Source organism: Brevibacterium sp. p3-SID960, from assembly GCF_025144725.1.
Lineage (GTDB): Bacteria > Actinomycetota > Actinomycetes > Actinomycetales > Brevibacteriaceae > Brevibacterium.
In genome coordinates, this window is record NZ_JALXKS010000004.1 from 1 (window position 1) to 57,671 (window position 57,671).

47 protein-coding genes (1 of these 47 running past the window's edge) are annotated in these 57,671 nt (G+C 68.3%); 20 read left to right on the forward strand and 27 right to left on the reverse strand.

From position 1 onward, the window contains the following. Positions 1–10: 10 nt before the first annotated feature. Positions 11–1,453: an AI-2E family transporter gene (locus tag M3B11_RS01815; RefSeq protein WP_259874959.1), complete on the reverse strand. Its 1,443-nt coding sequence runs from the start codon at positions 1,451–1,453 to the stop codon at positions 11–13. Positions 1,454–1,557: 104 nt separating this feature from the next. On the opposite strand from M3B11_RS01815, the gene M3B11_RS01820 reads away from it, so the two are divergent. The 3 genes from M3B11_RS01820 to M3B11_RS01830 all read left to right on the forward strand — a co-directional run bounded on the left by M3B11_RS01820 (position 1,558) and on the right by M3B11_RS01830 (position 5,154). Then, a complete protein-coding gene (locus tag M3B11_RS01820) occupies positions 1,558–2,562 on the forward strand; it encodes an SGNH/GDSL hydrolase family protein (protein ID WP_259874961.1) in 1,005 nt (334 codons plus the stop codon). Beyond that, the gene (locus M3B11_RS01825; protein ID WP_259874963.1) at positions 2,559–3,269 is read left to right on the forward strand and encodes a nucleoside triphosphate pyrophosphatase; all 711 of its coding nucleotides are present in this window, start codon (positions 2,559–2,561) and stop codon (positions 3,267–3,269) included. The genes M3B11_RS01820 and M3B11_RS01825 overlap by 4 nt, the downstream gene beginning before the upstream one ends. 94 nt (positions 3,270–3,363) lie before the next feature. Further along, on the forward strand, positions 3,364–5,154 hold the full coding sequence (locus M3B11_RS01830; protein ID WP_259874965.1) for a biotin carboxylase N-terminal domain-containing protein: 1,791 nt from the start codon (positions 3,364–3,366) through the stop codon (positions 5,152–5,154). 227 nt (positions 5,155–5,381) lie between these two features. Here M3B11_RS01830 and M3B11_RS01835 read toward each other — a convergent pair whose 3' ends face one another. The 3 genes from M3B11_RS01835 to M3B11_RS01845 form a co-directional block, all read right to left on the reverse strand. Then, positions 5,382–6,818: an NAD(P)H-quinone dehydrogenase gene (locus M3B11_RS01835; protein WP_259874967.1), complete on the reverse strand. Its 1,437-nt coding sequence runs from the start codon at positions 6,816–6,818 to the stop codon at positions 5,382–5,384. Between the two features lie 104 nt (positions 6,819–6,922). Further along, positions 6,923–8,797 (reverse strand): heavy metal translocating P-type ATPase, encoded by a 1,875-nt coding sequence (locus tag M3B11_RS01840; protein WP_259874969.1) that lies wholly within the window; start codon positions 8,795–8,797, stop codon positions 6,923–6,925. 81 nt (positions 8,798–8,878) lie between these two features. Next, positions 8,879–9,460, reverse strand: coding sequence for a gamma carbonic anhydrase family protein (locus tag M3B11_RS01845; RefSeq protein WP_259874970.1), 582 nt, complete (start codon positions 9,458–9,460; stop codon positions 8,879–8,881). 242 nt (positions 9,461–9,702) lie between these two features. Here M3B11_RS01845 and M3B11_RS01850 point away from each other — a divergent pair, with 242 nt between their 5' ends. Continuing rightward, complete coding sequence (locus M3B11_RS01850) at positions 9,703–9,951, forward strand: WhiB family transcriptional regulator (protein WP_102162883.1); 249 nt, start codon at positions 9,703–9,705, stop codon at positions 9,949–9,951. A gap of 148 nt (positions 9,952–10,099) precedes the next feature. Here the strand turns inward: M3B11_RS01850 and M3B11_RS01855 are convergent, their stop codons facing one another. Together M3B11_RS01855 and M3B11_RS01860 are read right to left on the reverse strand one after the other, a co-directional pair. Further along, positions 10,100–11,605: a sensor histidine kinase gene (locus M3B11_RS01855; RefSeq protein ID WP_259874972.1), complete on the reverse strand. Its 1,506-nt coding sequence runs from the start codon at positions 11,603–11,605 to the stop codon at positions 10,100–10,102. A 17-nt stretch (positions 11,606–11,622) separates the two neighbouring features. Then, entirely contained in the window at positions 11,623–16,509 is a 4,887-nt protein-coding gene (locus M3B11_RS01860; RefSeq protein ID WP_259874974.1) for an NAD-glutamate dehydrogenase, read from the reverse strand. Positions 16,510–16,649: 140 nt separating this feature from the next. Here M3B11_RS01860 and M3B11_RS01865 point away from each other — a divergent pair, with 140 nt between their 5' ends. After that, positions 16,650–17,138 carry a DUF2505 domain-containing protein gene (locus tag M3B11_RS01865; RefSeq protein WP_259874975.1) on the forward strand — a complete coding sequence of 163 codons (489 nt, stop codon included), beginning with the start codon at positions 16,650–16,652 and terminating at the stop codon, positions 17,136–17,138. Here M3B11_RS01865 and M3B11_RS01870 read toward each other — a convergent pair. Genes M3B11_RS01870 through M3B11_RS01880 form a run of 3 tightly spaced genes read right to left on the reverse strand, consistent with a single transcriptional unit; the run spans position 17,061 to position 19,473 of the window. Further along, positions 17,061–17,552, reverse strand: coding sequence for a DUF6912 family protein (locus M3B11_RS01870; protein ID WP_259874976.1), 492 nt, complete (start codon positions 17,550–17,552; stop codon positions 17,061–17,063). The genes M3B11_RS01865 and M3B11_RS01870 overlap by 78 nt on opposite strands. Further along, on the reverse strand, positions 17,549–18,844 hold the full coding sequence (locus tag M3B11_RS01875) for a DNA-binding response regulator (protein WP_259874978.1): 1,296 nt from the start codon (positions 18,842–18,844) through the stop codon (positions 17,549–17,551). The genes M3B11_RS01870 and M3B11_RS01875 overlap by 4 nt, the downstream gene beginning before the upstream one ends. Further along, on the reverse strand, positions 18,841–19,473 hold the full coding sequence (locus M3B11_RS01880) for an SAF domain-containing protein (protein ID WP_259874979.1): 633 nt from the start codon (positions 19,471–19,473) through the stop codon (positions 18,841–18,843). The genes M3B11_RS01875 and M3B11_RS01880 overlap by 4 nt, the downstream gene beginning before the upstream one ends. 239 nt (positions 19,474–19,712) lie before the next feature. Here M3B11_RS01880 and M3B11_RS01885 point away from each other — a divergent pair, with 239 nt between their 5' ends. Continuing rightward, positions 19,713–19,934, forward strand: a complete 222-nt coding sequence (locus M3B11_RS01885; RefSeq protein WP_102162876.1) for a helix-turn-helix domain-containing protein — start codon at positions 19,713–19,715, stop codon at positions 19,932–19,934. A 3-nt stretch (positions 19,935–19,937) separates the two neighbouring features. Here M3B11_RS01885 and M3B11_RS01890 read toward each other — a convergent pair whose 3' ends face one another. After that, positions 19,938–20,516: a hypothetical protein gene (locus M3B11_RS01890; protein ID WP_259874981.1), complete on the reverse strand. Its 579-nt coding sequence runs from the start codon at positions 20,514–20,516 to the stop codon at positions 19,938–19,940. A gap of 165 nt (positions 20,517–20,681) precedes the next feature. On the opposite strand from M3B11_RS01890, the gene M3B11_RS01895 reads away from it, so the two are divergent. After that, positions 20,682–21,467 carry a LysM peptidoglycan-binding domain-containing protein gene (locus M3B11_RS01895; RefSeq protein WP_259874982.1) on the forward strand — a complete coding sequence of 262 codons (786 nt, stop codon included), beginning with the start codon at positions 20,682–20,684 and terminating at the stop codon, positions 21,465–21,467. Beyond that, positions 21,464–21,985, forward strand: a complete 522-nt coding sequence (locus tag M3B11_RS01900; RefSeq protein WP_259874983.1) for an Rv3235 family protein — start codon at positions 21,464–21,466, stop codon at positions 21,983–21,985. Before M3B11_RS01895 ends, M3B11_RS01900 begins: the two co-directional genes overlap by 4 nt. 113 nt (positions 21,986–22,098) lie before the next feature. On the opposite strand, the gene secA is transcribed toward M3B11_RS01900, so the two are convergent. The 7 genes from secA to mtrA form a co-directional block, all read right to left on the reverse strand. Next, complete coding sequence (gene secA / locus M3B11_RS01905) at positions 22,099–24,831, reverse strand: preprotein translocase subunit SecA (protein WP_259874985.1); 2,733 nt, start codon at positions 24,829–24,831, stop codon at positions 22,099–22,101. 104 nt (positions 24,832–24,935) lie between these two features. Further along, positions 24,936–26,204: a winged helix-turn-helix domain-containing protein gene (locus tag M3B11_RS01910; RefSeq protein WP_259874987.1), complete on the reverse strand. Its 1,269-nt coding sequence runs from the start codon at positions 26,202–26,204 to the stop codon at positions 24,936–24,938. Between the two features lie 21 nt (positions 26,205–26,225). Next, positions 26,226–26,915 (reverse strand): ribosome hibernation-promoting factor, HPF/YfiA family, encoded by a 690-nt coding sequence (hpf, locus tag M3B11_RS01915; protein ID WP_259874989.1) that lies wholly within the window; start codon positions 26,913–26,915, stop codon positions 26,226–26,228. Between the two features lie 80 nt (positions 26,916–26,995). Beyond that, entirely contained in the window at positions 26,996–27,736 is a 741-nt protein-coding gene (locus M3B11_RS01920) for a ComF family protein (RefSeq protein ID WP_259874991.1), read from the reverse strand. Positions 27,737–27,808: 72 nt separating this feature from the next. Then, positions 27,809–29,503: an LpqB family beta-propeller domain-containing protein gene (locus M3B11_RS01925; RefSeq protein ID WP_259874993.1), complete on the reverse strand. Its 1,695-nt coding sequence runs from the start codon at positions 29,501–29,503 to the stop codon at positions 27,809–27,811. Next, positions 29,490–31,211 carry an MtrAB system histidine kinase MtrB gene (gene mtrB, locus M3B11_RS01930; RefSeq protein WP_259874995.1) on the reverse strand — a complete coding sequence of 574 codons (1,722 nt, stop codon included), beginning with the start codon at positions 31,209–31,211 and terminating at the stop codon, positions 29,490–29,492. The genes M3B11_RS01925 and mtrB overlap by 14 nt, the downstream gene beginning before the upstream one ends. Then, positions 31,208–31,888: an MtrAB system response regulator MtrA gene (mtrA, locus tag M3B11_RS01935; RefSeq protein ID WP_102162867.1), complete on the reverse strand. Its 681-nt coding sequence runs from the start codon at positions 31,886–31,888 to the stop codon at positions 31,208–31,210. The genes mtrB and mtrA overlap by 4 nt, the downstream gene beginning before the upstream one ends. 187 nt (positions 31,889–32,075) lie before the next feature. Between mtrA and M3B11_RS01940 the strand changes: the two genes are divergently transcribed. From M3B11_RS01940 to M3B11_RS01950, 3 genes are read left to right on the forward strand one after another with little or no spacing between them, the layout of a single operon-like run. Then, positions 32,076–33,191: a hypothetical protein gene (locus M3B11_RS01940; RefSeq protein ID WP_259874997.1), complete on the forward strand. Its 1,116-nt coding sequence runs from the start codon at positions 32,076–32,078 to the stop codon at positions 33,189–33,191. Then, positions 33,188–33,883, forward strand: a complete 696-nt coding sequence (locus tag M3B11_RS01945; RefSeq protein WP_259874999.1) for a DUF4129 domain-containing protein — start codon at positions 33,188–33,190, stop codon at positions 33,881–33,883. Before M3B11_RS01940 ends, M3B11_RS01945 begins: the two co-directional genes overlap by 4 nt. Further along, positions 33,880–35,124 (forward strand): DUF4350 domain-containing protein, encoded by a 1,245-nt coding sequence (locus M3B11_RS01950; protein WP_259875000.1) that lies wholly within the window; start codon positions 33,880–33,882, stop codon positions 35,122–35,124. The genes M3B11_RS01945 and M3B11_RS01950 overlap by 4 nt, the downstream gene beginning before the upstream one ends. Here the strand turns inward: M3B11_RS01950 and M3B11_RS01955 are convergent. Further along, the gene (locus M3B11_RS01955; protein ID WP_259875108.1) at positions 35,055–35,684 is read right to left on the reverse strand and encodes a hypothetical protein; all 630 of its coding nucleotides are present in this window, start codon (positions 35,682–35,684) and stop codon (positions 35,055–35,057) included. The genes M3B11_RS01950 and M3B11_RS01955 overlap by 70 nt on opposite strands. Between M3B11_RS01955 and M3B11_RS01960 the strand changes: the two genes are divergently transcribed. Together M3B11_RS01960 and M3B11_RS01965 are read left to right on the forward strand one after the other, a co-directional pair. After that, the gene (locus M3B11_RS01960; protein ID WP_259875104.1) at positions 35,586–36,527 is read left to right on the forward strand and encodes a MoxR family ATPase; all 942 of its coding nucleotides are present in this window, start codon (positions 35,586–35,588) and stop codon (positions 36,525–36,527) included. The genes M3B11_RS01955 and M3B11_RS01960 overlap by 99 nt on opposite strands. Next, a complete protein-coding gene (locus tag M3B11_RS01965; RefSeq protein WP_259875002.1) occupies positions 36,524–37,816 on the forward strand; it encodes a DUF58 domain-containing protein in 1,293 nt (430 codons plus the stop codon). The genes M3B11_RS01960 and M3B11_RS01965 overlap by 4 nt, the downstream gene beginning before the upstream one ends. Before the next feature lie 107 nt (positions 37,817–37,923). Here M3B11_RS01965 and M3B11_RS01970 read toward each other — a convergent pair whose 3' ends face one another. Then, a complete protein-coding gene (locus tag M3B11_RS01970; RefSeq protein WP_259875004.1) occupies positions 37,924–38,922 on the reverse strand; it encodes a stage II sporulation protein M in 999 nt (332 codons plus the stop codon). Between the two features lie 246 nt (positions 38,923–39,168). Between M3B11_RS01970 and M3B11_RS01975 the strand changes: the two genes are divergently transcribed. After that, the gene (locus tag M3B11_RS01975; protein ID WP_259875106.1) at positions 39,169–40,860 is read left to right on the forward strand and encodes an HNH endonuclease signature motif containing protein; all 1,692 of its coding nucleotides are present in this window, start codon (positions 39,169–39,171) and stop codon (positions 40,858–40,860) included. A 224-nt stretch (positions 40,861–41,084) separates the two neighbouring features. After that, a complete protein-coding gene (locus M3B11_RS01980) occupies positions 41,085–42,005 on the forward strand; it encodes an RDD family protein (protein ID WP_259875006.1) in 921 nt (306 codons plus the stop codon). Between the two features lie 10 nt (positions 42,006–42,015). Here M3B11_RS01980 and ahcY read toward each other — a convergent pair whose 3' ends face one another. Genes ahcY through M3B11_RS01995 form a run of 3 tightly spaced genes read right to left on the reverse strand, consistent with a single transcriptional unit; the run spans position 42,016 to position 45,248 of the window. Beyond that, entirely contained in the window at positions 42,016–43,467 is a 1,452-nt protein-coding gene (ahcY, locus tag M3B11_RS01985; protein WP_259875008.1) for an adenosylhomocysteinase, read from the reverse strand. A gap of 15 nt (positions 43,468–43,482) precedes the next feature. Further along, entirely contained in the window at positions 43,483–44,916 is a 1,434-nt protein-coding gene (manB, locus tag M3B11_RS01990; protein ID WP_259875010.1) for a phosphomannomutase/phosphoglucomutase, read from the reverse strand. After that, entirely contained in the window at positions 44,916–45,248 is a 333-nt protein-coding gene (locus tag M3B11_RS01995; protein WP_165883309.1) for a DUF3499 domain-containing protein, read from the reverse strand. The genes manB and M3B11_RS01995 overlap by 1 nt, the downstream gene beginning before the upstream one ends. A 25-nt stretch (positions 45,249–45,273) precedes the next feature. Between M3B11_RS01995 and M3B11_RS02000 the strand changes: the two genes are divergently transcribed. Then, positions 45,274–45,660, forward strand: coding sequence for a metallopeptidase family protein (locus M3B11_RS02000; RefSeq protein WP_102162856.1), 387 nt, complete (start codon positions 45,274–45,276; stop codon positions 45,658–45,660). Between the two features lie 3 nt (positions 45,661–45,663). On the opposite strand, the gene M3B11_RS02005 is transcribed toward M3B11_RS02000, so the two are convergent. From M3B11_RS02005 to M3B11_RS13285, 3 genes are read right to left on the reverse strand one after another with little or no spacing between them, the layout of a single operon-like run. Continuing rightward, the gene (locus tag M3B11_RS02005; protein ID WP_259875012.1) at positions 45,664–47,118 is read right to left on the reverse strand and encodes a DUF5719 family protein; all 1,455 of its coding nucleotides are present in this window, start codon (positions 47,116–47,118) and stop codon (positions 45,664–45,666) included. After that, positions 47,115–50,201: a hypothetical protein gene (locus M3B11_RS02010; protein WP_259875014.1), complete on the reverse strand. Its 3,087-nt coding sequence runs from the start codon at positions 50,199–50,201 to the stop codon at positions 47,115–47,117. The genes M3B11_RS02005 and M3B11_RS02010 overlap by 4 nt, the downstream gene beginning before the upstream one ends. Further along, entirely contained in the window at positions 50,198–50,668 is a 471-nt protein-coding gene (locus M3B11_RS13285; protein ID WP_311197710.1) for a WhiB family transcriptional regulator, read from the reverse strand. The genes M3B11_RS02010 and M3B11_RS13285 overlap by 4 nt, the downstream gene beginning before the upstream one ends. Positions 50,669–50,995: 327 nt before the next feature. Here M3B11_RS13285 and cofE point away from each other — a divergent pair, with 327 nt between their 5' ends. The 4 genes from cofE to M3B11_RS02035 are packed head-to-tail and all read left to right on the forward strand — an operon-like array spanning position 50,996 to position 54,289. After that, complete coding sequence (gene cofE, locus M3B11_RS02020; protein ID WP_259875016.1) at positions 50,996–52,177, forward strand: coenzyme F420-0:L-glutamate ligase; 1,182 nt, start codon at positions 50,996–50,998, stop codon at positions 52,175–52,177. Between the two features lie 14 nt (positions 52,178–52,191). Next, positions 52,192–52,836, forward strand: a complete 645-nt coding sequence (locus M3B11_RS02025) for a TIGR03089 family protein (protein ID WP_259875018.1) — start codon at positions 52,192–52,194, stop codon at positions 52,834–52,836. Positions 52,837–52,860: 24 nt separating this feature from the next. Beyond that, the gene (locus tag M3B11_RS02030; protein WP_102162851.1) at positions 52,861–53,631 is read left to right on the forward strand and encodes a CoA transferase subunit A; all 771 of its coding nucleotides are present in this window, start codon (positions 52,861–52,863) and stop codon (positions 53,629–53,631) included. A gap of 1 nt (position 53,632) precedes the next feature. After that, the gene (locus M3B11_RS02035) at positions 53,633–54,289 is read left to right on the forward strand and encodes a CoA transferase subunit B (protein WP_259875020.1); all 657 of its coding nucleotides are present in this window, start codon (positions 53,633–53,635) and stop codon (positions 54,287–54,289) included. Positions 54,290–54,545: 256 nt separating this feature from the next. Here M3B11_RS02035 and manA read toward each other — a convergent pair whose 3' ends face one another. Continuing rightward, positions 54,546–55,766, reverse strand: a complete 1,221-nt coding sequence (gene manA / locus M3B11_RS02040; RefSeq protein WP_259875022.1) for a mannose-6-phosphate isomerase, class I — start codon at positions 55,764–55,766, stop codon at positions 54,546–54,548. A gap of 156 nt (positions 55,767–55,922) precedes the next feature. Further along, positions 55,923–57,671, reverse strand: partial view of an NlpC/P60 family protein gene (locus tag M3B11_RS02045; protein ID WP_259875024.1) — the 3' portion only. Its footprint extends 816 nt past the window's final position; the window shows 1,749 of its 2,565 coding nt (coding positions 817–2,565); its start codon lies off the right edge, out of view; it ends in the stop codon at positions 55,923–55,925.

Below are 57,671 nucleotides of genomic sequence, written 5' to 3' on the forward strand. Positions count from 1 at the left end.
GCCGGGAGGCTCAGTCGTCGGTGCGCCGCTCATTGCCCGCGCCCGAGGCGGTCGACCCGTTGGCCTGGCCGGAGGGCTCGGTGGTCTCGGCCGGGTCGCCTTCGGCGACGTCGGGAGCCAGCGGCGAATCCTCTTCGTCGTGTTCGAGCTGCGGGGAGGTCCTGCCGTCCTCGTCGTCGGGTTGGTGTTCCTGTTTGGCCTTGCCGTCTTTGGCGTAGACGTCTTCTCCTGCGAGGTAGAGGACGATCGTGTTGAGCACGGCGATGACCGGCACGGCGAAGAGCGCCCCGACGATGCCGTACAGAGTCGCGCCGGCGGCCACCGCGAGCACGACGGCCAGCGGGTGGACGGAGACGGCCTTGCCCATGATGAACGGCTGGAGCACATTGCCCTCCAGCTGCTGGACGGCCAGCACGACGAGCGTCATGATGATCGCTGCGACGAGGCCCTTGGAGACGAGCGCGACGATGACGGCGATGATGCCGGTGACGACCGCACCGACGATCGGCACGAAGGAGCCGAGGAACACGAGGACGGTGAGCGGGAAGACGAGCGGGATGCCGATGAAGAAGGCACCGATGCCGATGCCGATCGCATCGACACCGGCGACGATCACCTGCACCCGGACGTACTGCACGAGCGACTGCCAGCCACGCAGGCCCGCACCCTCAGCCCGGCCGCGGGCGCGGCGCGGGAGCATGCCGATGAACCAGGAGAAGATCCGGCGACCGTCGTAGAGGAAGAAGAAGGCGGTGAACAGGGTGAGGATGAGGCCGGTGAAGAAGCTGCCGACCGACATCGCAGCACCGGCGACGCCGCCGAGGATCTGGCCGGAGCGCTCTTCGAGCATCGCCACGCCCTTGTTGAGGGTGTCGTCGATGGCCACCGAGATCCGCGAGGAGTCGATGCCGAACGGGTTGTGCTGCAGCCAGTCGGCGATCGCGCGGATACCGGCCACGACCTGCCCGGTCAGCTCGCCCATGCCGACGACGATCTGCTGACCGACGAGCGTCAGCAGACCCAGCACCAGGACGATGAAGCCGACGAACGTGACACCAGCCGCCGCCCCGCGCTTCCAGCCATGACGTACGAGGAAGTTCGACAACGGGGAGATGAGCGCGGCGATGAGCAGTGCGATGAGGGCCGGCAGCAGGATGACGGAGATCTTCGACAGCAGCCAGTAGGCGACGCCGATCGCAGCCAGCACGATGAGGAACCGCCACGACCAGGCGGCTGCCAAGCGCATCGGCAGGGACACGTAGGGCTCATAGGCCCCGCGCCCCTTCTCCTCCTCGGTAGGCTGATGGGCGGGCACTTCGATGTAGGCGGGCGCGCCCGGGGATGCGGTGAGGGGCTCGGGAGGTGACGAAGCGGCCTGCTCCCTGCGAGACCGGAATCCCAGCCAGGCGTTGCGCAGCCGCCCGGGAATGCGTTGCTGAGAGTTCTCTGGCATGAGACCATCGTAACGCCTCATCTGCTGGGTCAGCGCGCAGCCGGGCCGAACTTCTGCCTCCGGTTCGAGGCACTAGACTCAGCCGGGACGAGGGAGGGAAGTTCATGCAGCGAGGAACCGCGACCGCGCTGGGGCTGGGATTGGCCGCGCCCGCGGCCCTCGCCGCCGGGGTCTACGGGCTCATGCGGCTGCAGTCGATGCGGCTGCGCCAGGCCTTCGACGACGACGTCGCCGCGGCCGCTGTCCCCCAGCAGTCCCGGCTCGTCGACCTGAGCGCTCCGCACAGCCGGGCGCTCGAAGACGTCGACGGTGACACCGAGCATCTGCCGGCTCTGGCCGTCATCGGCGACTCCTGGCTGGCCGGCATTGCCGTCGGCCGGCGCCGCCGCACCCCAGCGATGCTCATCGCCCGCGGGCTGGCGGCCCTGACCGGCCGGCCGGTGCGGCTGCGCTCGACCGCGCAGGCCGGTGCGCGAGCCGATGACATCCTCACCCAGGTCAACTCGATCCTGGCCGATCCGCTGCTGCGCCGCTCACGCATCGGCGAACAGCCGCCGCGGTTTGCCGTCATCGCGATGGGCAGCGCCGATGTCATCCACCCGATCACCGGTTCGATCGGCCTGCCGGTGCTCACCACCGCGCTCAACCGGCTGCAGCGCGAAGGCGGTTACACCGTCATCGTGCTCACGTGCCCCAACCTCGGCAGCCTGCCAGGCATCCCGCAGCCGCTGCGCACCCAGCTGCGCCGCTCCTCACGCGTGCTCGCCGGCTCGCAGTGGATGCTCGCCGTCTCCGCCGGGGCGATCCCGGTGTCGCTCAACACGGTGCTGTCGGGCACGACGAAGCAGTCCCTCATCCGCTCCGACGGCCGCTTCCCCACCCCGCTCGGCTACGCGCAGCTGGCCACCGCTGTCATCCAGCGCATCACCGTCGACCTCGACCTGCCCCATGATGTCGAGGAGAATCCTGAGACCCGCCCGCACTGGCCGGCGGAGCTGACCGACGGCGACCCGCGTCCTGAGGACGAGGAGACCGAGCCGCAGCAGCCTGCTGCCCCGACTGCTGTGCCCAGTGCTGCCAACCCGAATACCGAGGAGGCCCGCCCGTGAGCGCTGTCATTCTCGCCTCCGGATCCCCGTCGCGGTATGCGACCCTGACGACGGCCGGCATCACCCCGCAGGTCATCGTCTCCCACGTCGACGAGGCGGCCGTCCAGGACCAGCACCCCACTGCCTCGGTCGCGGAGCTGGCCGGCGTGCTCGCCGAGGCCAAGGGCCGTGACGTCCTGGGCCGCATCACCGCACGCAACGCCGGGCTGCTCGCCGGTGCGCCGGATCGGCCGCGGGTGCTCATCGCTGCCGATTCGATACTCGAACTCGATGGCCAGCCGGTCGGCAAGCCCCACACACCTGAGCGCACCCGCGAGGTGTGGCAGCAGATGGGCGGACGCACCGCGCACCTGCACACCGGCCATTTCCTCGCCCGCCTCGACCCGACCGGTGACGGCTGGCAGGTCGCCGGCACACGGGCACAGACGGCGTCGACGACGATCCACACCGCAGCGCTGTCCGATGCGGAGATCGACGCCTACATCGCCACCGCCGAGCCCTTCGAGGTCGCCGGTGCACTGACGATCGACGGCTTCGGCGGCGCCTTCGTCACCGGCATCGAAGGCGATCACCACAACGTCATCGGGCTCAGCCTCCCACTGGCGCGCACGCTGGTCGGCGAGCTCGGCCTGGCCTGGCATGAGCTGTGGGATGTCCACGCCGATGCCGCAGGTCACACCGGTGACGACGCGCCCGGAGGCGGTTGAGAATTTCGTCCACCGATTTTGTCGATCGTCCACAACGCTTTGGCACTGGTCTCTAGATTGATACCGTTCACCCGTTTCATGCCCAGGAGACCAGATGACCGAGCCCATGCGGCAGTACTCCGCAACCGTGGAGCACCGCCCCATCGAGCGGGTCTTCATCGCCAACCGCGGTGAGATCGCGCTGCGCATCATCCGCGCCTGTCACGACCTCGGACTCGAAGCCGTCGCCGTGTACACCAAGCCAGATGCCAACGCCGATTTCGTCCGGCTGGCCGACGACGCCTGGGCCCTCGACGGCGCTGGCCCGGCCGAAACGTACCTCAGCATCGAGAAGATGCTCGATGCCGCCCAGCGTGCCGGCGCCGATGCCGTCCATCCCGGCTACGGGTATCTCGCCGAGAGCCCCGATTTCGCGCAGGCTGTGCTCGACGCCGGCCTCGTATGGGTCGGCCCTCCCCCGCAGGCCATCGACCGGCTCGGTGACAAGTCCGGTGCCCGGGCCGTCGCCGAGGCGGCAGGCGCACCGATCACGCAGGGCTCCGACGGCGCCGTCGACGGCATCGACGACGCCCTCGCGGTGGCCGAGCGGATCGGCTACCCGGTGGCCGTCAAGGCCGTCTACGGCGGCGGCGGGCGCGGTTTCCGCACCGCTGCCAGCGCTGCTGAGCTTCCCGATGCGCTGGCCGGGGCCTCCCGTGAGGCGCTCTCGGCGTTCGGCCGCGGTGAGTGCCTGCTCGAGCAGCAGATCGTCAACCCGCGCCACATCGAGACGCAGTGCATGGTCGACAGCAGCGGCCGGGTGCTCGTCGCCTCGACCCGTGACTGCACGCTGCAGCGCCGCAACCAGAAGATCATCGAGGAGGCCCCGGCGCCGTTCCTCACCGACGAGCAGATCGCCACGGTCAACCAGGCTTCGAAGAACATCCTCAGCGAAGTCGGCTACGTCGGTGCTGCGACGTGTGAGTTCCTGCTCGGTGAGAACGGGACGCTGACCTTCATGGAGGTCAATGCTCGCATCCAGGTCGAGCACACCGTGACCGAGGAGGTCACCGGCGTCGACCTGCTCGCCTGGCAGCTGCGCATCGCCGCTGGCGAGAGCCTGCCGGAGGAGTTCCCGGCCCCGCGCGGCCACTCGATCCAGTTCCGCATCAATGCTGAGGATGCGCGCCTGAACTTCTTCCCGGCCACCGGCCGGATCGGCCGCTACATCGAGCCGGCCGGCCCCGGCGTGCGCGTCGATTCCGGCGTGCACCACGGCATCGAGGTCGGTGTCGACTTCGACCCGATGCTCGCCAAGCTCATCGTCACCGGCGAGAACCGCGCCCACGCGCTCGCCCGCGCACGGCGGGCACTGAGCGAGTACACCCTCGACGGTGTGAAGACGCTGCTGCCGCTGCACCGGCGACTGGTGAATGAACCGGCCTTCGCCGAGGACTTCAGCGTCTCCACCCACTGGCTGCAGCAGACATATATGCCGACATTCGACGATCCGGAGGATCCCATGGCACAGCAGACGCAGGACGGCAGCGACGTCATCGACATCGTCGTCGAGGTCGAAGGTCACCGGCTGACGGTCAAGGTGCCGGCAGAGCTGGCCCGCCCGGCCCAGGCCGGCACCCACCCCCGCAAGGGTCGGCTGCGCCGCCGCGGCTCCAGCCGCACCGACAGCACCTCAGCACTCACGGCGCCGATGCAGGGCACCATCGTGTCCGTCGACGTCGAACCCGGTGCTGTCGTCGAGACCGGTGACACGCTGGCCGTCATCGAGGCGATGAAGATGGAGCAGCCGCTCAAGGCGACCCGCCCTGCCACCGTGTCGAAGATCGCCGTCGAGGCCGGCTCGGCCGTCAAGGCCGGCACCGTGCTCATCGAGTTCGAGGACTGAGCCGCGCACAGCCGCAGGTCAGCGGGCCGGCTTCAGGCAGACCTAGACGAAAGTCGTAGTCGACTGCACCAAAGTCCAATTGTGCCGACTCGGTGCGCATGAGACAGTGAGTCTGCCGGTGACGCCAGCTCCCGATCCCCCGAAACACAGCTGCGGGTGCACTCGAATCGAGTGCACCCGCAGTCGTGTATTCAGCCGCCGGTCCTGCCCGGCAGGCACCGGCTGGCTCAGCTGGCGTGGTGATGCAGCTTGCGCGCCGCCTCGGTGATGGAGCCCGACAGCGAGGGGTAGACGGTGAAGCTGGAGGCCAGCTGGTCGACGGTCAGCCGGTTCTCCACGGCCAGGGTGATCGGCAGGATGAGCTCACTGGCCTTCGGACCGACGACAACACCGCCGAGGATCGAACCGGAGCCGCGGCGGGAGAAGATCTTGACGAAGCCGTCGCTGATCTCCTGCATCTTCGCCCGTGCGTTCGTGCTCAGCGGCTGGGTGACGCAGTCGATCTCCTTGCGGTCCTCCTCGAAGTCCTTCTGGGAGAAGCCGACGGTGGCGATCTCCGGGCTGGTGAAGATGTTCGAGGCGACATTGCGCAGCTTGAGGGGAGCAACGGCATCGCCGAGGGCGTGCCACATCGCGATTCGGCCCTGCATCGCGGCCACCGAGGCCAGCGGCATGACCGAGGTGCAGTCACCGGCGGCGTAGATGCCCGGCCGGGAGGTGCGCGAGACGCCGTCGACGACGACGTGCCCGGAGTCCTCCAGCTGCACGCCGGCCGATTCGAGACCGAGGTCCTTGGTGTTCGGGATCGAGCCGACGGCCATGAGGCAGTGGCTGGCATTGACCTTGCGCCCGTCGTCAAGGGTGACGAGCACACCGTCGTCGGTGCGCGTGACCGATTCGGCACGCGAACGGGAGAGCACGTTCATGCCGCGGGAGCGGAACGCCTTCTCCAGCACATCGGCAGCATCCTTGTCCTCGCCGGGCAGCACCCGGTCCCGGGAGGATACGAGCGTGACCTTCGAACCGAGAGCATGGTAGGCGGAGGCGAACTCAGCACCGGTGACACCGGAGCCGACGACGACGAGGTGCTCAGGCAGCTCGTCGAGATCGTAGAGCTGCGTCCACGTCAGTATCCGCTCGCCGTCCGGCTTGGCGCTCGGCAGCTCGCGCGGGTGCGCGCCGACGCAGATGAGGACGACATCGGCTTCGAGTTCGTACTCATTGCCCTCCTCCTCGACGACGTGGACGGTGTGCCGGCCCGACATCCGGGCCGTCCCCTTGATCGCCTTGACGCCGGCGGCCACAAGTCCGTCGTAGATGTCGGTCGCCTGGGCATTGGCCAGATGCTTGATCCGCTTGTTGATGGTGTCGAGGTCGGCTCGGGCGGCGCCGCGTTCGATCGCAGCGGGCTCACCGTCCTCGGTGCCGCGCAGGCGGATGCCCAGCGGCCCGGAGACCTCGATCTGGCCCATGAGCTCGGCGGTGGCGATAAGGGTCTTCGACGGCACGACATCGGTGAGCACCGCAGATCCGCCGCAGCGGTTGCGTTCGATGAGCATGACATCGGCGCCGAGCTGGCCGGCGACGAGTGCGGCCTCGTAGCCGCCGGGACCACCGCCGATGATGACGACGCGGTTCTGGGAGGGATCAAGTACGTTCTTCACAGTCTCATTCTCTCAGCGGCAGGCAAGTCGGTGGCATGACAGCGGCGGCGCTGCGGCCGCCCTGTCGTTCGCTTCCCATCCTAGTGGCTGGGCCACCGGCTGCCCTAAGCGGCCTGGCGGCCCGCGGCAGTCTCGACCGCCTCGGGCACGGGCGTGTGGCTCACGCGCAGTGCCCGCAGGGCCCCGAGGATCGCGACGAGGTCGACGCCCTCCTGCAGGATCGCGCCGACGACCGCGGGCAGGTAGCCGAGGGCTGCGACGATCATGAGCCCGATCGAGATCGCGATGCCCAGCCAGATGCTCTGCAGCGCGATGCGCACGGTGCGCTGGGAGATCTCGATGACATAGGCGACGTTGGCGATATCGTCCTGGGTGATGACCGCCGAGGCCGATTCGCTGGCCGCACTCGCCCCGCGCGCACCGAGCGCGATGCCGACATCTGCGGCTGCGAGCACCGGGGCGTCGTTGACGCCGTCGCCGACCATGAGCACCGGCCGGTTGCGCATCGAGGCCAGGTGCTCGACCTTCGTTTGCGGAGTGCAGCCGGCTTCGATCTCGTCGATGCCGACCTCACCGGCGATCGCCCGGGCGGTGGCGGCGTTGTCGCCGGTGAGCATCGCGATGTCGGTGACGCCGAGCTCGTGCAGCCGGGCGACGGTGCCGGCGGCGGTGGCGCGCAGCTCATCGGCGAGGATGATGATGCCGGCCAGGTCGCTGCCGTGGGAAACATAGACGAAGGTCTCTCCTGGTGCCAGCTCGACCGGGTCGAGGGGGCCTGTGACCTCTTCGATGTAGGTGATCTTGCCGACCCGCACCTCGGTGCCGTCGGCCAGGTGGGCGCGCACTCCATTGGTCGCGGTCTCGTCAGCGCCTGTCACCTCGGGCAGGGCCAGTCTGCGCTCGGCTGCCACCTGCCCGATCGACTGGGCGAAGGCGTGCAGTGAGAACTGCTCGGCCGCTGCGGCCAGGGCGATGAGCTCGTCCTCACTGTGGGTGCCGGGGATGACGCGGCGGACCTCAGGGTTGCCGCGGGTGAGCGTGCCGGTCTTGTCGAGTGCGGCGGACCGCACGCGGGCGAGCGTTTCGAGGGCGCCGCCGTTCTTGACGATAACGCCGATCTGAGCGGCCCGGCTCATCCCGCCCATGAACGCGACCGGGGCGGCGATGAGCAGCGGGCAGGGGGTGGCGACGACGAGGACCTCGGCGAACCGGGTGGGGTTGCCGCTGATGAACCAGGCGAAGGCGGCGATCGCCAGGGACACGATCGTGAACGGCACTGCATAGCGGTCGGCCAGGCGCACCATCGGGGCCTGGGATTCAACGGCCTCGCGCACGAGCCTGACGATCGAGCCGTACTGGGAGTCCGCCGAGGCGGCGGTCGCCTGCATGCGGAAGGCGCGGGTCTCGTTCACCGTGCCCGAGGCGAGGGTGTCGCCTGTCGTGAAGGTCACCGGCAGCGGTTCGCCGGTCATCGCCGAGGTGTCGATGGTCGCCGATGCGTCGAGCAAGGTGCCGTCGACCGGCAGCGTCTCATTCGGTCGGACGACGAGGATGTCGCCGATGGCCACCTCGTCGACCGGGATCTGGGTCAGCTGACCGTCGGCACCCTCCCGGTTGGCGAACTGCGGGGCGCGGCTGATGAGCGCATCGAGTTCGCGCCCGGCCCGGCCTGCAGCCATCTCCTCGAGCGCCTCACCGCCGGTGAGCATGAGCACGATGATGAGGCCGGCGAGGTACTCGCCGACGAGCACGGTGGCGACCATCGCGACGACGGCGAGGATGTCGAGACCCCACTTGCCGGCCATGATGTCCTTGATCATGTCCCAGGCGGTGAGGAGGACGACGATGCCGATGACGGCCGTCGCCAGGATCTGGGCGGCACCGGGCAGCCCTGAGGCGAGCAGGATGAGCGTCGTCGCCAAGGCGACGACGGCCAGCCCGGCCAGCGGGTAGCGGCGCAGAGCACGGATGAGGGGCACATCACCATCATGCCCAGCGGCGCCGCCGGCGGCTAGGAAGGCTTGGATAACCTTCGTTCACCGGGAAACGGGGAAGCGGGTTCAGCCGATCGTCTCGGTGAGCACGTCTGTGGGGCCTACGATGCGGCCCTGCTGCCGGTGTGCGGCCGACAGTTCGGAGTAGGAGGCGGCGTTGGTGCGGATGTGCTCGATGTTCTCAGCGGTCAGCTCGCGGCGCACCTTCGCCGGCATCCCTGCCACCAGGGAGCCCGAAGGGACCTCCATGCCTTCGAGGACGAGAGCGCCTGCGGCCACAAGCGTGTCGGATCCGATGACGCATTCGTTGAGCAGAGTTGCGCCCATGCCGATGAGGCAGTCGTCGCCGACCGTGCAGCCATGCACGAGCGCGCGGTGGCCGACGGAGACGCGGGCGCCGACAGTGACCGGACGGCCGGGGTCGGAGTGCATGACGGAGTTGTCCTGCACATTGGTTCCCTGACCGATCGTGATGGGGCTCGATTCGGCGCGCAGCACTGTGCCATAGAAAACGCTGCTGCCGGGCCCGAGGCGGACGTCGCCGATGAGCGTGACGCCAGGTGCGACGAAGGATGTCGGGTGGATCTGCGGCTTGAGGTCGCCGATGGCAATGAGGCGCACGTCGCGCAGCTCGCTGATGTTCTCCATGTCCTCAGCCAAGCAGAACGGTGTGCAGCGGGCAAGGGTGACGATCGATTTGCGATGCTGCTGCAGAGCGCGCAGAATAAAAGATTGTCGGTGATTTCACACTTCGACCCTCTTGTGCTGCCCTGTCTCATATGTGAGTCTTGGTGACATAGCGACCACTTGCTGTCGCCAGCCTGCTGTGTGCCGATCTGGGCCCACCAACTCCCCGGGCTCCGGCGACCTCCGCTCCAGGAAAGGACACCATGGATTGGCGCCATCGCGCGGCTTGCCTCAATGAGGATCCCGAACTCTTCTTCCCCATCGGCAACACCGGCCCTGCGCTTCTGCAGATCGAAGAGGCCAAAAGTGTCTGCCGCCGCTGCGAAGTCGCCGAGATCTGCCTGCAATGGGCACTCGAATCCGGTCAGGACGCCGGAGTCTGGGGCGGCATGAGCGAAGATGAGCGCCGCGCCCTCAAGCGCCGCGCTGCGCGCGCCCGCCGCGCCGGCTGACACGGTCCGCCGGTCAGCGCACCGCCACATCACAGACACCACCGCCGCGCCCGCCGTAGATCACCGGCGGGCGCTGCGGCGTGCCCGGGGTGCGCTGTCCTGCAGTGCTGTCCTGCAGTGCTGTTCTGCAGTGCAGTTCTGTCGCGCTTCAGCGGTCGCGGCCGAGCGGCACGTCGATGATGACTTCGGTGCCGCCTCCTTCGCGCGCCTGCCAGGTGATCTCCCCGCCCAGGTCGGTGGAGACGAGTGTGGTGACGATCTGGGTGCCGAGTCCGCTGCCGGGGCCGTGATTTGCCGGCAGACCGACGCCGTCATCGGCGATGGTGACACGCAGCCGATCGCCGACGCGTTCGGGTTCGACCCACACGGTGGCCTGCAGACGCTCATCGGTCTCGGGCTTCTTGAGATCGAGCGGGAAGCCGTGCTCGACGGCATTGGTGACAAGTTCGGTGAGCGCCAGTGCCAGGGACGTCGCATCGACTGAGGAGATCTTGCCGAAGCTGCCGGTGCGCTGCAGGGTGATCTCGACGTGCGGGCTGGCGAGCTCGGGAGTGAGCTTGAGGCCCTTGTCGACGATCTCATCGAAGTCGACCTCGCTGTCGAGGCCCTGGCTGAGCACATCGTGGACGACGGCGATGATCGCCACCCGGCGCGTCGCCTCCTCCAGGGCGCCCTTCGCCTCGGCCGATGAGATGCGGCGGGTCTGCAGGCGCAGGAGTGCCGCAACCGTCTGCAGGTTGTTCTTCACCCGGTGGTGCATCTCACGGATCATCGCATCACGGCTGAGCAGCTGCCGGTCCCGCCGGCGGATCTCGGACACATCGCGCAGCAGGATCGCCGCCCCGATCCGGTTGCCGGCACGGGTGAACGGGATTGCGCGCAGGGTCACGATGACGCTGCCGGATTCGACTTCGGTGCTCCACGGTGCGCGACCGGTCAGCACGACCGGCAGAGTCTCGTCGACCGGCCGGAGCTGCTCGACGAGACCGGCAACGACCTCGTTGAGGTAGCGGCCCTCCAGCTCGTCGTCGTGGCCCAGGCGGTGGAGCACGGAGATGCCATTGGGTGAGGCATAGCGCACCCGCCCCTCGCGGTTGAGCACGACGATCCCGTCGCCGACGCGGGAGTCGCCGTGGTGGCCGGCGGCATCGTCGTCGAGGCTGGGGTAGTCGCCCTCGGCGATCATCGTCAGCAGCATCGAGGCGCATGCCCGGTAGTTGCGCTCCAGCCGCGAGGACGCGCTGCGGCGCAGCTCCTCGGTGTGCCGGGTGAGCACGGCGATGATCCGGCCCTGGCGCATGACCGGCACCACCTCGGCACCGGCGATCGGTGCCAGGACGTCATTCAGCTCGTCCTCGCCAGGGGCGATGATGATCTCCTGGCTCGCCCACGCCCGGTGCATCAGCTCCGTTTCGATGCCGACGCTGATGAGCCCGACGACGTCCTCGGGGTAGGCTGTCGCGCCGGTTGTCGGGCGGCAGTGAGCTGCCACCCGGAACCGGCCCGGTGCCTCGGTGGCGGGAACCCACAGCAGCAGGTCGGCGAACGACAGGTCAGCCAGCAGCTGCCAGTCGCCGACGAGGGTGCGTAGCCACTCAAGATCCCGCTTGTCGGTGAAGTCCTCGGTGGCGTCGATGTCGCTGTGCGGGTGCATCGTCTACTCCCCGGGTCTCAGCTCTCCTCCGACTGCCAGACGGTCGAGCGGACGATGCCGCGCATCATGCGCAGCAGCACCGACAGCGGCGTCTGGGTGACGGTGTCGAGCTGACGGATCTCATCGATCGTCGCGAGCACCTGGCTCAGCGCTGCCTCGTTTTTCTCACGCCATTGGGCGATGCGGCGCTGGGCGCGCTCCGACGGTGTTGCACCTTCCGCCTCAGTTGCCGAGAGCACGGTGAGCACAACGGCGAAGACAGCCTGGTAGTAGTCATCGCGCATCGCCCCACGGGCCAGCGCCGACCAGCGGTCGGAGCGGTCGAGTGCGCCGATGAGCTGGAGCAGCTCAGCACCGGAGAGCAGGTCGGTGACCTGGTAGTACACCTCGGCGACGTCCTCGCCGTGGATGCTGAGCCGGTTGGCGATCTGTGCGACGTCAAGCAGGGCGAACTCGTCGAGCAGCGCTGCCGCCCGGTAGGCGACCGCCTCCGGCACGCCTTCGGCGATGAAGGACTGGGCGTTGGACTCCAGCTCCCGAGCATCGGTGCCTTCGAGCAGCTGCGGGACCCGCGGGCGCAGCTGGTCGAGGATCGAACCATAGCGTTCGATGCCCGAGGGCACGTCGAGGTGCGTCGGCGCCTGGTGGACCAGCCACCGGGAGGCGCGGTCGAGCAGCCGCACGTAGCCGTGCTGCAGCCTGACCTGGACGCTCGAGTCGACGACGTTGTCGAGCGCGCAGATGTCGTCGAAGTGGCTGTCGAGGTCGAAGATCTCGCTGACGACGCTGAAGACACGGGCGATCTGCGGGATCGTCGCACCGGTCTCCTCCACCATTCGGAAGATGTACGTCAGCCCGCCGCGGTCGACCATCCGGTTGACCAGGCGTGCGGTGGCGATCTGGCGGCGCAGCGGATGCCCGGCGAAGTGCTCACCGAAGCGCTCGGCGAGACTGGCCGGGAAGTAGGCGAGCAGGTGCTCGTTGATCCACTCCTCGTCAGGCACATCGCTGTCGAGGATCTCATCGGCGGCGTTCATCTTGACGTAGGCCAGCAGCACGGCCAGTTCAGGCGAAGTCAGACCGCCTCCCGTCGACGTGCGGCTGGCCAGCTGCTTGGTCGTCGGCAGGAACTCGACGGCCCGGTCGAGGTCGGCGTTCCTCTCCAGGTAGCGCATGAGGCGCCGGTGGGTGCCGGACATCACGTCGGCGCCGTCGCGGGCCTCGCCGAGCAGGACGTTCTGACTGTAGTTGTTCGCCAGCACCTTGTCGGCGACCTCGTCGGTCATCGACAGCAGCACGTCGACGCGCTCATCGGAGCTGAACGCCCCGTTCTTGATGAGGGTGTCGAGCAGCAGTTTGATGTTGACTTCCTGGTCAGAGGAGTCGACCCCGGCGGAGTTGTCGACGGCATCGGTGTTGATCTTGACGCCGCCGAGTGCCGCCTCGACGCGGCCGAGCTGGGTGGCGCCGAGGTTGCCGCCCTCACCGACGACGCGCACGCGCAGGTCGGCGCCGTCGACGCGGATCGCATCGTTGGCCTTGTCGCCGACGTCAACGGCCGTCTCCTGCGAGGATTTGATGTAGGTGCCGATGCCGCCGTTGTAGAGCAGATCGACCGGTGCGGTCAGGATGCCGCGGATGAGGTCGTTGGGCCGGTACTGGCCAGGGGTCATGCCGAGCCGCTTGGCGGCCTGTTCGCTCAGCTTCACCGACTTCGACGAGCGGGGGTAGACGCCGCCGCCGGCGGAGATGAGCTCAGGGTCGTAGTCCTGCCAGGAGGAGCGCGGCAGCTCGAAGAGCCGCCGCCTCTCAGCGAACGACTGGGCCGGATCCGGGTCCGGGTCGATGAAGATGTCGCGGTGGTCGAAGGCGGCGACGAGCCTGATGTGCTCGCTGCGCTGCATGCCGTTGCCGAACACGTCACCGCTCATGTCGCCGATTCCCACGACGGTGAAGTCGTCGGTGGCGGTGTTGACGCCGAGTTCGCGGAAGTGTCGTTCGACGGACTTCCAGGCACCGCGCGAGGTGATCGCCATCGCCTTGTGGTCGTAGCCGACCGAGCCGCCGGAGGCGAACGCGTCGCCGAGCCAGAAGCCGCGGCTGGTGGCGATCCCGTTGGCGACGTCGGAGAACCGGGCAGTGCCCTTGTCAGCGGCGACGACGAGGTAGGAGTCGTCGTCATCGTGGATGACGGTGCGCTCGGGGTGGACGACGACGTTGCCCTCGGGGGTGTATTCGAGGTTGTCGGTGACATCGAGCAGAGCGTTGATGAACACCTCGTAGGCGGCCTGTCCGGCCGCCTGCCACGCATCGCGGTCCTGTGCCGGGTCCGGCAGCTGCTTGGGCACGAATCCGCCCTTGGCGCCGGTGGGCACGATCAGCGCGTTCTTCACCATCTGCGCCTTGACGAGGCCGAGCACCTCGGTGCGGAAGTCATCGCGGCGATCCGACCAGCGCAGGCCGCCGCGGGCGACCTTGCCGAAGCGCAGGTGCACGCCTTCGACCTCGGGTGAGTAGACCCACATCTCATAGGCCGGCTTCGGCTTGGGCACGAAGTCGAGCTGCGGGGGCAGGATCTTGAACACCGCCGCCCGCGGCAGCGAGCCGTCTTCGGGCTGGAAGACGTTGGTGCGCACGGTGGCGTCGACGAGCGAGAGCACTGCGCGCAGCACGCGGTCGGCGTCGAGGCTGGTGACCTCGGACAGCGCCTGCTCGATGCGGTCGTGGATCTGGGAGATGTGCTCGTCGCGGGTGCCGACGGCCGGGGTGAGATCCGGGTCGAACTTCGCGTGGAAGTAGCCCAGCAGCAGCGCCGAGAGGCCCGGGTTCGAGGTGAACACGGAGCCGAGGTACTTGTCGGAGTAGGAGAAGCCGGCCTGGCGCAGATAGTGGGTGAAGGCACGCAGCACAGCGAGATCCTGCCACGGCAGGCCGGCGACGATGAGCCGGTCCATGCTTCCGGTCTCGCGCAGCCCCTTCCAGCCGGCGGCGAAGGCCTCTTCGATCCGCTCGAAGTCCTGGGAGGAGATCTCGTCTTCGAACTCGAGACCGAAGTCGTAGATGTAGCGGCTGCTGCCGTCGGGCAGGTCGATCTCGTAGGGCCGCTCGTCGAGGACGGAGGCGCCGAGGTTCGACAGGAACGGCAGGATCTCCGAGAGCCCGGCCGGGCTGAGCCGGTAGAACGACAGGCGGGCCTGGTTGCGCGGCACTCCCCTGGGCCGGACCATCTTGACGAGCGGTTCGTCATCGCTGTCGAGCTTTTCGAACAGTGCGATGTCCTCGACGGCGTCTTGCGGAGTGTTGTATTCGATGTAGGACGGCGGGAACGCCTCGGACCAGGTGCGTGCCCGGTCGAGCTCTGCTGCGGTGTGGCGGGCGTTGTGCGGAGCGAGGTTCTCCCACACGTCCTCGGACCAGGAGCGCAGCGCGCTGGTGATCTGCTCGGACACGGTGTCCGCGTCGACCTCCGGGAGGCTGATGTTGTGCGGGACCCGGGCCACGAAGTGCAGCCGGGCGAGCGCCGACTCACTGAGCAGCACATCGAAGTCGACGGTGTCGGCGGCATAGGCCTCGCGCAGCGCCCTCTCCACCCGCAGGCGCGAGTCGGTGTCGTACAGGTCGCGGGGAACGTAGACGAGCACGGAGACGTAGCGGGCGTAGGGGTCGCGGCGGATGAAGACGCGGGATTCGCGCTTCTCCTTGAGGTCGAGAACCTGCATGACGACCTCGAAGATCTCCTCGACATCGGCGTGGAAGAGATCATCGCGCGGGTAGGTCTCCAGGATCGAGAGCAGCTCGTCACCGGAGTGGGTGTCGCGTTCGACACCGGATTCGCGCAGGATCCAGGCGACCTTCTGCCGGATCACCGGGATGTCGAGGACCGAGGCGTTGTACATGCCCGAGGTGTAGAGGCCGACGAAGCGGCGCTCGCCGACGACCGTCCCATTCGCGTCGTAGGTCTTGACGCCGAGGTAGTCGAGGTAGCTGCGGCGGATGACGTGCGAGCGCGAGTTCGCCTTCGTCAGCACGAGCACGCGCGGCTCTTCGGCGCGGGCGGCGACGTTCTTCGCCAGCTGCGAGGACCGGGGTGGACGCAGCGAGGAGATGCCCATCGCGGTGCCCTCGATCGGGTGCAGGGAGAGTTCCTCGCCGGTTGTGTCGAGCGAGTACTCACGGTAGCCGAGGAACGCGAACCGGCCGGAGAGCCAGTCGAGCAGCTCGGCGGATTCGACGGCCTCGTCGGCCAGCTCGGGCCGCGGCGGGGCGCTGCGCAGCTGTTCGGCCAGTTCATGGGCGCGAGCGCGCATCTGCTCGCGGTCGGCTTCGGCGGCGATGACGTATTCGAGGACGCGGGCGATCTGGGCGCGCAGCTCGTCGAACTGCTCCTCGGGCACCTGGTCGATCTCCAGGTGGACCCAGGATTCCTTCGCCCGGGTCGTCGACGACATCCCCGGGGTGATGGTCGGCAGCGCCGAGGTCGAGGTGGTGGTCCGGGACAGTTCGGCCGAGGGCACGATCTGCAGCTGGTCGCCGGCGCGTTCGGTGACGATGATCGGGTGGCGCACCGCGCGGATGTTGTGTCCGGCGCCGGTGAGCTCGGAGATGATCGACGACAGCGTGTAGCGAGTGTCGGGCAGCACGATATTGATGACGGTGCGGTTGCCGGCGTAGTCCGCGTCGCTGGCTGAGAGGTTGGCCAGCGAGACGACCGGGGTGGTGCCGTCGAAGCCACCGGCGACGTCGTAGTGCCGGGCAGCGGAGGCGGCGAGGGCTTTGGGCCCGTAGGTCTCATACTCGGCGTCGCTGATACGGGGGAAGTACGCGGGGATGAGGTCGGCGGGGGGAATCGATCCCGTCAGGTCTGTCCACGCTTGTGCAATCTCGGTCGAGCGGACCTCGGTCACTATGTCACCTTCTCATCGGTCATTACATGAGGCGATCGGCAGCGTCCTCGCTGCCCGCCTCTACCCTAACCGCGAATGGGGCGGTTTTCATGCCCGCAGCCGGGTCGGCTCGCCGGTGCCCGACATGGCAGACTGAAACCATGAAGACGATCACCGCACAGCGCCGTTCGACCGCCCCGCTGCACCGCATTCTCGCTCGCCTGGAGTCACGTGAGATGTGGGAGCATGCCACCGCCGAGGCGACGGTCACCGGTTCGGTCGCCGAGGGTCTGCAGGTGCGCACCTCGGCACCGCTGCCGGCTGACGAGGTGCCGGACTCCGCGCGCCGGTTCCTGCCGGACACGGCGCGCATCGAACAGGACTTCTCGCTGCCGGCGACGACTGCCGACGCATCGTCTGCGCGGGCCCAGCAGTCGACTGAGGTGCCCGGGGTGCCGATCGCCGTCAGTGCCGTCATCGACTTCACCGCACTCGATCCGGCTGATCTCAGCGGTTCGGGCACCGAGATCGCGGTGGTCGCCGAAGTGTCCTCATCGATCCCGCTGTTCGGCTCAGCTGTCGAGGCGGCTGTCGCGCCGACCGTCGAGCGGCTGCTGGGCGAACGCCTCGAGGAGATCACCAACCTCTGAGGAGTCGAACCACAGCAGCGGCGAGGACCGCAGCAGTGCAGCAGCTGCCTCCTGGTCCTCCGGAAGGCCGGCGACGACCTCGGGATCGTCGATGTGGAAGCTCACGACCCGGCTCGGGTCGACGCTGAGCGGGCCGAAGGCCTCCAGCCCGGCCCCGACGGAGCGGACCTGAGCGCCGAGTGCCGGGATGTCGCAGGCGATCACGACCCGCGCACCGCCGGTGCGCAGCGCCTCGTCGAGGCACGCCTCGGCGGCTGTCATCTGTGCGGTGAATTCGGCTTCTTCACCGGCGTCGGAGCGCAGTGCGCGCCCATCGGCATCAGGGGCGAAGGCGAGCACATCGGTGATCGCCGGCCAGGCGGAGACGAGATGGTGAGAGGTCACAGGGACGTATGCGCGCACATAGGAGCTCATGTGGTCATTGTCCTCCGGCGCAGCCGCGGAAGCCGAACCCGACGCGCTGCCGTCGGCTTCGAGCTGCGGTCGCGGCGCCGCAGCTGCGGCTCGGGCAGCCCGGGCAGGGTTGCAGCGAGCTCGCCGAGGGCCCGGCTGAGCGGGCTGCGCGGTGCATGTTCGGTGATCGCCTGCCCGGCGAGCACCGCGGCATCGACATTCGCCCGGTCATCGGGCAGGTAATGGCAGCCGCCGAGTCCGAGGAACCGGGACAGTGTCGTGTCGATCGCTGTCTGCGGGTCAGCACCGACAGCTGAGGCGCGCGCCTTGTTCATCACGATCGTGGCGCTGTCGCGCAGCGCTTCTCCCCGCTCGGTCTCCAACAGCCTCACCAGCCGCTGGATCCCCAGTGGATCGGCCTGGGCGATGAGCAGCGTGTGATCGGCGCGTTCGAGGACCGCCCGTGTGGCGGCGTGCCTGTCGTAGTGCGGGTCGGCGAACTCGTCATCGGGGTCGACGCGATCGGCGATGTCGACGATGACGGCATCAGCGGTGGCTGCCGCCGCATCGAGGATGGCGCTCAGCAGCGCCGGACGCACTTCCGGCCAGCGGCTGGCGCGACTGAGACCGGTGACCAGGTGCAGGCGCGGGCTGACCGCCGTCAGGTGCCGGCTGAACAGCTCCGGTGTGAGGACGCCGCCGGCAGCTCGGCGGCACAGCGCGGCCAGCTGCGGGGCATCGTCGACGATGCCGAGCATGGCCGCCTGTCCGGCGGTGACGGTGTCGGCGTCGATGAGGATGACGGAGGTGCCGTGGCTGCTGAGCAGATGCGCCAGTCCGGCCGCCACTGTCGATCGGCCCGGGGCTGAACCGGTCCCCCACACGGCGATGACGGGGCCGGGTTCGCAGGTCTGCGCAGCCTGCGGCGGTTCGGCAGGCCGCGGCGGGACGGCCAGTGACTGCGCGCAGTCGCGCACGGCGGCGAGGAACGCCTCGGGCGGGTCCCACGGTGAGACGTGGCTGTGCACGCCCCAGGCGCGGAACTGCTCCTCGTCGTCCCCGAGCCCGAGCAGGCGGGCGCCGGTGCCGTGCAGCCGGCGGACCACCTCGGCGTCGAGGCCGGGGAACTCGCGGCCGAGCACGACGACAGCACCCATCCCGGCGCTGGCGGCCGCGAGCAGTTCGACCTCATCGGCCGGCCGGCGCACGATGGTGAAATCGGGTGCATCGCTCAGCCGTGCGGTCACGGTCGGTTCGTGGTCCCGGTCGACGGCGACGATGACGCCGATGGGCGCAGGCGGGTGAGCGCTCATCCCTGCTTCGGGACTGCCGCGACCGAGATGTGGTGCTCACCTGCCAGGGCGGTGAGCACGGCGTCGATGTCGTCGGTGGGGACGAACACCTCGATCCGGTTGGTGTTGGCACCGGCGAACCCGCCGCTGTCGCGCTCGACGGAGATGACGGCGACGCTGCTGAGGATGAGCTCAGGTTCACCGTCTTCGATGCGGGTGTCGGTGCCCCACAGGTCGATCGTCGACCCGGCGTCGACCTGGCTGGGCAGGCCGCCGGGCACTTCGAGGGCGATGACACGGCCGGCGAGCTGGTCGGCCGTGCCGATCTGGGAGGCCGGGATGAGTTCGCCGGGTGCGATGCTGGAGAGCACGGTCGCACCGGCGGGGATCTCGGTGCTGGTGGGCAGGTAGTGCTCCACCGCCTCGCTCATCCTCACCTCTGTGGCGCTCAGGTCATCGGCGGTGATGGCATGGCCGGGCACGAGCGGGCGGGCGGCTGTCCAGACGGTCATCGTGTTGGCTGCCTGGTTGACGATGAACCAGGTGCCGAGGATCGATGCGGCGACGATGAGCGCGCCGATGATGAGCTTGGGGTCTCGCCAGCGCGGTGGGCGCAGCCGTTCGGCGCGCTTGGGTTCGCGGAAGGACATGGAGCTCCTTTGCTCGTGGGGACTGCAGCGACGGCTCGGGGTGCAGAACGATCCGGCATCTCGGACCACCTTACATAGGAGGCGATGCATGAGAACAGGGCTGTGGACAACGCGACTGTCCACAAGCCGCAGCGAACGCCACGATCTGACAGCAAAATCGGCTATGATGGACGCGATCACTACGAGCTGCGGAGCACCGGGCGTGAGCGCCGGTGAGCAGCTGCAAAGGAGTGCCGATCATGGTTGCCGAAGTCCGCTTCCTCCCCCTCACCGACGTCGCGGAGATCCTCAATGTCACCGTGACGCAGGCGCGCGCCCTTGTGCGCTCCGGTGAGCTGCGCGCCATCAAGGTCGGCGGGCGCGGGCAGTGGCGGATCGAGAAGGCTGAGCTTGAGGACTACATCCAGCGGATGTACTCCCAGACCCAGCAGGAGATCCGGGAAGGCCGCGTCGACGTCTGAGTTTCAGACACTGTCACCGGGCGTGAGGTCCTGCACCGCGGCCAGCGCGTGCAGCGGCACCAGATCGATGGCAGCCCCGCGGCGGATCTGCAGGTAGTCGGCACCGACTGCATCGATCATCCCCTCCAGCACCTGCCCGGCAGCTCCGCAGAACACCCGGCATTCACGGCGGCCTTCGCCGAACCTGCGCAGCGGGGAGCGGATCGACAGCTGGGAGATGACGGCGTCAGCCCCGTGGGCCACCCGGCGCATGCGCAGATGGTCGACACGGGCCAGGTTCACCAGCGCCCGCGGGGTTCCGGGCACACGTCCGCGCAGCAGCACCCACTGCTGCCCTACTGCGTCGATGATGCCGTCGAACCACGTGCGCGCGACGTGCACCTCAATAGGGGCCCCAACGGCACCGGCGAGCCGATGCGCGAGTCCATGGTCGGCGAACTCGCCGGCGACGAGATCCCCAAGCTCACCCATCCGCTCATGAGCGGTGCGCCCCTGTTCCTCAGCGGCGAGGTCGGCGAAGAGCGCCTCGACGCGATCGACGCCTGCGGCGTCGTCCCCATGCGGTGATGTCGGCTCGGTCATGAGCCCATGATCGCAGAACCCCGGGCGCCGGGCATCGATTCAATCCGCATCTCGCCTCGATCCGTGCCATTCGAATGCATTCGAATCCAAATACTAGTTTTTAATATCTATTGACTTCAATTGATGTCGTTTGTCATTCTGATAGCCATATTGATAGGAGTTGGAATGTTGATCTGGCTGACGCGGCTGCTGAGCCTCGCACACATCGTCATCACGCTCTGCCTGTGCGCCAGCGCCCCGGAGCTGATGACCGCGCTGGGCCGCGGTGACATCGGGGCAGCTGTCGTGCTGCTGGCCGGCAGCGCGGCGGTCGTCGCCGGCGCGCGCCTGACATGCGCCACGCTCCTCAGCGGTCTCGCCCATGCAGCTGGGCTGTTCGGCCGCACAGCTGCCCAGCGCTGCGCACAGGCGGCGATCGCCATGAGCCCGGTCAGGTTCCGGCGCGTCTTCGCTGCCTCGTGTGCCGGCCTCATCCTGACAGGAACCGGTTTCGCAACGGCCGCAGCGGCAGCACCCGATGCCCCGTCTCCGGGCTGGCCGACCCGTCCTGCAGAGTCGAGCACGACAGCGCCCTCCTCCCCTGGCTGGCCGACCCGGTCGCCGGACGCACAGGCGGCCAGCCCGACTCCGGCACCGGAGGGCTCGACGTCGGCACCTGCAGACGGCAGGGACCCGACCACCCCCTATCCCGACGATTCCACGGCGCAGTCCGACGCCTCGGGCACGGACAGCGGCCCGGACGCCGATGATCGCACCACCGAATCGTCCGGGCCTGAGACTGCCACGGTGAGCGCAGGAGACTCGCTTTGGACGATTGCCGCCGAGCACTACACCGGGGCCGCAAGCGCAGAGCTCAGCGATCGCGTCGAATCGATCCACAGCGCCAACCGGCACATCATCGGTGCCGACCCGAACCTCATCATGCCTGGACAGCGATTGGAGATGCCATGACCACGATGATGACCGACGCCGCACCCGGCGAACTGACCCTCACCCGACCGCGACCCCGCGCTGCGACCGCACCGGGACAGGCACCGTCGCCGGTCCCGGCAGCCACGCGGCCGCCGGAGCCCGAGACCCGGCGTGCGGCAGAACCCGAGACCCGGCGTGCGGCAGAACCCGACCAGCAGGACCTCGTCGCAGCACTGCAGGCGGCTGCATCGTCGCTGTCAGTGGCGATCATCGAGATCTTCGGCGGCACCCGTGCCCCGTCATCGGTCGGCAAATGGGTGGCCCCGGATCTCTTCGAGCGGATCCGCAAGCATGCCGCATACCGACAGCAGCTGGCCAAGGCGGCACCGCCGCGGCCGGCGATGCTCTCGGCTTCCACGCCGCGGGTGTGCCTCGTCGGCCCGCGCGTGGCCGAGGCTGCCGTGGTCGTCAGCACCGGTCGGCGCCACCGTGCCGTCGCCCTGCGCCTGGAGCACATCCGCAACCGGTGGCTCGTCACCCAGCTGGAGACCGCCTGACCCTGGATCGCTTGACCCTGAACCGTCTGACCCTGCCGCAGCCCGGGTGGTGAATGCCGATGGCGGTCTGCCGCAGCAGAGGCTGCGCGCAGACCGCCATCACAGACTGGTGATCAGCGCTTCTTCTTGGCCTTCCGGCGCTCAGCCCGATTGGCCGGTGCCGGCGCGGAATCCTCGCCAGCGCTGGCCGGCGGGCCGCCACTGGCCCGGCCGTTGGAGCGCATGACCTGGGCGTCGCCGGTCTCGCTCGGGGCGGAGAGCTGCAGCTTCGGCTTCTTCGGCTTGAGCTCTTCGGCCTCCACCTCAACGAAGTCGTCGCTTGGATCCTCAAGGTCCTCGCCGGGGTTGATGCGGATTTGGACTTCGAGCTTGTTCGTCAGCCGCACGACGTCTTCCTTGATGCCCTCCTGCATGGTGCTGAACATCTCGAAGCCCTCGCGCTGGTACTCGACCAGCGGGTCGCGCTGGGCCATCGCGCGCAGGCCGATGCCGTTCTTGAGGTAATCCATCTCGTAGAGGTGCTCCCGCCACCGCTTGTCGATGACCGAGAGCACGACACGGCGCTCGAGCTCGCGCATCGCCTCCTCGCCGAGCTCCTCTTCGCGCCTGTCATAGGCGAGGTCAGCGTCGGAGCGGATCTCCTTGAGCATCTTCTCGCGAGTGAGGTTCTCCTTGCCGCCAGCGTCATCGGCAAGATCCTCTGGGGTGATCGACGGATCGTAGAGCTCGCCGAGCGCCTCGAAGAGCTTGTCGATCTCCCACTTCTCGGGAGGACCGTTCGTGGCGCCGGAGACGTAGGCGTCGATGACGTCGTCGCGGAACAGCTGCACCTGCTCAGCCAGGTCCGCGCCGTCGAGTACGCGTCGGCGCTCACCGTAGATGACGGTGCGCTGGCGGTTGAGGACGTCGTCGTACTTCAGGACGTTCTTGCGCTGTTCGGCGTTGCGCTGTTCGATCTGCGTCTGGGCCGACAAGATGGCACGGGTGACCATCTTCGACTCCAGCGGCACGTCGTCGGGCACATCGGCGATCGACATGATCCGCTCGGCGGCCCCGGAGCCGAACAGGCGCATGAGGTCATCCTGCAGCGACAGGTAGAAGCGGGACTCACCGGGATCGCCCTGACGGCCGGAGCGGCCGCGCAGCTGGTTGTCGATGCGGCGTGATTCGTGACGTTCGGTGCCGAGCACGTAGAGGCCACCGGCCTCCCGGACCTCCTCGGCCTCGGCCTCGACGCGTGCCTCGGCAGCGGCGAGCACCTCCGGCCACAGCGCCTCGTACTCCTCCTCGTTCTCCTTCGGGTCGAGGCCCTTCTCGGCCATCTCGGCCACGGCGATGTGCTCGGCATTGCCGCCGAGCATGATGTCGGTGCCGCGTCCGGCCATGTTCGTGGCGACCGTGACTGCGCCCTTGCGTCCTGCCAGGGCGACGATCGCAGCCTCACGCTCATGGTTCTTGGCGTTGAGCACCTCGTGGCGCACGCCCTGCTTCGACAGCTGCTTGGAGAGGTATTCGCTCTTCTCCACGCTGGTGGTGCCGATGAGCACCGGCTGGCCGTCGGCGTGGCGTTCGACGATATCGTCGACCACGGCATCGAACTTCGCCTCGACGGTCTTGTAGACGAGGTCGGACTGGTCGACGCGCTGCATCGGCTTGTTCGTCGGGATCGGGACGACGCCGAGCTTGTAGGTCGACATGAATTCCGCAGCCTCGGTCTCGGCGGTGCCGGTCATACCGGCGAGCTTGTCGTAGAGGCGGAAGTAGTTCTGCAGCGTGATCGTCGCCAGAGTCTGGTTCTCCGGCTTGACGTCGACATTCTCCTTGGCCTCGATCGCCTGATGCAGGCCCTCGTTGTAGCGGCGCCCGCGCAGGATGCGGCCGGTGTGCTCGTCGACGATGAGGATCTCGCCGTCGAGGATGACGTAGTCCTTGTCGCGCTTGAACAGCTCCTTGGCGCGGATGGCGTTGTTGAGGAAGCTGATGAGCGGGGTGTTGTCCGGGTCGTAGAGGTTCTGGATGCCGAGATAGTTCTCGACCTTCTCGATGCCGGATTCGAGGATGCCGATCGTGCGCTTCTTCTCATCGACCTCGTAGTCGCGCTCAGACTTGAGCCGCTTGACGACATTGGCGAACTCGCCGTACCAGCGGTCAGCATCGCCTTCGGCTGGGCCGGAGATGATGAGCGGGGTGCGCGCCTCATCGATGAGGATCGAGTCGACCTCATCGACGATGACGAAGTTGTGGCCGCGCTGGACCATCTCCTCGGCATTCCACGCCATGTTGTCGCGCAGGTAGTCGAAGCCGAACTCGTTGTTCGTGCCGTAGGTGATGTCAGCGGCATACTGCTCACGGCGGGCGGTGTTCGACATCTGCGCCATGATGCAGCCGGTCTCCATGCCGAGGAACCGGAACACCCGGCCCATGAGCTCGGACTGGTAACTGGCGAGGTAGTCGTTGACGGTGACGACGTGGACGCCCTTGCCGGTCAGCGCATTGAGATAGGCCGGTGCGGTGGCGACAAGCGTCTTGCCCTCACCGGTCTTCATCTCAGCGATGTTGCCCAGGTGCAGGGCGCCGCCGCCCATGAGCTGGACATCGAAGTGGCGCATGCCCAGGGTGCGCACAGAGGCTTCGCGGACTGCCGCGAACGCCTCGGGCAACAGCGAGTCGAGCGTGGCACCATCGGCGATCCGCTCCTTGAAGCGGTCGGTCTCCTCCCGGATCTCGGCGTCGGTCATCTCCGTGAACTCGTCTTCGAGATTGTTGATCGCCGTGACGTAGGTGCGCAGCTTCTTCAGCGTCCGGCCCTCGCCGGTGCGCAGCAGCTTTTCCAGGAAATTGGCCACGATTCTCCTTGTCACCCACCCGGTGTGCAGGGTGTGTGGTTCTTGCTTCTGACTGTCGTCCGTCCATTAGCTTAGCGCCTGAGAGCTCAACGGCGGCGCAAACCTCAGGCGCTTTGCTGTTCGCTGACGCCGAACACCGTGCGGGTGAGGCCCAGCCAGTGCCGCATCTGCTCCAGTTCGCCCTCCAGCGCCTGCCGGCACGCAGCACGCTGGCCCGCCTCAAGCCAGTCCTCCCAGTGCACCGCGTGGACGTTGAGCTCACCGCGCTTCCGGTCCGCTGCCAGGTCGACGCGGCCGACGAGCCGATCACCGCACAGGAACGGCAGCACGTAGTAGCCGTAGATGCGCTTATCGGCAGGTGTGTAGATCTCGATGCGGTAGTCGAAGTCGAACAGCCAGCTGATGCGCCGGCGGTTGAACACCAACGGGTCAAAGGGCGCCAGCAGAGCACAGGCCTCGACGCGCCTCGGGACCGAGGCCTCGTGCCAGCGGTAGGCGCGCTGCCCGGCGACCTCGACCTCGACGAGCTCCCCGGTGCCGGTCAGCGCTGCGATCGCAGCGGCCGTGTCTGCGCGGCCGGCGCGGTAGTAGTCGGCGAAGCAGTCGAGCGTGCCGATGCCCAGCGCCCGGGCGGCGGTGCGCATCGGGGTGAGCATGTCATCGCTGATGCCGGTGATGCCGCGCGGGATCCGCCCAGTGTCCGGGCGCAGCCCGAGGGTGGGGTCGTCGTCGGGGCCGAAGCGCAGCGGCGGCTGGGTGAGTCTCGGGTCGACGTCGGCGGGCAGGGCGTAGAGGCGCTCGAAGTGCTGGTTGCGCCCGGCAGCCGAGACCCGCCCGGAGTGGAAGAGCGCCTCGGCCGCCCGCTTCGTGTGGCTGTGGTTCCACCCCCAGTGGTCTTTGGGGCGTTCGGGGATCGCGTGGTCGACGCGCTCGGCCAGCTGCCGGGCGGTCGCCGGTCCTGCCTGCAGCGCGTCTTCGACATCGTGCATGAGTGCGACGAAGTCCGCACCGGTGACCGGGTGCCGCTGGCCGAGGTCGCGGCGGAACCATTCGGCGCGCCTGCGGTGCCAGCCGTTGACGATCTCGATCGGGGCGTAGGCGGCTTCGTGGCTCCAGTATTCGACGCCCATCCGCGGGGCGGTGTTGAGCAGCCGGTCGAGCCGGGTGGTGTCATAGGGTCCGAGCCGGGAGAAGAACGGCAGGTAGTGGGCGCGTACGAGCCGGGCGACCGAGTCGATCTGCACGACGCCGAGCCGTTCGAACGTGCGCCGGAGGTGCCCGGCGTCGACGGTGAGCGGGCGGGGCTTGGAGAAGCCGGAAGCGGCCAGCGCGCATCGCCTGGCCGCTTCCGGGCTGAGTGTCGGAACCCTCATGTGGGCTTCAGCTCTGCTCGCTCATCCCTCCGCTGCCGCCGGCTGCTCGGCCGGCGCCTCGGCGGTGTCGTTGAGCGACTCGTCGAGGGAGATGATGCCGTAGCTCCAGCCGCGCCGGCGGTAGACGACCGAGGGCTTGGAGGTCTCCTCATCGATGAAGATGTAGAAGTCGTGGCCGACCATCTCCATCCGGTTGAGCGCCTCTTCGATGCCGATCGGGTTGGCCGGGAAGTTCTTCTCACGCAGCACCACCGGTGAGTCGCCTTCGGACCTGATGCGCCCGTTGGTCCTGTCGGTGCTGGCCTGCTCGGTCTGGCTGTCGTCCTCCTGGCTCGGCGCGAGCGGCTCGATGACCTCAAGTTCAGCGAGCGCCTCGGCGGTCGAGGCTTGGCGGTGTCCGCCCTTGCGGGAGACCTTGCGGCGATCGCGCGCCCGGCGCAGACGCTCGAGCAGCTTCGCCCAGGCGAGGTCGAGGGCCGCGTAGCGGTCGGATGCGTGTGCCTCCGCGCGGAGCACCGGGCCCTTGGCGATGACGGTGATCTCAACGCGCTCAGCGGTGTCGGGCTGGCTGGTGTTCGCGTCGTGCGTGGCGACGACCTCAGTGCGCAGGGCGCGCGGCGCCAGCTGCTCGACCTTGGAGACCTTGTCCTCGATATGTGACCGGAAACTGTCGGAGATGGTCGTGTGGCGACCTTTGACGACGATGTCCATGGTGACTTCCTTTACACGTCGGGGAGACGGATCGCTCCGTACCCATCCGATCAGATGGGGTTACTCCATTACATACCATCTCAGCGCTCGAGGGAACCACTGCCGGGGGCGAGGGCGATCACGGCTGTTCCACATGGCAGGATGCCGCCTGTGCGCAGCGCGCGTGCCGACTCGGCAAGGGTCGCCCCGGTGGTGCAGATGTCGTCGATGAGGATCGTGGTCGCCTCCGACAGTGCGTGCCGGGCCCGAGGTGTCAGGCGGGTGTCGAGTGCGTGGGAGCCGCGCACGTTGCGGCGCCGGCTGCGGGCGCCGAAACCGACCTGATCGCGGTGCCGCCTGACTGTCAGCAGCTCGGCGGTGTGCACCCGCAGCCCGTCGGTGTTCAGCAGCTCTGCGGCTGCCGTGCACAGCTGGGCGATGTGGTTGCCGTCGCGTGCCCGGCGCGCCCGGGGTGTGGCCGGGACCGGGACGAGGATGACGAGCCTGCCGGGTGCCGGGATCTCCTGCAGGCAGGCGGTGAGCGCCCGGGCCAGCTGCAGACCGAGGAGCGGGGCGAGGTCCTTCCGGCCGGATTCTTTGAAGGCCACCAGCGCTGCCCGCAGCACCCCGGTGTACGGGCCTGCGGCGGTGACGGGCGCAGTGCCGTAGCGCGGCACCGCGGTGATGGTCTCGGTGGCCATCCCGGTCAGGCAGTGCCCGCACACAGAGACGGTGTCGGCCCCGCAGCCCACACAGGCGCGCGGGATGACGAGCTCGGCGAGCTCATCGACGGCTGCAGCCGCCCACGCTGTGACCAGGCCCCGTGCCCGAGGTGCGCCCATCGTCCCAGCGTGTCCGGCGCCTCGGGTGCGGGCAAGGGGGTGGCTGCGTTTGTGACCTCAGGTCGGCGGCCGTCAGCCCGGCGCTGCAGGGTCGTAGGTCTGGGCGTCGACGAGCTTCTGCCACGAGCCTGCCCCGTAGCTGTAGATCTCGCCGTCAGCGGTGCCGACACGCACGGAGCGCTGCTCTTCTCCGGAGGTGATCTGGGTGCCGCCCTCGATCGAGCCGAGCGAGGTCGCAGGACCAGAGACCGGCACGGACAGCGGTTCGACGCTTGTGCCCTGTTCGGCGCCGAGCAGGACGAGGGCGTCGTAGCCGAACCAGGAGAAGTCGGTGATCTTCGAGAAGCCCGTCGCCACCTGCAGGGGCGTTGCCGAGGACACCCCGGTCGGGGCGCCCTGGGAGTCCCGGGAGATGCCGACGACCTCCAGACGGGTGTCGTCGCCGTCGCTGCTGAGGACTGCCAGGCGGGTGCCGTCGGGTGAGACGCCGATGCTCGTGACGGTGCGGCCGCCCAGGAATGGCACCGCCACCTCGGTGAGTTCGCCGTTGCGGCTGATGGCCTGGATGCTGCCGTCGGAGGCCGTCTCCGCGGCCCACAGCCAGCCCTCCTTGTCGAAGGACAGATTGGCATAGCCCTCACCGCGCAGCACCTCCGCGTCGTTGAGACTGTCGGCGAACAGGCGCCGCACGGCCTTCGCATCGTCGGCGAGGTAGGCGTACATCGACTCGTCGAGGGCGATCGCAGGCCGGGCCGCTCCGTCGACGAGCTCCGGGGCCCCGTCGATCGGATCGATGGCGGTGCCGAGGATGCGCACGAGCCTCCGGTCGGAGATCGCGATCGGGTTGCCGGAGATGTTCAGCGTAGTGGGCACGTCGGGCAGGGAGCCGTAGTCGAGTTCGCCGCTCGTGCCGGAGACCCGCGCCTCGGTGACCGACCCGACTTCCTTGAGCGTCGTCTGGATCTGCATCGCGATCCGCCCGTTGGTGCGCTCATCCAGGCCCGAGGCAGTCGCAGACAGCTCGACGCGGGCGACCCCGTCGGAGACGGCGACCGAGCGCGGGTCGAGCTGGGTGCCGTCGGGGATCGCGGAGACGACCGCACCGGTGAGGTAGTCGGCCGGGCCGCCGAGCAGTTCGGTCATGATCTCACTGGCCGTCGACGGTGAGCGGATGAACCAGCGGGTGTCGGGCACGAGCAGCTCGTAGCCCGGTGAGTAGAAGTACAGCGGGTAGGGCTGGAACAGGGTCGAGAAGTTCACAGCCGTGAGCACCATGCCCGCCGGGGCCTCGGAGATCCGCCATTCTCCGTTGACCTGCCGCAGCGTGAAGTCCATATCGACCTGGGTGCCGCGGGCCGATTCGCGGTAGATGCGGCGGTCGTCGAGCACGCCGCCGACCGGGATCGTCAACGACACCGACTGCGAGTCGGTGGTGACCTCGCTGGTCACCGAATCCAGTGTGCGCCCAGGCTGCAGCACAGTGACCGAGGACAGCGGGTTCCATTCGTCGGCGAAGCTGTCGGTGAGGTAGGAGCGGGCGACTTCGAAGTTGTTGCTGTAGCCGGCGCCGGCGGCGAGGAACCCGCGGACGATCTCGTTCGGGCTCTGCCCAGGGACGGGCCCGTCGGGGTCGATGCGGGACTGGACGTGCGGGTCATCGCCGCTGACGTCCCGGTGGCCGACGGATCCATCCTTAGGGATCGAGGCGCAGCCGGAGACGAGGACGACGGCTGCGAGGATGGCGGCGAGCAGGCTACGCGGTCTCATCGCTGGCCTCCTGGGTCTCGACGACGATCGGGATGCTTCCGGTCTGGATGCGCAGCGAACCGTCCGAGGTGGCCGGCCCAGCCACGAGCGCGGTGCCGCCGACGCGTGCATCGGCCGGCGGCAGCGGTAGCGGCGAGGTGGTGATCGACTGGCCCTCCCGGCGCGGGATCGTGAGCCGGAAGCACGAACCCTCCCCGACCCGGCCCCAGGCCTGCAGCCAGCCGCCGTGCAGGTGGGCGTCTTCCAAGGAGATCGCCAGACCGAGCCCGGAGCCGCCGAGCGTGCGGCGGCGAGACGGGTCGGCCCGCCAGAACCGGTCGAAGACGTGCTCGACCTGCTCCTCGGTCATGCCCACCCCGTGGTCGCGCACGCTCACGGCCACCGCCTCGGCGTTGGCGGCGACGAACACGTCGATCCGGCGCTGCTCGCCGTGCTCGATGGCGTTGACGATGAGGTTGCGGACCACCCTGTTGATGCGCACCCGGTCGACTTCGGCCATGACGGGCGCGGAGGAAGCGTGGAGGATGATCTCGGTGTCGGCGTGATCGGCGACCATCGACAGCGTGTCGATGACCCCGGAGACGACCTCGCACATATCGGCCGGCTTCGTCACCAGCTGGGCGGCACCGGCGTCGTGGCGGGAGATCTCCAGCAGATCATTCAGCAGCGTCTCGAAGCGCTCGACCTGCGAGTTGAGCAGCTCGGCGATGCGCCGATGGGATTCGTCGAGCTCATCGCGGGACTCGTAGATTACGTCCGAGGCCATCTGGATGGTGGTGAGCGGGGTGCGCAGCTCGTGGGACACGTCGGAGACGAACTGGCGCTGCAGCACCGTCAGCTGCTCCATCCGGATGATCTGGTCCTGCAGCGTGTCGGCCATGTCGTTGAAGCTCTGCGCCAGGGTGGCGATCTCGTCATTGCCCTGAACCGGCATGCGCTGGTCGAGGTCGCCGTCGGAGAGCTTGCGGGCCACCTCGGAGCCGGTGCGCACAGGGACGACGACGAGCCGGGTGACGACCCAGGCGACCGCGCCGACGAGCACCACGAGCACGAGGGCGGCGACGATGAGCACCCGCTGGACGAAGTCGAGCGTGTTCTGCTCCTCCTGCAGGTCGGCGACGACGTAGAGGTCGAACTGGCCGGCAGAGGGCACGGTCACCTGCTGGGCGAGGATGAGGCCCGGTGAGCTGCCGGGGCCGGGCAGTTCGACGGACTGGTAGAGCTGCTCGCCGGCCTGCGCCTGAGACACAGCGTTGCGGAACGCATCCGGCATCGCCGAGGGGGCGATCGCCTCACGCCCGGACACGACCGCGGTCGTCGGCTGGACCTGGGAGGAGCGCTCACGCGGCTCCAGCGCGATCGAGCGCAACGGGGTCGGGGACCGGGAGAGCATCCCCCGCAGGTGGACGTTGAGGCTTTCGGACAGCGCGCTGTCGTCCTCACCCGGGGACAGCGATTCGAGCTCGCCGACATAGCCGGACATCTGCGTCGAGACCGAGGACAGCTTCGCCTCGAACAGGCCGCGGGAGATCTGCTGGGCCATGAAGCTGCCGACGCCGTAGACGGCGATGATGGTGAGCAGGATGGTGAGCACGACGATGCGCAGCTGCAGCGAGCGGGTGAAGGCCGCTGCGAGAAACCGGTAGATCCGCATGAGGCCGCCCCAGGCGCTCCGGCCCAGTCGCACGGCCGATGCGGAACGACTCACGAAGCCTGGCCCGCCTTGTAGCCGACACCGCGGACGGTGACGACGATATCGGGCTTCTCCGGATCCTTCTCGATCTTCGAGCGCAGCCGCTGGACGTGGACGTTGACGAGCCGGGTGTCAGCGGCGTGCCGATAGCCCCACACCTCCTCGAGCAGGGTCTCGCGCGAGAACACCTGCCAGGGCTTGCGAGCGAGCGCGACGAGCAGGTCGAACTCCAGCGGGGTCAGTGACACCGGCTTGCCGCCCTTCGTCACGGTGTGCCCGGCGACGTCGATCGAGACGTCGCCGACGTTGAGCACCTCGGGCGCGGAGGGCTCTGACATCCGCAGGCGGGCGCGCACGCGCGCGACGAGCTCCTTGGGCTTGAACGGCTTGGGCACGTAGTCATCGGCACCGGATTCGAGTCCGAGGACGACGTCGACGGTGTCGGACTTGGCGGTGAGCATGATGATCGGCACCCCGGACTCCTCACGGATCTCCCGGCACACCTCGAGGCCGTCCTTGCCGGGCAGCATGAGGTCGAGCAGGATGAGGTCGGGCCTGACGCTGTGGAAGGCCTCCATCGCACCATCGCCGGTGGCGCAGAAGTGCGGGTCGAAGCCCTCGCTCTTGAGCACAATGCCGATCATCTCCGCCAGCGCGGTGTCATCGTCGATTACCAGGATCCGTGCGTTCATAGCATCCATTGTCACCTATCGGGCTGAGAAGTCAGCGCAGGGGGCGGCAGGTGTCGGCAGGTTCACACGGCGCGCCTGCAGCCCCGGCGCCGAGGCGGTGGTGCAGGTGAGTGCCCGAATGTCGTCTCGGCACTGGGCACGTGTGCATAGAATGGGGCGTGATCTGACCCCGAACCAGGAGGTGCCGTTGTTCGTCACCGACCGCGCCGCCTGGGACGCACAGACCGATTGGGCGACCGGCCGCTGGCACCCGCGCACTGAGACCCGCACCCGCCCGGCCTGGCAGCCGGCTCCGCAGCCGGGCGTGCTGTCGAAGCGGCCGATGCGCTTCGCCGAGTCGCTCGATGCCGGGTTCCGGCTGCTGCGCTTCAGCCCCGGGGTCTCCGTCGGCACCGCGATGATCGCGCTGACGCTGTTCCTGCTCGCTGTCGGTGCCGCAGTCGCCGGTCTCATCTGGTTCAGCTTCGGCTATGTCGTCGGCATCGCCGGCAACACCGAGGCTGTCGGCGGGCTGTCCTTCCTCATGCAGTTCGGCGCCTCGGCTGTCTCTCTGCTCTCACTGTGCTTCCTGCACTTCCTCTCCGGGCTTCTCTCGATCCCGGCCCGGCAGGCGTTCTTCACCCCGCCCGGCGGCCGCGCCGTCGACGCGCGCGGGCGGTCGACGACGACGCTGCGCCGCACCTGGGGGCTGCTGGCCGGCCAGCGGCTGCGTCTGATAGCCGCCACCGCCCTGCTCGGCGGGGCGCACTTCGCAGCTCTGGCGCTGCTGCTCGCTCCCGGAGTGGTCATCGCGATGTTCACCGCGCAGGCCGTCGTCGGGTTCCTGCTTGCCGGTCTCGGGGCGCTCGCCTGGGTCGTGTTCACGGTCTTCTTCATGGTCCGCACCGCCTTCGTCGGCTGCGCGATCGCGCTGGAGCGGATGACGATCCGGCAGGCCTTCGCCCGCTCCTGGAAGCTCACCGGCCGCCGCTTCTGGGCCACCGCCGGCACACTGCTGCTGTCGTACTACCTGTCTTCGCAGCTCGTTGGCATCATCGTCTTCCCGCTGCTGCTCATCTTCTTCATCGCCGCGCTCATCGTCTCGCTGACCTTCCTCGACTCCACCGATGCCGACACCTTCGCCACCGTGGTGATCGGTGTGCTGACGATCCTCGGGCTCGCTTTCACCGCGGCGGCGACCGCGGTGCTCTACGCCTACCAGTCCGGGGTCATCACCGGCCTGTACTTCGACCGCAGGATGCGCTTCGAAGGCTATGACCTCCTGCTGCTGCGCGAGGCCGAGGAGCTGGATCGCCGCACATGAGCACTCCCCTGACCCCCGATCGCGACGAGGCCCGGCGCTGGGCTGAGAAGAAGCTGTCCGAACCGGAGTACCGCGACGCCGATCTCTCCCCGCTGGAGAAGCTCGGCCGGGCCATCGACCGGTTCTTCGACGGGCTCATCGACAGCGCTGCCGCGCTCGACTCGCCGTGGACGCTGCTCATCATCGCCGCGATCATCGTCGGGCTCGTCGTCCTCGTCATCCGGCGGGTCCGCCGCGGCACCAGCGGCGGTGTCGACCTCGCCGCCTTCGACCCCGCCGAGCGAGCCGAGACGATCGACCCGCAGGCCTTCTGGGATGCCGCCCAGACGGCAGCCGGCAAGGGAGACTACACGCTGGCGGTGCAGAACGGTGTGCGGGCGATCTTCGCCCGGTTCGTCGCCGCCGGCCTCATCGATATGACCGCCGCCTCGACCGCTTCGGAACTGGCTGGCGCTGCGGCTGCGGCCTGCCCGCCGGCTGCCGCTGATGCGCATGCCGCCGGTGCCCTGTTCGACGCGGTGACCTTCGGCGAAGCCCACGCCAGTGCCGCCGACTGGCAGGACCTGCTGTCCCGGGCTGAGCGGATCTCCGCCTCGGGACCGGGATCGGCCCACGCGAGCACCGCCTCGGGACCGGGATCGGCCCACGCGAGCACCGCCTCGGGTGTGGGAAGCCGGGAGGCTGGCGCATGAGCACGAGCCTCGACCTCGCCGTCCGCGGCACCACCGCTCACACCGGGCCGGGCCGGGCTGACCGGCTGCGCAGCGGCTCGCGGGCGGCCGCGCTGTGGGTCACCGCCGCAGCCGTCATCCTGGTGACGGCGATCGGCGGGTTCTTCCTCTCGATCCTGGACGAGGAGACCAGCGCACTGCACCCGGAGTCGGTGCAGCCCTCCGGCACGAAGGCGCTCATGGACATTCTGCGCGAGCGCGGGGTCGAGGTCACGGTCACCGAATCGCGGCAGGAGGCGCGCACCGCCGCCGCGGCGGCAGACACCACGGTGCTCTACATCGACCTCGACGCCGATGGCGAGACCGAGACGCGCAAGGAGATCGGTGAGGCGGTGCGCAGCGGCGGCAACTCGCTTGTGCTGGCCGATCCCGGCTATGACGTCGAGGACTTCACCCCAGCGCTGCGAACGGCCTCCTACTTCGAAAGCGACGGACAGCACGAGCTGCTGCAGCCAGGCTGTCAGGCCCCGGCCGCCGCAGCCGCCGGGCAGGTGCGCGGCGCCGATGGCGTCTACGCAGCCGCCCCGAGCTACGAGGACGCAGTCACCACCTGCTATACGTTCCCCGGAGTCCCGCCGGGCGCCGGGGCCTACGCCCGCGCCGAGGCGGACGGTGCCGATGTCACGGTCCTCGGCTCGCAAACGTGGATGACGAACGCCTCGCTCGACGAAGAGGGCCATGCCGCGCTCATGCTGCACACCCTCGGCCAGCACAAGAACCTCGTCGTCTACCTGCCGCAGGCCGGCGACCAGCCCTCGGCCGGCGAAGAGGAGCCGCCGAATGCGCTGACCTTCGTCCCGCCGTGGTTCGGCGTCGCGCTGCTGTGGCTCATCCCCCTCACTGCCGCGCTGCTGTGGTGGCGGATCCGGCGCTTCGGACCGCTGGCCGTCGAGCGGCTGCCGGTCGTCGTCCCGCCGGTCGAGACCGTCCACGGCCGCGCAGCCCTCATGCAGCGGGCGGGTGCCCGCACCGAGTCGCTGCACGCGCTGCGCACCGCCTCCCTGCTGCGCATCGCCGCCCGGCTCGCCCGGCCCTCCCAGGAGCGGCCCGAGCAGCTGTGCGCTGCGATCGCCGCCCACACCGGCCGCGACCTGGCCGAAGTCCGCTACGCCTATCTCGAGGGAGCGCCGGCTCACGACCGGCAGCTCTCAGACATCGCCGTCCTCATCACCGCCATCGAAAGCGAGGTCTCCCCGACATGACCGACATTCCCCACCATCCTCAGCAACCGGAACAGCATGCTGGTCCGTTCGGGTCGGGCGGCCAGCCGGGCGGGCCTGGCAGCCCGCAGTTCGGGCCCGTCGGCAGCCAGCCGGGGATCCAGCCCGGCCAAGCGCCGCTGCCGCCGCAGCATGCGCCAACCCACGGGCAGATGCCGGGCCAGCTGCATGGCCAGCAGCCCGGCCAGCCGGGGCACGCGTCCGCGCCAGCCCCCGGGCAGGTGCCGGGCCAACCGCACGGACAGGTTCCGGGCCAGCCTCACGGAGAGGTGACGGGCCAGCCTCACGGACAGGTGACGAGCCAACCGCACGGACAGGTGACGAGCCAACCGCACGGACAGGTTCCGGCTCACGAACAGCTGCCCGCCGCCTCGGGCGCGGGACAGCCAGGACTCCATGAGCGGCTGGCGGCCGAGCACCAGCTCGGCGACCGCGACCACGAACTGCGCGATCGATTCCTCGCCGTCCGCCATGAGGTCGGCAAGGCCGTCGTCGGCCAGCATGAGGCCGTCGACGGGATCCTGCTCGCCCTGCTGTGCCACGGGCACGTGCTGCTCGAAGGTGTGCCCGGCGTGGCGAAGACTCTGCTCGTGCGCGCACTGGCCGAGGCGCTCGAACTGGACTCGACGCGCGTGCAGTTCACCCCCGACCTCATGCCCGGCGACGTCACCGGCTCGATGATCTACGACACCCGCTCCGGGGACTTCGAGTTCCGCGAGGGCCCGGTATTCACCAACCTGCTCATCGCCGACGAGATCAACCGCACCCCGCCGAAGACCCAGTCGGCGCTGCTGGAGGCGATGGAGGAGCGGCAGGTCTCCGTCGACGGGCAGACCCGCCGGCTGCCCCAGCCGTTCCTCGTTGCCGCGACCCAGAACCCGATCGAGCATGACGGCACCTATCCCCTGCCCGAAGCACAGCTCGACCGGTTCCTCTTCAAGCTCATGCTCACGCTGCCTGAGCGGGACACCGAACTCGAGATCCTCACCCGCCACGCCCACGGCTTCGACGGCCGGCGCCTGTCCGATGCCGGCATCGAGCGCGTCGCCGACGCCGCGACGATCCTGGAGGCCGGCAAGCGAGTCGGCGGCATCTACGTCGATCCCGAGGTGCTCGGCTACATCGTCGACCTCGTCCAGGCCACCCGCAGTGCCCCGTCGTTCGCGATGGGCATCTCCCCGCGCGGCGGCACCCGGCTGCTGGCCGCCGCCCAGGCGCAGGCGTGGATGTCCGGGCGCGGCTTCGTCACCCCCGATGACGTCAAGGCGCTCATCTCGCCGGCCTTCCGCCACCGTGTCATGCTGCGACCGGAGGCGCAGATGGACGGCATCACCGTCGACCAGGTGCTCGCCTCGATCATCGACACCACCCGCGTGCCGCGATGATCATCACCTGGCGCTTCGTCGTCCTCGTCGCTCTGGCGGCGATCCCGGTCATGGTCTTCCCCAGCTGGGGAACCGCCGGAATCGCCCTGGCAGGCGTGATGCTCGTGGCGTTCATCGACTGGATGGCCACGGCCTCTCCTGCCACGATCCGCCTGCAGCGCACGCCGGGCAGACGGGTGCGCCTGGGCCATGAGACCGATGCGACGCTGACCGTCATCAACGCAGGCACGCGGGCTGCCAGCCTGCACATCCGCGACGCCTGGCCACCGTCTGCAGGTGCTGAGGACAACCGGCTGCAGGTGCGGCTGCCTGCCGGCGGGCAGCATGAGCATCTCACGCGGCTGGTGCCCACCCGCCGCGGTGAGCTGCCGGCGGACCTCGTCACCGTCCGGGTGGCCTCGCCGCTGCGGCTGTGCTGCCGCCAGCAGTCGGTCGAGGTGCCGGCGGCGATCCGCGTCATGCCGCCGTTCGCCTCCCGCAGACACCTGCCCTCGAAGCTCGCCCGGCTGCGGGAGCTCGACGGGCGCACACTGCTCATGACCCGCGGCATGGGCACCGAGTTCGACTCGCTGCGCGAATACGTCCGCGGCGACGACGTTCGCTCCATCGACTGGCGGGCCACCGCCCGCGCCCAGCACCTCATGGTCAAGACGTGGCGGCCCGAACGCGATCGCCGGGTCGTCATCGTCCTCGACTCCTCCCGCCTGGCCGCCCGCCGGATGGGCGACGGCACCTCCTTCGACGCAGCGATGGAGGCGGCGATGCTGCTCGGCGCGCTGGCCTCAGGAGGCGGTGACCGCGTCGACATCCTCGTCGCCGATGCACGTGTGCGCCGGCACATCGGCCCAATCTCCGGTTCCGATCCGCTCGGCATCATGACCAACGACCTAGCCGATGTGTTCCCCGAGCTCATTGACGCCGACTGGAACGAGATCGTCACCCAGACGCTGCGGCTGAGCACACAGCGCGCCTTCGTCGTCTTCCTCACCGCCCTCGATGAGCGCACCATCGCCCAGGACATGCTCCCGGCCCTGCCCGTGCTGCGCGCCCGGCATCGGCTGGCGATCGCCTCTGTCGCCGATCCCGACCTCGGCGACCTCGCTGCACAGGTCTACTCCCCGGCCCAGGTCTACCGCGCCGCAGCCGCCGAGCACGACCTGCTCACCGCCCGCTCACTCGGTCATGCACTCTCCGATGCCGGCATCCACACCGTCCACGCGGAACCCGAGGACCTCGCCCCGCAGCTGGCCGACCTCTACATCTCGCTCAAAGCCAGCGGCAAGCTCTAGCCAGCCGCCGGCACCGAGGCGAGCCCCGCCTCGGGCACGGCGCCTCGCCACCCGAGACCCGCCTCGGACACGGCGCCTCGCCACCCGAGACCCGCCTCGGACACGGATCAGCGGTCCGTGGCGACGATGCTGTAACCGGCCTTGTCCGAGGACACGTCCCCGCTCACGCCCGCCTTGAGCGCGGGGCGGCCGAAGTAGATCGCATAGGCGAAGATCGCCGCCGTCAGCAGGATCCCGGAGCCCATGCGGATGACGTTGGGCAGCTCGGAAGGGGTGATGAAGCCCTCGATGAGCCCGGAGAAGAACAGATAGATGATGAGGCCGAGGCCGACGGTGATGGTCGTGCGGGCTTCCCGCGCCAAGCGGGTGCGCCGCAGCTCCGGACCGGGGACGACCCAGGCGACGCAGATGCGCAGGCCCGCGGCGGCGGCGATGAGGATGCCGGTGATCTCGGGGATGCCGTGGGGCAGGATGTAGTAGAAGAAGTCCCCGCTCTTGTCGAACTCGAACATGATCGCCCCGGAGATGCCGACGTTGACGGCGTTGACGATGAGCCCGAAGATGACGTAGATCCCGGTGATGCCCAGGGCCACCCACTGCAGCGCGATCCAGGCGTTGTTCGTCCACACGCCGACGGCGAAGACCTCGTTGCGGTGTTCGAAGTAGTACTCCTTGAAGTCGCGTTCGGCCAGCTGGCGGCGCATCTCGTCACTGCCGAGCGCCGGCAGCACGCCGGGTGTGTGGTAGGCCCAGAGGGTCGTGAGCACGGAGATGCCGACGAAGAACACGAAGGTGAAGACGAAGAACCAGCGCAGCCGGTACAGCGCCGCCGGCAGCGAGATGGTGAAGAACCGCCCGAGCGCCCCGCCTGCGCCGGTCGGCACGCTCGTGAGCTGGGTGCGCGAGCGGTGCACGATGTTCGACAGTCGCACCGAGATCTCCGAGTCCGGGGCAACCGTCTGGATACGCGAGAGGTCCTTCGACGCCGCCCGGTACAGCCGCAGGAACTCCTCGGCCTCATGGGGATTGAGGACATTCTTCTTCGCCAAGCGCGATAGGCGCTCCCATTCGCCAGCGTGGCGTTCGGCGACGAGTGCGGGGTCCATAGGATCCCAGCATAACCGCAAGTGAGGGGTGCCTCCGGCGGGCGTGCCGCAGGCCGTGCCCGAGGTGGGGGTTGAGTTCGATGGGTGGGTTGTCCGTGGCTGCTGGCAGACTGGAACCAGAACCACGGCAGGCACATGTTTATGTGAGTTGCATGTGAACACAGTCGAAACTATTGTCACATCATATCGAACACGCCTAGACTTGAAACCAGAAAGATCGCGGTAGATCACAAGGAGGTGACCACGATGCTCGTCGAAGACCAGGTCATCACACCCCGCCGCAACGACACGGTGGCCGATACCTCTGACTTCGCTGACTGCCTCTACCGGCTCAGATCCACCCACCAGGGCATCGACCACCAGCGGATGACAGGGCTGGGGTGCCTCTTCGATGCCTTCCTCGCCCGCATCGCCTCTGACTCACACGAGGACGTGACAATCCAGGTCGATGCGGTGCGTGAACTCGCTGCCGATCCCCGCGCGCTGGGACGGACGGATCGTGACGGCACGGATTACCGGAACGAAGCCCAGCAGCGCCGGGATGCCTACGCGTGGCTTGTCGAACGGACTTCGTCGACGTCGCTGATGCACATGGCAGACGCCCTCGACACCACCGTCAAACAGGTCCGGTCACGTGTACAGACTGCTGCGGCAGGGCTTGTCGGGCTGCCCGAGTTCACCTCCCAAGCCCGTGCCGGGGTGATCGGCTATGACAGGTATCTTCACGGGGCGACACGCGCTGCGAGCCTGGAGCCTGAGTATCTGGCGGACTTCGATGCCGGACTGGCACGGATCCGGGTATCGGATATGACGGCTTTCAAACGTGCTGTCACCCAACTGATTTCCACTCTTGTCACGCGTGAACAACGAACCAGGCAGGTCCGGGATCGTCGCACTGTGGAGACCTATTACGAACCCCACGGACTCGGGATCCTCATCGCTCGCGGACCATCTCATCAGATCGCTCTCTTAGAAGCACGGCTGGCCGGCATGGCACGCTCGGTGATCAAAGGACTCGGGCAGCCGCTCGGAGTACCTGAGAATCATGAGATCGTCGACCAGCGGGGCATGGGTGAGCTGATGTTCGACTTCCTCACCGGCAGCCAACCCGCAGGCACACTGACCACCAAGCCTGTCGACGGTGACTCCACCCCAGGCCGGGTCGGTGACTCCACCCCAGGCCGGGTCGGTGACTCCACCCCAGGCCGGGTCGGTGACTCCACCCCAGGCCGGGTCGGTGACTCCACCCCAGGCGGGCTCGATGGATGCATTGTAGAAGCGGCGAACCCCGCAGGCATCGATGTCGATGCCACCGCTGAGAAGATCGCCGATACGCTTGCCGAAACAGGTGTCCAGTGCCCCGTCGATGGCCAGTGGCTCAAACGCCAAGCCCGCATCACCATCACCGTCCCAGCACTCACCCTCCTCGATGAGAACACCGGCGAAGACGATGACGCTCGTGTGCCGGGGATGGTCAACGGCCACCCCATCGCACCCGAGACCGCCCGGCAGCTCACCGGAACGGGCCATTCGACGCTCTACCGGATCCTGACCGACCCGGCCGATGGCACTGTCCTCGATCACGCAGCTGAGACGTACACGATCCCGGAGAAGATGCGGATCGCGCTGGTAGAGAAATGGCAGTACTGCACACTGCCTGGCTGTGACCGGTCAGCTGTCAAAGCAGAACTGGACCATATTGAGCCGTTCAACCACGAAAACCCCAAAGACGGCGGACCCACCAGTATGGGGAATCTTCACCCGCTGTGCCGGGAGCACCACCAGATGAAAACAGACGACAGACTCAGAGTCACCCGCCACCCAGAGACCGGGATGCTGACCTGGATGCTGCCCGGCGGCCACCAACTGACAGCCAGACCACCTTCGAATCCCATCGGGCAGGCGCACGCCGAGCAGCTGCTCAATCTCACGACCTAGACCGCACCGCCACCGACGACCTAACCGAGACGGACGACCTGCCCGAAGCGACTTCTCGTCGTTTCTCTACCAGCGCTGCCTGCAGCACCACCGCAGTGACAGAACGATGTTTGACAACCACATAGTGCCCCGCCCCGTTCATCTGCGCTCCCCGCAGCTGAATCTGCTGGCGGCTACCGGTCCGGTCACTGGCTGGGCGTGCCCACCTGTGTCAGGATGTTTGCGTGAGCTCACTTGTGACCGGCGAGGCGATCGCCCTTGATATTCGTCCAGCGTCGCTGGCGATGCGCGCCGTGTCGTGTGCCATCGACTACGTCATCATCACGGCGCTCTACATCACCGTCGTGATCTCGGCCTCATGGCTGTTGGATCAGCTCGCGATCAGCGAACCGCTCGTCTTCGAGACCGTGGTCCTCCTGCTGTCTGTCCTCTGTCTGCTCATCGTCCCGTTCACCATTGAGATGCTGACCCGTGGCAGATCGATCGGAAAGCTCATCTGCGGTCTGCGGATCGTGCGGGACGACGGCGGAGCGATCAGCGCCCGGCACTCCTTCCTGCGCGCACTGCTCTACAGCTTCGAGATCTTCGGCACCGCTGCCGGACTCGCCGCACTCGTCGGCCTGCTCTCACCTCAGTCGAAACGCCTCGGTGACTACCTGGCAGGCACGATTGCAGTCAATGAACGGGCGAAGATGCCGCCCATCGTCCAGATCCACGTGCCGCCACGACTCCGGGCCTGGGCGCGCAGCGCAGATATCTCTGCGATCCCCAACGGCCTGTACTACCGCGTCACCCAGTTCCTCATCTCAGCACACCTGCGCGAACCCGGGTCACGCTGGGATCGTGCCGTTGAATTGGCCGAGGAACTCAACCCGTATGTCGCCCCTGCTCCTCCAGAGGGAACTCTGCCCGAGGAGTTTCTCGCAGCCGTCGTTGGGTGCACCCGCGCGGAACACTCCCGGCAGATGGAGAAGACCGCACGCACAGCCCAGCGTTTCCAGCAGCGTGTCGGACAGCTGCCCTTCGGCCTCTCACTTGACGCCCCACGACGAGACACTCATCAGGCTGCCCCGGCAGCACCGACGGCAGAGGCTGGCCTCCAGCAGCGACCGGCCTCGTCCGTGTATTCGCAGATGACTCAGTAGCGGTGACGACTCAGTAGCGGTAGTGCTCGGGCTTGTACGGCCCCGCCACGTCGACGCCGATGTACTCGGCCTGTTCCTTCGACAGCTCGCTCAGATGCGCGCCGAGTGCTGGCAGATGCAGCCGCGCGACCTTCTCATCGAGCTCTTTCGCCAGCCGGTGCACGCCAGCCGGGTAGTCCTCGTGCGAGGTGAACAGCTCGATCTGGGCCATGACCTGATTCGTGAACGAGGCGCTCATGACGAAGGACGGGTGCCCGGTCGCATTGCCGAGATTGAGGAGGCGCCCTTCGGAGAGCACGATGAACGACGTCTCCTCTCGGCCGAGGCCGGCTTCAGCGGGCACCGGCACCGTCCACTCGTGAACCTGCGGTTTGATCTCAACCACCTCGACACCAGGCTGACGGCGCATGGCAGCCAGATCGATCTCGTCGTCGAAGTGCCCGACATTGCCGACGATGGCACCCGGCTTGAGCAGCGCAAGGTGCTCTGTGGTGATGACCTTCGTATTGCCGGTCGTGGTGATGACGAAGTCGGCTGAGGAGATCGCGTCCTCGGTGCGCACCACCTCGTAGCCGTCCATTGCAGCCTGGAGAGCGCAGATAGGATCGATCTCGGTGATCTGCACCCGGGCGCCCTGCCCGCGCATCGCCTCGGCAGCGCCCTTGCCGACGTCTCCGTAGCCGATGATGAGCGCGACTTTGCCGCCGATGAGCACGTCAGTGGCGCGGTTGATGCCATCCGGCAGGGAATGACGAATGCCGTAGCGGTTGTCGAACTTCGACTTCGTAACTGCGTCGTTGACGTTGATCGCTGGGAACTTCAGATCACCTGCTGCAGCCATCCGGTACAGCCGGTTGACTCCGGTCGTCGTCTCCTCGCTGACGCCGAGCATCTGCTCGCTCATCTTCGTGAACCGCTGCCCGTCCTCAGTCAGCGACTGGCGCACTCGGTCGAGGAAGACGTGTTTCTCCTCCGGATCGTCATCGCCTGCCTCTGGCACACCGCCGGCGGCCTCTGCACGGGCGCCTTCGATGAGCAGCATGGTGGCGTCGCCGCCGTCATCGAGGATGAGGTTCGGGCCGTCTGCGAACCGGAAGATCTGGTCGGTGCACCACCAGTACTCCGCTAGCGTCTCCCCCTTCCACGCGAACACCGGCACACCGGCCGGCGCCTCGGGAGTTCCGTCCCCCACGACCACGGCGGCAGCCGCCTCATCCTGGGTGGAGAAGATGTTGCATGACGCCCAGCGCACTTCAGCGCCGAGCGCCGTGAGCGTCTCGATGAGCACGGCGGTCTGCACGGTCATGTGCAGGGATCCGGCGATCCTCGCGCCGGCCAGCGGCTGCGCGGCAGCGTACTCCTCGCGCAGGGCTATGAGCCCGGGCATCTCCCGTTCGGCCAGGCGGATCTGATGGCGGCCGGCTTCGGCCAGGGACAGGTCTGCGATGCGGTGGTCGAGCATAGGGGTTCCTCTCGGCTATCGGCGGATGAGTTCCAGAGCTGTGGACACAAGCTGATCGGTGCGCTCCTGCACCGGCGTCTCGCAGTTGAGGCGCACGAGCGGTTCGGTGTTCGACGGTCGGACGTTGCACCACGCCTCGGGCATTTCGATCATCACCCCGTCGAGGTCATCGACCTGGCATTCGCCGAACACACCCTCGAAGGCGGCCTGCCGGATCCGGGCAAGGGCGGCCTCGGGGTCGTCGACGACGGAGTTGATCTCCCCGGAGGCGACATACGGGTTCCATTCGGCGACGAGTGCGCTCAGCGGCTGGGTCGTCTCGGCAAGTGCGGCGAGCACATGGCAGGCAGCCAGGATGCCGGAATCCGCGCCGTAGAAGTCACGGAAGTAGTAGTGCGCGGAGTGCTCGCAGGCGAAGACGGCATCATGCAGGCGCATGAGCTGCTTGATCCGCGAATGGCCCACCGGGGTGCGCACAGCCTGCCCGTCGGCCGCGGCGATCGCCTCGGGCACGGCGCGTGAGGTGATGAGGTTGTGCAGCACGACGGGCATCGCTTCGCCGCGCTGCGCACGAGCCCGGTTGATCTCGCGGACGGCCACAAGCGCACCGATCGCAGACGCTGAGACCGCCTCGCCGTGTTCGTCGATGAAGAAGCATCGGTCGGCATCGCCGTCGAAGGCCAGACCCAGGTCGGCGTCGTGGCCGACGACTGCGGCCTGCACATCGCGCAGGTTCGCCGGGTCAAGCGGGTTCGCCTCGTGGTTGGGGAAGGTGCCGTCGAGTTCCGTGTAGAGCCCGATGACATCGATCGGTGTCGCCGCCAGCCCAGCTCCGGTGCCGAACACCTCGGGCAGCAGCTTGCCAGCCATCCCGTTGCCGCAGTCGGCGACGATCCGCAGCGGCCGGTCGATCGCCTCAATCCCGGTGAGCGACCGGATCCGGCGGGCGAAGGCCTCAGCGAGTTCGCTGGCGGCCGTGCCCGAGGCGGTGGGTGTCTGCTCGGTCGTCTCGCCTGGGTGCTCGGGCGCTTCGAGGGCGAGCAGGCGGATGGCGTCGAGTCCGGAATCACGGGAGATCCCGGCGGCGGCCGGGCCGCAGATCTTGATGCCGTTCCAGTCAGCAGGATTGTGACTCGCCGTGACCATGAGGCCAGGGGCATTCCAGTGCCCGGAGGCGAAGTACAGCTGGTCCGTCGACGTCATGCCCAGCCGTGTGGCCTCGAACCCGGCGGCTTCGACCCCGGCTGCCAGCGCCTCGGCGAACCGCGGGGAGTCCGGGCGCATATCGCAGCCGATCACGACCCGGCTGCTGCCGTGCTCGCGGTGCATGACGTGAGCTGTCGCCCAGCCGATGGCGAAGACGACGTCTTCGTCGAGGTCGACGCCGATCCGGCCACGGATGTCGTAGGCCTTGACGGCGCGCGAAAGCTGTGCGGCTCGGGTCGTCATCAGTCTCCGTTTCCGATCACACGCAGATGCCCGTGGGTGCGCCCCTCGGGCTCCGGCTTGGGTTTGGCGGCCTCGCGCACGGCGTCGGCGATCGCAAGCAGGTCATCGCGGCTGCGCTCCGGGGTCTCCTCCCCCTGCCCGAGGCGGATGAGCTGCCAGCCGACGGGTGCGGTCAGCCTCTCGGCGTGCATGCTGCACAGATCGTGGGCTCCCGGCTGGGCGTGCATGGACAGCGGACCGATGACAATACACGCATCAGCGTGGACGTATGTCAGCGTCCACGCTGCTGAACGGTTGCAGTTCATCTTCGAGCACAGTCTCACTCCAGGCACGCCACGAGTCTAATACAATCGCGGTATGCCAGCCCGCCGCCTCCCCCGGGACCGTCACGGCCGTGGCGTGCGCGGTGAGCTGTTCCTCGCCGAGGTGCCGGCCAAGCGCACCCGCGCCCAGCGCTTCGCCGCGCTGGCCGCCCGCATCTTCGAGCAGATCCGGCTGCGCGCCGACGGCGATCTCTCCGAGGTGCGCCTGGCTGTCGACCAGGTCCCGCCGCCGGCGCGCCAGGTGGAGCTCGGCCGGGTGTTTCCGGCTCGGCGCGACCGCCCGGCCACGATCGTCATCTACCGGCTGCCGGTCGTCAGCCGGTGCCAGGACTTCGAGGAGCTCAACGAACTCGTCGCCGAGGTGCTCGCCGAGCAGGCCTCAGTGCTGTGCGGCCGCCACCCCGACGATCTGCTGCCCTGACGTTCAGTCCGTCAGCCGGATGTTGCGATAGCCGATGCCCGACGGCGCATCGGGCACGGTCAGCGCGCTGATGCCCCGACCGGTCAGGGCCACACCGGCGGCGAAGGCGCTGACATCGGCAGGCGTTTCGATGATGACCGCAGCGGTGTCGTCGCCGAGCAGCTCGGCGGGGTTGACCTCGGTGGCCCGGTCGCCGGACAGGTCGACAGGGAACTGCCCGGTCGCTGAGCCGTCACTGCGCAGGCCAACGACCCCGAGCGTGCCCTCACCGGGGCCGAACAGCATCGTCGCATCGATGTCCTCAGGCAGCATGAGCAGCTGGCGCGAGTTCAGCTTGTCAACCGCTGGGAACACCGCGAAGTCGGTCCCGCCGTCCCCGTCGCGGGTGACCTCGACAGCGGCAGTGACCCGATCATCTGCGGTGATCGTCAGGGCTGCCGGCGGGATCTCGCCGATGTCGAGGGTGACGGTGCCGAGTGCCGGGATCGAGGTGCCCGAACGGGCCAGGTCGACCGGCCCGTCGACTCCGGCGGCGCTGACATCGACGCTGACGGGCTCACCGTTCGGGTTGCTCAACCGCAGCCGCGCAGGTCCCCCGGCGGCGACGGGCACGGAGACCTCGCGCGCCGGATCTGCCACCGGCCCGCTCATCTCAATGCCCTCAGCGGTGAGCCCGGAGCGCTTCGCATGCTGCAGGACCGCGCCGATGAGGCCGCCGTCAGCGCTCACCGTCAGGCCCACCTCGGGCTCCTCGGCTGCGATCGCACCGAGCTGGATGACCCGCTGCTCGCGCGGCTCCAGGCTCACTGTCGTATCCCCGCCGATGTCGATCGGACCATGCGCGCCGGTCGCCTCAGTCGTCACAGTGATCGTCGTCTCACCCGGGTTGGTGAGCACGAGGCGCACATCGTCGGTCGCTGAAGCCCCGGAGGTGGCGAACCGGGCGTGGGTGACCGGGCGAACGCAGTCGAGGGCGGCAACCCCGGCCCAGTCGCCGTCATCGGCGCGGGTCACCTGCACCGCCGAGACGAGGGCGGGGTTCTCTCCCTCGGCCACCCCGGTGACCGTCGTCGGGTCCTGCTGCTCGTCGGAGCCGGAGACGAATCCGTTCGTCGTCCCGACCGTGAAGTTGTCCTCGCCGCCGAGCGTCCGGGATTCGACCCCGGCGGCCAGGATCGTCGAGTCCGGGGCCTGGGTCAGCGCCGAGGCAGCGCGCACGGTCGGCGTCGGCACGTCGCTGGTCTGGAACTCCTCATCGGTGCCGGCGGCATCGTCTTCGGTGTGCAGCGGCCCGGGGCACATCGACACGGTATCGGTGGCCGGCAGTCGCACCTGCTCGGCACCCCGCGGCACGGATCCGCCGGCCAGCGGCTGCAGGTATCCGGTCACCGCGATCATCAGCCCCGGCAGCGCGATCGCGGTGAAGGTGAGCACGGAGCGCAGGTTGCGGCGGTTCATGCGCTGCCCCTTTCATCTGAACGGCTCTCGGCCGTGCCCGAGGCGGTGGCCGCCGGCCGTGGGGCGGTGCGGGCACGCGACCGGTTGCCGAAGGGGATTGCGACGAGCACGGACACGAAGACGAGCACCCAGCCGATGCCCACGCCGATCGCGTACTGCGGGTAGGTGTAGCTGATGGTCACCGTCGATGCCTCGCCGGGCAGCTGGTAGGCGGCCTGCCAGCTCGGGGCGCCGGTGCGGGCCTCCTCGCGCACGGCGTCCTGGCCGTTGATCTGCACGCGGGCGAGTCCGGCGCGTTCAGCGAGCATGAGAGTGCGCTGGCCGGTGCCGGCCGGGATCTCTCCGCGGCCGTCGACGATCTCGACGGGGCTGAGGCTGCCGTCATCGGCGACGACGGAGACGGAGGACAGCGGTGAACCGTCGGGCACGACTTGGTAGAGCAGGCCTTGGTCGGTGGCCCCGAGGCGGGTGAGCCCTGGGGATACGGCCACCGTCTGGGCCAGTTCGCTGGCACCGGAGCCGCGGACGACGACGAAGCCGATGCCGAGCTGATCGAGCGCAGTCCGGGTGTCATCACCGCTGCCGCTGGTGAGCCTGCCGATGATGCGGGCGAGAGCGACATCGGCGTCATCGATGGCGACAGGACGGCGATCGAAGGGATGACCGCTGATGCTGCGTGCTTCGTGCATCGTCGAGGCCGTGAGGATGGTGTTCGACTCCGGGGTGACGAGCTGGCCGTAGAGCTGGTCCTCATCCGATTGCAGGATGAGGGTCTGCTGGCCGAGCGCGCCGGTATGGCGTTCGGCGGCGAAGGCCGGCAGCGGCGAAGCAGTGGTGCGGTGGATCGGGGTGCCGACGAGCAGGGACTGCAGAGTGAAGGCCGTGATCATGAGCAGGGCGCCTGCCGGGATGAGTCCGCGCAGCGCGTAGTTGCGCGCCCGGGAGCCGCGGTCGAAGGCGACCGGCCACAGCGCGGCGGCGGTGAAGCCGCAGAAGCCCAGACCGATGAGCAGCATCGAGTCGCCGGTGAAGGAGGCGACGAGTCCGTCGGCGGTCAGCTGTCCTTCGAGTGCTGCCTGCACGATCGCGCCGGCGAGGCCTGCAGAGTAGCAGACGACGGCCAGACCGAGCACGGCGAGGCTGTTGCGCACCCGCAGAGCTGCGAGCACGAGGGCGGCGAGCAGCGGCAGCAGCAGGGCGACCAGCACCCAGGGAACGGCGGCAGCCGGCAGCCAGGTCTCCAGCACGCTCAGCTGCGGGCGGGTGGCCCAGCCGAGGGCGAGCTGAAAGCTGTGCGGCTGGGCGTAGTCGAGGACGCGGCCGGGGTTGGTCAGCAGCGCATCGGGTTGGCCGATAGCGGCGATGAGCCACGGCCAGGACAGGCCGATGCCCGGCAGCAGCGCCCAGATGAAGCTGGTGGACCGGTAGACGATCATGACCGTGATGACGACGATGATGATCGGGACGATGAGGAAGGGTGAGCCGGCCATGATGACGGCGAAGGCGAGCCCGCAGGCAGCGGCTGCGGCCACCGACCGGTAGTGGATGGCCCGGTCGAGTGCCCACAGCGCGGCAGGCGCGACGATCCAGGACAGCACGGTGCCGACACGGCCGTCGTGCAGGGAGATCAGGAAGGCCGGCTGGGCGATCCAGATGAGGGCCAGCAGCGCCCGCAGCCCGGCGGCGGGCACGACGCGCCCAGCGCACAGGTACATGACGGCCGCGGCCAGCGGCAGGGCGAGCAGCCAGAGGCTGCGCAGCATGAGGTCGAGGCTGCCGCCGAACGGCAGACTGAGGATCGCCAGCACGCTCAGCAGCGGATCGGCAGGCGTCGAGCTGCCGAGGCCGAGTTCGAGGATCGGTGAGAAGATCCGGGCGACGACCGCGGAGAAGGGCACGTCGAGGCGGGCCCAGGCGCCGCCGGTGATCGCGCCGGGGCCGATGAGCCGGTAGAACATGAGTGCGCTCGCGATCGAGCTGACGACGATGATGACGACGAGCGGGTGGAAGAGCAGGCTGCGTTTGGTGCGGGTGTCGATGCCGGAGAACTCGGCGAGATCGCCAGCGGTGTTGAGCGCACCGTCCTCACGCAGGTGGTCGGCTGCGATCTCCCCGCCGACTCCGGCGAGTTCGCGCCGGGCCGAGCGCAGATCATGTCTGCTGGCGTAGACGCTGGGCGGCAGGCTGCCGCCGGTGCGGTAGCGGCGCAGCCGGCTGGTGGCGTGGGCGTCGTGCGGCAGCGCCCAGGCAGCGCCGAGCCACCAAGCGGCTTCATCCGGAGAGTTGGCGAGCAGATTGCCGAGCGCCTTGAGGATGGCGAGCAGCGTGAGTTTGAGCTGCGTGATGCCCGAGCGGCCGCGCCCGGCAGTTGCCAGACGGTAGCGGTGTTCGTGGCGGACGATGTGCTTGTGCGGCAGCGGCCGCGGTGATGAGTAGTAGCGGCCGATCCCCTCGGCCGGGATTGCGATGCGCGCCTGCGGGACGACTTCGACGCGGTGGCCGGCACGGCGCAGCCGATCGCAGTATTCGATCCCCCGGTAGCTCACCGACAGGGTCTCAGACGGTACACCGAGATGGCGGACGACAGCAGCCGCGACGAGCATGCCGGGTTCGTCGACGGCGAAGACGTCCTCGCGGCGGTTGTGCTGCCCGGCGTCCTCCTCACCGGGACTGACCGGTGAGTAGCGACAGCCGTCAGTGGTGGTCGTGACACCCACGGAGACGAGATCGCCGCCAACGGACAGGATCTTCGGGCCGACGACGGCCAGCGTGTCGGCAGCGCTGAGCCGTGTGTGCAGCTGAGTGAGGCAGTCGGGTTCCGGAAGGGAGTCAGGGGAAAGGAACCAGACGTAATCAGCGCGCTCGAGGTCCGGGGAGGACACCAGTTCGGCTGCGGTGAGGGTCTCGCCCGCCGGCAGTTCGGGATTCCGCCGGCGCCGGCGGGCGAGCTTCTGCGCTGTCCGAGAGTCGTCGAGCAGCGCCACCGAGGTGATCTGAGGGAAATGGTGCCGCAGTGCTGTCAGCCAGGCCCGGCTGACGGTGTGGCCGCCGGTGCGGATGACGGCCGCAACACTGAAACTCACACGACCCGCTTCTTCAGTCGCCGCCGTTCGCGTTCGGACAGCCCGCCCCAGATTCCGAAGCGCTCATCGTTCTGCAGCGCGTACTCGAGGCATTCGGAACGGACCTCGCAGGAGGCGCAGACTTTCTTCGCTTCGCGCGTCGAGCCGCCCTTCTCAGGGAAGAACGCCTCGGGGTCGGTCTGGGCGCACAGTGCCTGGTCCTGCCAGCTCAGCGCAGTCTCGTCGGCGTCTCCGAGCAGCAGCGACAGCGGTGAGACGGCCGCCAGGCTCTCCGACTGCGTCGGTTCGCCCGGCACTGGGCTCAGGTCGAGTGGATCGAGCGGGAGCGGATCCGGAACAATGGCCGGAGTGGCGCGGGTCGGATCGACGAACCAGTCTTCGGCGGTTCGCGCGGTCACACCCGGCGCGGAGACGGCCGGCTGCAGTGCCGACTCCTCTTGTCTCGCGTAGTTGCGTGCAGTAGTCACGGTCTTCCCCTTTCGCTTGCCGGATGCCGTGAAGCGCTGGAGAACCTCAGGGCCGTTCCCCCTGCTTCTGCACGGACATCCGACCTTCCCGTACCTAAAATTACACGCGTGTCATTACCTATTAGTCAAGCGCCTGTTTGGTATCCAAGGGGCCCGACCCCGGCCCATTCGAACGGGTGTTCCAACCGAGCCTGCCCTTTATCACTACATATGGTGACTGCAGTGCGCGGCGACCACAACTGGTGCCATTCTGTGATCTCTGCGGTTTTTCTCGCCGGGTCTCGCCGGCGCAGGCCCCGCCTGGGCCGAGGTGACATGATGGAGGATATGAACGGCCCTGCACCAGCCCCGCCGCCCTCCAGCCGGCTGCTGACCGCGTATGCGATTCCCGGCATCCGGCAGATCTCACCCGGTGACGACCTGGCCGTCGAGATCTCGTGGGCGATCGCGAACAACCGCGTCCAGATCAAGGACGGCGACATCCTCGTCATCGCCTCGAAGCTCGTCGCCAAAGCCGACGGGCTCATCCGCACCACAGCTGACCGCACGGAGTTCGAACGTCTCGTCACCGAGCATTCGACAGGGACCGTGGCCGCACGCACCTTCCACACTGTCGCAGGCGCTGCGACCGTAGCGATCACCCGCACTCCGCACGGCACCGTGCAGGCGGCCAGCGGGCTCGACCGGTCGAACACCGGCACCCGGGACAGCACCGGATACGGGAGCGTCCTGCTGCAGCCGGACGACCCGGATGCCGCAGCCGAGCAGCTGCGCGCAGCTCTGTCCCGCCGGCTCGGTGCACAGCTCGGCATCGTCATCTCCGATTCGAGCTCGCGGCCGTGGCGGGCAGGAGTCGCCGACATCGCCATCGGCGCCGCCGGCATCGACGTGCTCGATGACCAGCGCGGACGACCCGATGACTCCGGGCGCCGACAGGGTGTGACGGTGCGGGCGATCGCCGATGAGATCGCCGCAGCCGCCGACCTCGTCAAGGGCGCCGCCCGCGGGCTCCCAGCCGCCGTGGTGCGCGGCATGGGTGCGCACGTACGCACCGGCGGCGGGAATGCCCGGGAGCTGGTCCGGGATTTCGCCGAGGACTGGTTCCGCTACGGCCACGTCGAAGCCGTCCACCAGTCGCTGGGCTGTCAGCGCCTCGACGTCGCACCTGCCTCAGCCGACGGCGATGACGACATCCTCACGAAGGTCTCCCGCGCGCTGGCAGTCGTGCGCCGCGGCGCCGCCCGCACCCCCGGACAGTCAGCCTGGCGGATGCGGGTCGCCGGTGCCGGCGGACAGATCCTCATCTCCCCGGCCGACACCCCAGCCCGGTCGAGCGCCGGCGGACACCCGCTCATCGAGGCGACCCTCGGCCTCGGTGCGCTGGTCGACCGGCTGCAGTCGGCACTGTGGTGCGAGGACCTGCAGGCCAGCACCCAGTACACGTGGGCCGACAACGGCTCCCCGACCGGCGCAAGGCTTTCGATCGAACTCGCCGCCCCGCAGCCCTGACCTGGAAGGATCCCATGCAGCAGCTCATCGACACGCTCTCCTCCCGCCGCTACCCGGTGCTCACCTACCTGCCAGCAGACGGTGAGCGGCTGGAACTCACCGGCGCCGTCCTGGCGAACTGGGTGTACAAGACCACCAGCCTCTTCGCGGAGGCAGGCGTCGGCCCGGATCTGGGTGTGGGCATCGTGACCGACGAGACCGGTCCGCTGCACTGGCGGGCACTGGCGGCGATGCTGGCGGCCTTCGGACTCGATGCCCCGGTGGCGCTGCTCAGCCCGGCTGCAGCACTGCCCGAGGCGGAATGGGTCGCCTTCACCGACGAAGCCAACACCGCAGACGAGATCACCGCTGAGGCCGACGAGGTGTTCGTCTACGCCGCACCGGCACTCGCGCTGGCGGCAGAGGCACCCGAGGGCTGCATCGACTTCAACTCCGAAGTCCGGGCGCACCCGGACGTGTGCCCGATCCCCGGCTCCCAGATCAGCCTCACACTGCCCGGTGGGAAGCACGTGGCGAGCACGAGCCGGCAGGTGCCCACCGCCTCGGGAACGGCGCTGGAGACCACCGGAATCCCGGCGGGCGAGGAGGGCCTCACCGCGCTGCTCGCGGCCCTGGTGACCGGAACCGTGACGCTGCGCGGGGCTGCCGTCACGATGTGATCCCGGTCATGCCAGAATGGTGGCATGGACAAAGTAGTGGCATCAGCAGCCGAGGCTGTGAAGGACATTGCGAGCGGGTCGACGATCGCAGTGGGCGGATTCGGGGTCGTCGGTGTGCCCGAATACCTCATCCGCGCACTCCGCGACCAGGGCGCAGACAATCTCGAACTCATCTCCAACAATGCCGGCCTCGACGGCCGCGGACTGGGCATGCTCCTCGAATCCGGTCAGGTGGGGCGGATGATCGCCTCCTACGTCGGCGAGAACAAGGAGTTCGCCCGCCAGTACCTCTCCGGTGAGCTGGAAGTCGAGCTCACCCCGCAGGGAACACTGGCTGAGAAGCTGCGCGCCGCCGGTGCCGGCATCCCGGCCTTCTACACGATCACCGGTGCCGGCACGCAGGTCGCTGAGGGCGGCATGCCGTGGCTGTACGACTCCGAGGGCAACGTCGTCAAGGAGTCCCCCGCCAAGGAGACGAAGACCTTCGAGACCTTCGGTGAGAAGCAGGAGTACGTGCTCGAGGAGTCGCTGCCGGCGGACTTCGCGCTCGTACGCGCAGCCAAGGCCGACCGGCACGGCAACCTCGTCTTCCACTCCTCGGCCCGGAACTTCAACCCACCGGCCGCGCAGGCGGCCAAGATCACCATCGCCGAGGTCGAGGAGATCGTTGAGGCCGGTGAGATCGCACCTGATGACGTGCACCTGCCCGGCATCTACGTCCACCGGATCGTCGTGCTCAGCCCCGAAGAGGCAGCCGACAAGCCGGTTGAGAAGAAGACCCTACGGGAGGCATGAGATGGGACTGACCAGACAGCAGATCGCAGCACGCGCCGCCCAGGAGCTGCCCGACGGCGCCTACGTCAACTTGGGCATCGGCCTGCCGACGCTCGTGCCGAACTACGTGCCCGAGGGCGTCCACCTCGTGCTGCAGAGCGAGAACGGCCTGCTCGGCGTCGGCCCCTACCCGACCGAGGACGAACTCGACCCCGACCTCATCAACGCCGGCAAGGAGACCGTCACGATGCTGCCGGGCTCGTCGTACTTCGACTCCGCGCTGAGCTTCGGGATGATCCGCGGCAACAAGATCGACGTCGCGATCCTCGGTGCGATGCAGGTCGCCGTCAACGGCGACATCGCCAACTGGATGATCCCCGGCAAGATGGTCAAGGGCATGGGCGGGGCGATGGACCTCGTCCACGGCGCCCGCACGGTGCTCGTCATCATGGACCACGTCGCCAAGGACGGCTCGCACAAGCTCCTCCAGGAGTGCGCGCTGCCGCTGACCGGCAAGGGCGTCGTCCAGCGGGTCATCACGAACCTGGCGGTCCTCGATGTCGAGGGCGATTCGTTCACCCTCGTCGAACGTGCCCCCGGCGTCAGCGTCGAGGAGATCCGCGAGGCCACCGGTGCCACGCTCAACGTCGACGGCGATGTGCCGGAGATGCAGCTCTAGACGCCATCGCGTTTGCGGACGGGAAGCTGTGCTCATCGTCGTCACGAGATTCCACTCCTCCGGCCGAAGCATCGAACCGGTCACGTCAGCGGTCTACCGGAATCCTGGTGGAAAGCAGGTCGACGCCGGCCTCAACTCCACACCAGCTCGGTTTCATGGGGTTCCCGCGCTCCGAGATCGGCGGAGAGATCGTCGTCGAATTCAGAACGGAAGACGACCAGGAGCCGATCGGCGACCGTGAGCGCGTTCCCGTGGCTCAGGACTGATCAGGGAGTCCGGTGGTGGCGACGAACAGCCGTCCGGAACCGGTGACGGTGAGCGCCGGGGCCTCGGCAGCGAGGAACACGGAGTCGCCTGCCTGCAGGCGGGTGCCCTCGCTGCAGGTGAAGGTGCCCGAGGTGCACAGCAGGATGGCCGGCCCGGCCCGGTGGATCTCCCGGTCCTGGGCGGTGTCGATGACCTGGAGGGCGAAGTCATCGCTCGCCCCGCGCAGCACGCCGGCGTCATCAGCAGCGGCGAGTTCAGGCTGCCCGGGTGTGTAGCTCACCACGGCGTCGAGTTCCTCAACGTCGATGTGCTTGCTCGTCAGTCCGCCGCGCAGCACATTGTCCGACGATGCCATGATCTCAATGCCGAGCCCGCCGAGGTAGGCGTGCAGGATCCCGGCGTCGAGGGCCAGCGCCTGGCCTGGCTCGAGCCGCAGCCGGTTGAGCATGAGCGCGACGAGCACGCCGGGATCGTGCGGGAAATCGGCCTGGACTTCCCGCAGGGTCAGAGCCGGGTCGGCGGCCGAGCCGGCATGTGACGGATCGTCGGCGGCCACCGGGTCGATGGCGATGTGTGCGAGCGCGTCGGCGAGGCTGCCGTAGGTGTCGCGCTCTCGCAGCAGCAGGCCCGTCGCCTGCTTGAGATCTCCGTTGGCCAGGGCGTCGCGCCAGTCGGCCAGGGCCAACAGCTGAGTCTGCTCACCGGCGGCATCGAGGGCTGAGGCGAAGCGGTCGATCATCGCCGTGATCGCCTCAGGGGCGCGGAAGCCGCACAGGGCGTGGAACTCGCTGAGCGCGTAGATGAGCTCGGGTTTGTGCGAATCGTCCTTGTAGTTGCGGTCAGGAGCATCGAGCGGGATACCGGCGGCGTTCTCGCGGGCATAGCCGGCACGTGCCTGGTCCAGCGATGGATGTACCTGAATCGACAGGGCGGTTTCCGCTGCGAGGATCTTGAGCAGGAACGGCAGCCGGTTGCCGAAGGCGCTGATCGAGGCCTGCCCGAGCGTCGCCTCGGGCGCGGTCTCAACCCATTCGAGCAGCGAGGCGGCCGGCTGGCCGTCGGCGTCGAGCAGCTGGGAGGGGGCGACGGGATGGGCGCCCATCCACAGCTCTGCGGCCGGCTCCCCGGTGACGGGCTGGCCGAGGATCTCGGGGATGCCGCTGGACGCTCCCCAGGCGTAGCGCTGAACTGTGTTGAACAGGAACCGCACGTCATTCCCTTCGCTTCGATGGTGTCAGCCTAGGGCTGCACGAGGACGAAGACCAACCGTAGGCGGCAGCTGTGAACCGCAGGTGACGCCGAGGTGTCCTGGGGATGCGACAGGCGCCCCGCACCGGGAGGGTGCGAGGCGCCTGTGGCAGTGGTGTCAGTCGATGACTCGGACGAAGACCGCGCCGCGCTTGAGCATCCAGCTGTACGAGCGCTTCGTGGTGCCCGTGCGCTTGGAGCCGGCGTCGTACATCTGGCCCTTCGTCTCGGAGACGATGCCGATGTGGCCGGGGACCCAGATGAGGTCGCCGGGCTTGGCCTGCGAGGCCGGGATCACCGTGCCAGCAGCCTTCTGCGCCGAGGTGTGGCGCGGGAGGTTGATGCCGTTCTGCTTGTAGACCCACACGGTGTAGCCCGAGCAGTCCCAGCCCGAGGTGGTGTTGCCGCCCCAGACGTAGCGGACGCCCACGCCCTTGCGGGCCGTCTTGATGATGTTGTCCCGCAGCTCCTTCTCCTGCTGAGCCTTGGACTTCTTCTCATCCTTCTTCTTGGAGTCGTCCTTCTTGGAGTCGTCCTTCTTCTTGTCGTCCTTCTTTTTGGAGTCGTCCTTCTTGGAGTCGTCCTTCTTCTTGTCGTCTTTCTTGTTCTTGTCGTCTGCTGGACCTTCCCCGTCGTCAGCAGGCGAATCGTTGTCGTCGCCCGGGGGCGAGGCCCGGTTGTGATCCCGGGCCCCTCCCTTGATCGAACCGGTGCGTGAGAACTCGGTGGTGCCATAGCCGTTGACCCAGACCAGGCGAGCGCCTTCGAAGACCTGTTCGCAGCGGCCGTCGGAGCACTTCGGCGCCTCAGTCGGGTAGCCGAGGTGGCCCCGCTCATAGCCCTTCGAGCCCCAGTACTTCTGCAGGCTTCCGTGCGTGGGCTGAGCGCCGGTGGCGCTCGTCCAGTGCACTGAGCCCTTCTCGAACTTCTGGTAGACACCGCCGTTCTTCAGGCCTCCGCGCTCATCGGAGGTCGGGAAGCCGAGCGTGTCGCGCATCGAGTCCTTGTACATGGACCGGATCGCGCCCTTGAGCAGGAAGGTCTTGCCGTTCTTGTGGAAGACCGCACCCTTCTCGAAGTCGCGCGCGGTGCCGCCCTGGAAGCCGTACTCCTTGCCGGTGGCCTTGCCGAGCTTGTCGGCGTGCTTCTCGGCGTACTTGTCGATCGGCGTCTGCTTCGGCGGCTTCGGCTTGTCCTCCTTGGGCTTGTCCTCCTTGGGCTTATCCTCCTTAGGGCCTGAGCCGGCCTTCTGCATCTTCTCAACGGCATTGCGCATGCCGCCGATCTTGGAGTAGAAGGCAGCTCCCGGGCACGAGGTGGTGCCGAGGTCGCGGTGACCGACGATCGTATTGATCCGCTTGCCGGCCACGGTCGTCTTGCCCTTGGCGGGAACGCCGTTGGCCGAGAGCTTCCAGGCGATCGCGTGCTCGACAGCGCGCAGGGTCTCATTCGGCGGTGCGGACTTCTCGAAGGTGCCCATCACCGAGATGCCGAACGTACCGGTGTTGTAGCCGGCGACGTGGGCGCCGATGACGGCCCGGTCGAGTCCTCCGGCACGGCCCTCCCATAGGCGGCCGTACTTGTCGGCCAGCACGTTGTAGCCGACGTCGGACCAGCCGCGGCCCTTGGTGTGGAAGCTGTAGATGCCGCGCAGGATGCCCGGCACATCGGAGGCCTTGTAGTTGTTCGAGCCTGCGGTGTGGTGGATGACGGTCGCCTTGACGCCGCTGGCGTAGCTCGGCTTGCCCTTGCGCAGGCTCTCCTTGGCGCCCCAGGACTTGCGGGAGCCGATCGAGGGCTTGGGCACCTTCTTCATCGAGGTGTTCTCCACGGCGGCGTCACCGGGCACGTAGGCGGCGTTCTGCGC

Coding starts and splice junctions, on each gene's coding strand:
- M3B11_RS01815 (WP_259874959.1), bottom strand. CDS start 1,453: ATGCCAGAGAACTCTCAGCAACGCATTCCCGGGCGGCTGCGCAACGCC.
- M3B11_RS01820 (WP_259874961.1), top strand. CDS start 1,558: ATGCAGCGAGGAACCGCGACCGCGCTGGGGCTGGGATTGGCCGCGCCC.
- M3B11_RS01830 (WP_259874965.1), top strand. CDS start 3,364: ATGACCGAGCCCATGCGGCAGTACTCCGCAACCGTGGAGCACCGCCCC.
- M3B11_RS01845 (WP_259874970.1), bottom strand. CDS start 9,460: ATGGAGAACATCAGCGAGCTGCGCGACGTGCGCCTCATTGCCATCGGC.
- M3B11_RS01850 (WP_102162883.1), top strand. CDS start 9,703: ATGGATTGGCGCCATCGCGCGGCTTGCCTCAATGAGGATCCCGAACTC.
- M3B11_RS01855 (WP_259874972.1), bottom strand. CDS start 11,605: ATGCACCCGCACAGCGACATCGACGCCACCGAGGACTTCACCGACAAG.
- M3B11_RS01865 (WP_259874975.1), top strand. CDS start 16,650: ATGAAGACGATCACCGCACAGCGCCGTTCGACCGCCCCGCTGCACCGC.
- M3B11_RS01870 (WP_259874976.1), bottom strand. CDS start 17,552: ATGAGCTCCTATGTGCGCGCATACGTCCCTGTGACCTCTCACCATCTC.
- M3B11_RS01875 (WP_259874978.1), bottom strand. CDS start 18,844: ATGAGCGCTCACCCGCCTGCGCCCATCGGCGTCATCGTCGCCGTCGAC.
- M3B11_RS01880 (WP_259874979.1), bottom strand. CDS start 19,473: ATGTCCTTCCGCGAACCCAAGCGCGCCGAACGGCTGCGCCCACCGCGC.
- M3B11_RS01885 (WP_102162876.1), top strand. CDS start 19,713: ATGGTTGCCGAAGTCCGCTTCCTCCCCCTCACCGACGTCGCGGAGATC.
- M3B11_RS01890 (WP_259874981.1), bottom strand. CDS start 20,516: ATGACCGAGCCGACATCACCGCATGGGGACGACGCCGCAGGCGTCGAT.
- M3B11_RS01895 (WP_259874982.1), top strand. CDS start 20,682: ATGTTGATCTGGCTGACGCGGCTGCTGAGCCTCGCACACATCGTCATC.
- M3B11_RS01900 (WP_259874983.1), top strand. CDS start 21,464: ATGACCACGATGATGACCGACGCCGCACCCGGCGAACTGACCCTCACC.
- M3B11_RS01910 (WP_259874987.1), bottom strand. CDS start 26,204: ATGAGGGTTCCGACACTCAGCCCGGAAGCGGCCAGGCGATGCGCGCTG.
- hpf (WP_259874989.1), bottom strand. CDS start 26,915: ATGGACATCGTCGTCAAAGGTCGCCACACGACCATCTCCGACAGTTTC.
- M3B11_RS01920 (WP_259874991.1), bottom strand. CDS start 27,736: ATGGGCGCACCTCGGGCACGGGGCCTGGTCACAGCGTGGGCGGCTGCA.
- M3B11_RS01925 (WP_259874993.1), bottom strand. CDS start 29,503: ATGAGACCGCGTAGCCTGCTCGCCGCCATCCTCGCAGCCGTCGTCCTC.
- mtrA (WP_102162867.1), bottom strand. CDS start 31,888: ATGAACGCACGGATCCTGGTAATCGACGATGACACCGCGCTGGCGGAG.
- M3B11_RS01945 (WP_259874999.1), top strand. CDS start 33,188: ATGAGCACTCCCCTGACCCCCGATCGCGACGAGGCCCGGCGCTGGGCT.
- M3B11_RS01950 (WP_259875000.1), top strand. CDS start 33,880: ATGAGCACGAGCCTCGACCTCGCCGTCCGCGGCACCACCGCTCACACC.
- M3B11_RS01965 (WP_259875002.1), top strand. CDS start 36,524: ATGATCATCACCTGGCGCTTCGTCGTCCTCGTCGCTCTGGCGGCGATC.
- M3B11_RS01970 (WP_259875004.1), bottom strand. CDS start 38,922: ATGGACCCCGCACTCGTCGCCGAACGCCACGCTGGCGAATGGGAGCGC.
- M3B11_RS01975 (WP_259875106.1), top strand. CDS start 39,169: ATGCTCGTCGAAGACCAGGTCATCACACCCCGCCGCAACGACACGGTG.
- ahcY (WP_259875008.1), bottom strand. CDS start 43,467: ATGCTCGACCACCGCATCGCAGACCTGTCCCTGGCCGAAGCCGGCCGC.
- manB (WP_259875010.1), bottom strand. CDS start 44,916: ATGACGACCCGAGCCGCACAGCTTTCGCGCGCCGTCAAGGCCTACGAC.
- M3B11_RS02000 (WP_102162856.1), top strand. CDS start 45,274: ATGCCAGCCCGCCGCCTCCCCCGGGACCGTCACGGCCGTGGCGTGCGC.
- M3B11_RS02005 (WP_259875012.1), bottom strand. CDS start 47,118: ATGAACCGCCGCAACCTGCGCTCCGTGCTCACCTTCACCGCGATCGCG.
- cofE (WP_259875016.1), top strand. CDS start 50,996: ATGAACGGCCCTGCACCAGCCCCGCCGCCCTCCAGCCGGCTGCTGACC.
- M3B11_RS02025 (WP_259875018.1), top strand. CDS start 52,192: ATGCAGCAGCTCATCGACACGCTCTCCTCCCGCCGCTACCCGGTGCTC.
- M3B11_RS02030 (WP_102162851.1), top strand. CDS start 52,861: ATGGACAAAGTAGTGGCATCAGCAGCCGAGGCTGTGAAGGACATTGCG.
- M3B11_RS02035 (WP_259875020.1), top strand. CDS start 53,633: ATGGGACTGACCAGACAGCAGATCGCAGCACGCGCCGCCCAGGAGCTG.